Here is a 56,765-nt window from a genome sequence, read left to right as displayed (position 1 = left end):
AACAGACTGTTCCCCGAGACACCCGAGGCTCCGGGGGACGCCGCCGGCTCCTGGCTCGCCGGGCTCGTCGACGAGCAGCGGACCGCGCTGAAGGCGCTGCGCGAGGAGTTCCTCGTCGACGCCGTCACCGTCTGCGAGCTGCCGCACCTCGGCCGTGGCCCGCGGGGCGCCGGGGACCTCGCCGAGCTGGCCGGCCGCGCCCGGTCGACCGTCGTCGGCGGGACCGGGATCGTCGAGGGCGACGGCCTCACCGACGAACTCGACGGCTGGACCGGGCCGGACCCGGACGGTCCGGGCGGTGCCGAGGAGCCCGACGCCTGGTCTGTGGAGGACCGCATCGCCACCGACGGCGTCCTCGTCTGGCGGCTGCCGCTGCCCGGCGCCGACCGGAAGGGACTCGACCTGGTCCGCCGGGGCGATGAGCTGATCGTCGGCGTCGGACCGTTCCGCCGCGTCCTGCCCCTGCCGTCCGCGCTGCGCCGCTGCACCGTCTCCGGCGCCGCGCTGCGCGACGGCGCCCTCTGCGTACGGTTCACCCCCGACCCCGGCCTCTGGCCGCGGAGCAGCTGAACGGCACTACGCCGTTCGGGTAACGTCGAAGGAAAATCCAGCCGCAGGAGTCCGCCATGAGCGAAGCCACCGAGCGCCCCGACATCGACGGGGCGGCCGACCACGACGCCTGGGAGCGGGCCTGCGCCGAGGACCTCGCCGCAGAGAAGGCCCGCCGCCGGGCGGAGTACGGGCAGGGCCCGGCCACCGGCACCGCCGCCGAGGAGCTGCGCAAGCTCGTCGACGCCGTCGCCGACAAGGTCGCGGGGCTCCAGCTGCCGCTCGCCGGGGCGGCCGCGCAGGGCGCCGTGCAGCAACTGATCACCCAGGCCAAGGCGGTGGTGGAACCCGTCATCGAGCGCAACCCCGACGTCTTCGACCACCTGGCCTCCGCGGGCTCCGAGCTGCTCGCCGCCTACCGCGCCGCCGTGCAGGGACAGGAGGGCCGCTGGACCCGGGGCGAGCGTCCGGCGTCCGCGCCCGCCGACCGGCCCGGCGCCGCCTCCGACAGCCCGCCCGGCAAAGGCGACGAAGCGACCGGTGGGACCGAGCGCATCGACCTGGACTGACCTGGCCCTCCGGTACGGTGGGCCGTGGCGGGGTTCGAGCGAATAACTGAGGGATACATGGGACTCACCATCGGCGTCGACATCGGCGGCACGAAGATCGCGGCCGGCGTGGTCGACGAAGAGGGCAAGATCCTCGCGACCTGCAAGGTGCCCACCCCCCCGACGCCCGAAGCGGTCGTCGACGCCATCGCGGACGCGGTGCGCACGGTCGGCGTCGGCCACGACGTCGAGGCGGTCGGCATCGGTGCCGCGGGTTACGTGGACGACAAGCGGGCCACCGTCCTCTTCGCCCCGAACATCAACTGGCGTCACGAGGCCCTCAAGGACAAGGTCGAGCAGCGCGTCGGCCTCCCGGTCGTCGTCGAGAACGACGCCAACGCCGCCGCCTGGGGCGAATACCGCTTCGGCGCCGGCCAGGGCCACGACGACGTCATCTGCATCACCCTGGGCACCGGCCTCGGCGGCGGCATCATCATCGGCAACAAGCTGCGCCGCGGCCGCTTCGGTGTGGCGGCCGAATTCGGCCATATCCGGGTCGTGCCCGACGGCCTGCTGTGCGGTTGCGGCAGCCAGGGCTGCTGGGAGCAGTACGCCTCCGGGCGCGCGCTCGTCCGCTACGCCAGGCAGCGCGCCAACGCCACTCCGGAGAACGCCGCGATCCTGCTGGGTCTCGGTGACGGCACGGTCGAGGGCATCGAGGGCAAGCACATCAGCGCCGCCGCCCGGCAGGGCGACCCGGTCGCCATCGACTCCTTCCGCGAGCTGGCCCGCTGGGCGGGCGCGGGCCTGGCCGACCTGGCCTCGCTCTTCGACCCCTCCGCGTTCATCGTCGGCGGCGGTGTCTCGGACGAGGGCGACCTCGTCCTCGACCCCATCCGCAAGTCCTTCAAGCGCTGGCTGATCGGCGGCCAGTGGCGCCCGCACGCGCAGGTGCTCGCGGCGCAGCTGGGCGGCAAGGCGGGACTCGTCGGCGCAGCCGACCTGGCCCGTCAGGGCTGACGACACTGCCCGGTCAGGGCTGACAACACTGCCCGAGAGGGCTGATCACACCTTGTAGCACCGTTGGAGCAACAGGAGAGTGGCGATGCTCGCGGACCTGCCCCCGTCGCGTACCGAAGGCGACGGCTCGGCCGTCGTCCGCGTGCTCAGCTACAACATCCGCTCCATGCGTGACGACACGGGGGCGCTGGCCCGGGTCATCCGGGCCTGCGCCCCCGATGTCGTCTGCGTCCAGGAAGCACCGCGCTTCTTCCGCTGGCGCAAGGCGGCCGCCCGCCTCGCCCGCACCTCCGAGCTGGTCTACGTCACCGGCGGGGCCACCGCCTCCGGCCCGATGATCCTGTCCTCGCTGCGCGCCACCGTGGAGCGCACGGAGGACGTCCTGCTGCCCCGCACCCCCGGACTGCACCAGCGCGGCTTCGCCACCGCCGTGCTCCGCTTCGGCCGGGCCCGGCTCGGGGTCCTCAGCTGCCATCTGAGCATGAAGGACGGCGAGCGCTACGGCCAGGGCAAGCTGCTCCTCGACCGGCTCGCCTCGCTCGGCGTCCCGCACGCCGTCGCCGCGGGCGACCTCAACGACCGGCCCGACGGGCGTACGTTCGGTCTCCTCGCGGACGCCCTCCAGGACGGCTGGGCCACCAAGCCGTGGGGCCGCGAGCACACCACCCGGCTCGGCGACCCCCTCCAGCGCATCGACGCGGTCTTCGCGACCGAGGGCGTCGAGGTGCTCGGCTGCGGCGTCCCGATGGGGCTGCCGGGGATCGCGGAGCGGGATCTGCGGGCCGCCACGGATCACCTGCCGGTGTTGGCGGCTGTCCGGGTGCCGGCGGTGTAGCCGGGGCTCCGCCCCGGGCCTGGCTTGCCCTGCCGCCTGCGGGCCGTCCTTGCCGCCTGCGGCGGCGGGCGCCCTGCGGGCGCGTCCTCAGACGCCGGACGGGCTCGAAAAACGAGCCCGTCCGGCGTCTGAGAACAGCGAAGTCCTACACGACCGCGCCGCGCCCCGGGTCGTCGTCCTCGTCGTCGCCGTCCTTCATACGCAGCACCAGCGTGGCGAAACCGCCGAGGAAGCCGCCGACGCCGAGCGTGGTCATCCACCACGTCAACTCCTGGCGCAGCAGCACCATGATCAGCAGCAGCAACGGTCCGCCGAGCACGGCGATCCAGGCGAAGCGGGCGGTGACGTCGCCGGTCGGGAGGGGCGGCGGCTCCGGCGGGACGAAGTGCCCCTCGTCCGCGTCGTCACTGCCGTCCTTGCCGCCCTCGGCCCCGGGCTCGGTCCAGTCGCGGGGGCCGACACCGGGGGCGTAGACGATGAAGCTGCCCGGCCGGTCCGGCTGCCCCGGGGCGGCCGTGGCGGTCCTGGTGGTCCCGTCCCGGTCGTCACCGGAGGTGTCCGGCCCGTCGGAGGCCCCGGAATCCTCGGCCCCGTCCGGAGCGCCGGGGTCCTCGGCCCGCTCGCGGTCGTCGAGCTCGTCCGTGACATCACCGGAGGCGGGCCAGCGGCCCTTGGCCGGGTCGGGCTGCTCGCCGTACGCGGCGACGAGCTCCGCCCAGGCCGCGTCCTCGTCCAGCGGGTCGCGGCTCTCGTCGCGGCCGGCGTCGCGCTCAGCCACGGGTGGCCGTCCCCTCCTTGCCGGCGTCCGCGTCGGCACCGGCGCTGAGCCGGTTGATGAACGCGTACGTGTCCTTGAAGATCAGCTCGGCGTCGTGGTCCAGGGTCGCCACATGGCGGCTGCGCTCCAGCAGCCGCTCGGTGATGTCCCGGGAGGAGACACGGGCCAGGATGCGCGCCGAGTCGACGGCGGGGACGACCCGGTCGTCGGGGCTGTGCAGAAGCAGCAACGGCTGGGTGACCTGCGGAAGTTCGGAGTCGACCAGGCGGAAGAAGCGGCGCAGCGAGTGCGCGGCGTGCAGCGGCACCCGGTCGTAGCCGACCTCGGCCGCGCCCGGCTTCGCGATGTCGCTGACGATGCCCTTGGTGGTGCGCATCAAATGACGTGCCACGGGCAGCGCCTTGGCGGCGAGGCCGTGCACCTTGTTGCCCGGGTTCACCACGACGACGCCGCGGACCACGTCACCGTGCAGGGCCGCGAGCCGCAGCGCGAGCGCCCCGCCCATCGACAGGCCGCACACGAAGATCTCCGAGCAGTGCTCACGCAGCGACCGCAGCTCGCGGTCCACCTCCGCGTACCAGTCCTGCCACCCGGTGAGCTGCATGTCCTGCCAGCGGGTGCCGTGGCCCGGCAACAGCGGAAGCGACACCGTCAGGCCGCGTTCCGCGAGATAATCGGCCCAGGGCCGTACGGACTGCGGGGAACCGGTGAAGCCGTGACACACAAGGACGCCGACCTCTCCGCCGACGTGGCGGAACGGCTCGGCGCCGGGGAGGAGCGGCACCGGGATCTCCGATCGATGGAACGGGAAAAAGGGGTCTGGCCCTCAGCGTACGCGGAGCGCCGCACGGCGGGTAGGCAGGTTAAGGTCTCCTCGTCACTACAGGAGGTTCTGGGTTGTTCTACGGCGCTATGAAGCTGTCCATCGGCGGGTCGCTGAAGCTTGCCTTCCGGCCGTGGGTGGAGGGTCTGGAGAACATCCCGGCCGAGGGGCCCGCGATCCTGGCGAGCAACCACCTGTCCTTCTCGGACTCCTTCTTCCTTCCCGCGGTGCTCGACCGGAAGGTCACCTTCATCGCGAAGCAGGAATACTTCACCTCCCCGGGGGTCAAGGGGAAGCTGACGGCCGCCTTCTTCAAGGGCGTCGGCCAGCTCCCCGTCGACCGTTCGGGCGGCCGCGGCGCGGGCGAGGCCGCGATCAAGAGCGGCATCGAGGTGCTGGAGCGCGGTGAGCTGTTCGGTATCTACCCGGAGGGCACCCGCTCCCCGGACGGCCGTCTCTACCGTGGCAAGCCCGGCGGGCTCGCCCGGGTGGCGCTGCTGTCCGGTGCGCCCGTGATCCCCGTCGCGATGATCGACACGGAGAAGGTGCAGCCGCCCGGGAAGGTGCTGCCCAAGATGATCCGCCCGGGCATCCGGATCGGTGAGCCGCTCGACTTCAGCCGCTACCACGGCATGGACGGCGACCGCTTCATCCTGCGCTCGGTGACCGATGAGGTCATGTACAAGATCATGGAGCTGTCCGGCCAGGAGTACGTCGACATCTACGCGACGGCGGCCAAGCGGCAGATCGCGGAAGAGGCCAAGCGGAAGGCCGAGGAGGAGAAGGCCGCTAAGGCGGCCGGACTCGACAAGGCCGACCAGCAGCCCGAGGCCTGAGCGCCCGGCGGGGGGTCGGGCCGATGACTCAGGGGACACACGTGCCACCGGGCATATCGCGCGCACCGGGCGGCAAGCGCCCGCGCGCCGTGCGGATGTCCGTGGAGCTGCCGCTGTGGCGCGCGCTGACCGGCTACCGGATCATCACCCTCGGCTACGCCCTCGCCCTCTTCTTCCTCAACTACCGGGAGTACGCGCACCCGCTCGGCGCCGCCCTCTACATGGGCGCGCTCACCGTATGGATGCTGCTGACCTGGAACCGGGTCACGGCACCCGAGCGCTGCACCAAGCGGTTCCTGGCCGCCGATCTCACCATCGCGCTGGCCGGCATCCTGCTCACCTCCGTCATCGACTCCCCCGAGCGCATCGCGAGCGGCGCGGCCACCCTGCCGTCCATCTGGGCGGGCGGCGCCGTGCTGGGCTGTGCCATCAAGGGCGGCTGGCGCTGGGCGGCCGTCGGCTCGACCCTCGTGGCCGTCGCCAACCTCGTCGAGCGCGGCGGCGCCGCCCGCGACACGATCCACAACGTGCTGCTCGTGTGGGTCTCCAGCATCGCCATCGGCTACATCGTCGAGGTGGCCCGCGCCAGTGAGCGCACGCTCGCCCGCGCCCTGACGATCGAGGCGGCGACCCGCGAGCGCGAGCGGCTGGCCCGCGACATCCACGACGGCGTCCTGCAGGTCCTGGCCATGGTGCAGCGCCGGGGCGCCGCGATCGGCGGCGAGGCCGCCGAGCTGGGCCGGATGGCGGGCGAGCAGGAGATCGCGCTGCGCACCCTTGTCGCCGGCGGCCTGCTGCCCCCGCAGCGCTCGGCCGCCCAGCTCGCAGACGACGCCCAGCTGGTACGGACGGTCATCCCCGCCCCGGCCGCCGCCGCGCCGACGGGCCCCTGCGACCTCGCGGCGCTCCTCGCCCCGTACGCCGGGGCCACCGTCTCCTTCGCCGGGCCCGGTACGCCCGTCCTGCTGGAGGCGGCCGCCGCGGCGGAACTGACGGCGGCCGTCGGCGCCGCGCTGGACAATGTGGCCAAGCACGCCGGTGACGGCGCGCGGGCCTGGATCCTGCTGGAGGACGAGCCCGGCGAGGTGATCGTCACCGTGCGGGACGACGGCCCGGGCATCGCCGAGGGCCGGCTGGCGGACGCCGAGCGGGAGGGGCGGATGGGTGTCGCGCTGTCGATCCGCGGCCGGCTGCGGGACCTGGGCGGCAGCGCGGAGCTGGTGTCGGTGCCGGGACAGGGCACCGAAGTCGAACTGAGAGTTCCGCGCGCGGGCGCGTGAGCGGAACCGCAAGGGAAGGCACCGGGCGCGACGAGCCCGGTGCGGGTGACGAACGATGAGTGAAGTCCGATGAGTGAAGAGCAGGCCGTACGGGTCATGGTGGTCGACGACCACCCCATGTGGCGGGACGCGGTCGCCCGCGACCTGGCCGCCGCCGGGTTCGACGTCGTGGCCACCGCGGGGGACGGCCCGCAGGCGGTCCGGCGCGCCCAGGCCGTGGTCCCCGACGTCCTTGTCCTGGACCTCAATCTGCCCGGTCTGCCCGGCGTGGCCGTCTGCAAGGAACTGGTCGGGGAGAACCCCGCGCTGCGCGTCCTGGTGCTCTCCGCCAGCGGCGAGCACCAGGACGTCCTGGAGGCGGTGAAGTCCGGGGCGACCGGCTATCTGCTGAAGTCGGCCAGCACGGACGAGCTGGTGGACGCCGTGCGCCGGACCGCCGTCGGCGACCCCGTCTTCACCCCCGGCCTCGCCGGACTGGTGCTCGGCGAGTACCGCCGGCTCGCCTCCGACCCGGCCCCCGCCGCCCCCGACGAGCCGAAGGCCCCCCGGCTCACCGACCGGGAGACCGAGGTGCTGCGCCTCGTCGCCAAGGGCCTCTCCTACAAACAGATCGCCGAGCGGCTGGTTATTTCCCACCGCACGGTGCAGAACCATGTTCAGAACACCTTGGGCAAGCTCCAGTTGCACAACCGCGTGGAGCTGGTGCGCTACGCGATAGAGCGAGGTCTCGACGACGCCTGACCCTTCGCGGCCGGGCGTACCCGGCTGAAGGGAAGGTGTCATGCGGGTCGGAGTACTGACCGGTGGCGGTGACTGCCCCGGGCTCAACGCGGTCATCCGCGCCGTCGTCCGCAAGGGCGTCCAGCGTTACGACTACGAATTCCTCGGCTACAAGGACGGCTGGCGCGGGCCGCTCCGGGGCGCGACGACGCGCCTCGACATCCCGGCCGTGCGCGGCATCCTGCCGCGCGGCGGCACCGTGCTCGGATCGTCGCGGACCAATCCCTTCAACGAAGCGGACGGCGTCCGCCGGATCAAGGACAACCTCGCCAAGGACGGGGTGGACGCCCTGATCGCCATCGGCGGTGAGGACACCCTCGGCGTCGCCGCCCGGCTCTGCGCCGAGTACGGCATCCGGTGCGTCGGCGTCCCCAAGACCATCGACAACGACCTCTCCGCCACGGACTACACCTTCGGCTTCGACACCGCCGTCAACATCGCCACCGAGGCCATCGACCGGCTGCACACCACCGCCGAATCGCACATGCGCGTCCTCGTCGTGGAGGTCATGGGCCGCCACGCGGGCTGGATCGCCCTGCACTCCGGCATGGCCGGCGGCGCCAACGTCATCCTCGTCCCCGAATACCGCTTCGACCTCGACGAGGTGTGCGGCTGGGTCACCTCCCGCTTCCGCGCCAGCTACGCCCCGATCGTCGTCGTCGCGGAGGGCGCCATGCCGAAGGACGGCGACCTCGTCCTCAAGAACGCCGCCGCGCAGGACGCCTTCGGCCACGCCCGCCTCTCCGGGGTGGGGGAGTGGCTGGCCGCCGAGATCGAGCGCCGCACCGGCAAGGAGGCGCGCACGATAGTGCTGGGCCACGTCCAGCGCGGCGGCACCCCGAGCGCCTTCGACCGGTGGCTGGCGACCCGGTTCGGGCTGCACGCGATCTCCGCGGTGCGGGACGGCGACTTCGGGACGATGGTGGCGCTGCGGGGCACGGACATCGTGCGGGTGCCTCTCGGCGAGGCGACGGCCCGGTTGAAGACGGTGCCGGCTGACCGGTACGAGGAAGCGAAGCTTCTGTTCGGATGAGATCCCGGCTACCGCCGGGAGCCGAAAGATTGTCCTCGATCGCCGGACGGGCTCCAAGGACCTGCCCGGCGATCGAGGACAACGGGTGGGCGAGTCCTTCAGACCAGCACCGACGCCAGCAGGTCCGCCACGATCGTCGCGCCGTTCAGGGTCAGCACGGACTCCGGGTGGAACTGCACCCCCGCGAAGCCGGTGCCGCGCAGCGCGTGCACCTCGCCGGAGGCGTCCCGGCTGACCTCCACCCGGTGCATCGCCAGCTCTTCCCGGGCCGTGTCCGTGCAGCGCGCCGTGAACGTGTTGTAGAAGCCGACCGTCTCCGGGCGCCCGAAGAAGTCGATCCGCTGCTGCGCGCCCTGGGCCGGGTCCGTCTTGCGGACGATGTCCATGCCCAGCTCCGCCGCGATCAGCTCATGGCCCAGGCACACCCCCAGCACCCCGTGCCGGTGCTCCCGCAGCAGGTCCGCCGCCAGGGTGCGCAGCAGCCGCATCTTGGGGTCGGCCGCGTCCGAGGGGTCGCCGGGGCCCGGCCCCAGCACCACGGGCCCCTCGTGGCGCAGCGCCGCGTCCCGCAGGCCCGGCTCGTCGTAGCGGCGCACGCTGACGGTCAGCCCCGAGGTGCGCAGCAGATGCGCCAGCATCGCCGTGAAGGTGTCCTCGCCGTCGACGACGAGCGCGTGCCCCGACAGTTTCGCCGTCGACGACGTGGTCTGCATGCGCAGCCAGAACGGCGCCAGGTCCGCGCGCCGGGCGTCGAGCGCGGCGCGTACCCGGGGGTCGTCACCGAGCGGGGCCCGGGGCCCCGCGGGCGCGGAGCCCCGCGTGTCGCGGACACCGAGCGCCGCGAGCACGCCGGCGGCCTTGGCGTGCGTCTCGGCGACCTCGCCGGCCGGGTCGGAGTGACGCACGAGCGTGGCGCCGACCGCGACCCGCAGCCGGCCGCGCCGGTCGATGTCGGCGGTCCGGATGAGGATCGGGGAGTCGAGGGTCTGCGCGCCCGCCGCGTCCCGGCCGATGAGGGCGAGCGCCCCCGCGTAGTAGCCGCGCCCCGCCGGTTCGTACCGCCCGATGACCCGGCAGGCGTTCTGCACCGGCGAGCCGGTCACGGTCGCCGCGAACATCGTCTCCCGCAGCACGTCCCGCACGTCCAGCGAGGAGCGCCCGCGCAGCTCGTACTCGGTGTGCGCGAGATGGGACATCTCCTTGAGCCGGGGGCCGACCACCACGCCCCCCATGTCGCCGACCGTGCACATCATCTTCAGCTCCTCGTCCACCACCATGGACAGCTCCTCCACCTCCTTGCGGTCGTGCAGGAAGGCCAGCAGTCCCTCGGGCGTGGGGCCCTCGGCGGGGTAGCGGTAGGTGCCGCTGATCGGGTTCATCACGACCGTTCCGCCCGACATCCGGACGTGCACCTCGGGGCTCGCCCCCACCAGCGTCCGGTCGCCCGTGTGCACGACGTACGTCCAGTACGCGCCGCGCTCGCCGGCCAGCAGCCGCCGGAAGAGGGCCAGCGCGTCGGCCGCCCCGAAGCCGTGGATCTCGCCCTCGAAGGTCCGCCGGATGACGAAATTGGCCCCTTCGCCCGTTCCGATCTCGTCCTCGATGACCCGTTCGACGATCCGCGCGTACTCCTCGTCGCTCACGTCGAAGGCCCCGCCGTCGACCCGCACCTCGTGCGCGGGCAGCGCGGCGAGGACCTCGGCGAGCGGCAGCTCGTACGACTCCTCGGGCCGCAGCACCAGCAGCGGGGTCCCGTCGTCGGTGACCTCGAAGCCGCGCTCGCGGATCTGCCGGAACGGCACGAGCGCGAGCGCGTCGTGCGCGGGGCCGCCCCCGGCGGGGGCACCGGACGGCAGGGGAATGTCGGTGAGGCGCCCGGCCTCGCCCACCGGGCCGAGCAGCAGCTCGACGCGGTCGGCTCCCGCACCCGGGCGGCCGGGGGTGCGGCGGCGCAGCAGGGCGAAGGGCGGGCAGGCGGGGTCGGTCAGCCGTGCGAGGAGAGCGGAGGTGTCGGGCATCTGAGGAGTTCCTTCCGGTGAGCGGAGGGAACGGCCCGTGGAACACGGAAGGCCGCCCCTCGGGGCGGCCTTCGCGGTGAGTGTGCTGCTACGCGCGATCAGTGGGCCGCCTGAGAGCGGTCCACCACCAGTTCTGGGTCATCGGCGCGAACATGCTGTGCACCCTACCGGAAGCCCGACATCCGAGTAGGGACCGTCTCAGATGTCGGTCCCGGCCGATGGACAGATGCATCGACCCCGTAATGTTGGAGTGTGACCGTGAACGCTGAACTCCACGCCGGTGGCAACACCTGGCGCTCCCTGCCCGCGGCGCAGCAGCCCGACTGGCCGGATCAAGAGGCTCTGCGCGATGTGATCGCCGAGCTCGAGTCCTATCCGCCGCTCGTCTTCGCGGGCGAGTGCGACCAGCTGCGTCACCGTCTGGGAGCCGTCGCCCGTGGTGAGGCGTTCCTGCTCCAGGGCGGCGACTGCGCCGAGGCCTTCGACGCCGTCGGCGCCGACCAGATCCGCAACAAGCTGAAGACGCTCCTGCAGATGGGCGCGGTGCTGACCTACGCCGGGTCGGTGCCCGTCGTGAAGGTGGGCCGCATCGCCGGCCAGTACAGCAAGCCCCGTTCGAAGCCGACCGAGACCCGCGACGGCGTGACCCTGCCGACCTACCGCGGCGACTCCGTCAACGGCTTCGCCTTCACCCCGGAAGCCCGTACGCCGGACCCGCAGCGGCTGAAGCGGATGTACAACGCCTCCGCCTCCACCCTGAACCTGGTCCGCGCCTTCACCACCGGCGGCTACGCGGACCTGCGCCAGGTGCACGCCTGGAACCAGGACTTCGTGAAGTCGTCCCCCTCCGGGCAGCGCTACGAGGCGCTCGCCCGCGAGATCGACCGCGCGATGAACTTCATGAACGCCTGCGGGGTGGACCCGGAGGAGTTCAAGACGGTCGAGTTCTTCTCGTCGCACGAGGCGCTCGTCCTCGACTACGAGTCGGCGCTGACCCGTGTCGACTCGCGCACCGGCGATCTGTACGACGTCTCGGGCCACATGGTGTGGATCGGTGAGCGCACCCGGCAGCTCGACGGCGCGCACATCGAGTTCGCGTCGAAGATCCGCAACCCGATCGGTGTGAAGCTCGGCCCGACGACGACGCCCGAGGACGCGCTGACGCTCATCGAGCGGCTCGACCCCGAGCGCGAGCCGGGCCGGCTCACCTTCATCACCCGTATGGGTGCCGACAAGATCCGGGACAAGCTCCCGACGCTGGTCGAGAAGGTCACGGCGTCCGGTGCGCAGGTCGTCTGGATCAGCGACCCGATGCACGGCAACACCTTCGAGGCGGCCTCGGGCCACAAGACCCGCCGCTTCGACGACGTGCTCGACGAGGTCAAGGGCTTCTTCGAGGTCCACAAGGGCCTCGGCACCCACCCGGGCGGCATCCACGTCGAGCTGACCGGCGACGACGTCACGGAGTGCGTGGGCGGCGGCGACGAGATCTTCGTCGACGATCTGCACCAGCGCTACGAGACGGCGTGCGACCCGCGCCTCAACCGCAGCCAGTCCCTGGACCTGGCGTTCCTGGTCGCGGAAATGTACCGGGACCAGTAAGAACCGGTGGGCCGGGAGAAAAACCCGGCGGAACGAACAGTGGGGCGCGGATCGAAGTGATCCGCGCCCCACTGCGTTGTTAATCCCCGACCGGGCCGGGTAAGGTAAGGGTAACCTTATTGATCAACCCGGTGAGGCGGTGAACCGCGTGTACGTCTGCTCATGCTTCGGGATCACCGAGCAGCAGGTGCGCGAGCACGCGGACCGCGGGGCGTGCACCCCCCGCCAGATAGCCTCCGTGAGCAAGGCCGGCACCGACTGCGGCAGCTGCGTCCGCCGCATCCAGGGCATCCTGGGGCGTGGCGCGTGCCCCCGCCGGGAGCTCGCCGATCAGGGCGACCCGGAGGCGCTCGGCGCCGGGCTGACCGCGATACCCGAGGCGCAGGCGGCCTGACTCAGCTGTCCGGCTGCTCGATCAGCTGCGCGAGGTACAGCGGCTCGCCGAGCTTCTCGACCAGGTCCAGCTGGGTGTCGAGATAGTCGATGTGGCTCTCCTCGTCCTCGAGGATCGACTCGAAGATGTTCGCCGAGGTGATGTCGCCCTTGGCCCGCATGACCTCCACACCGCGCTTGAGACGGTCGATGGCCTCGACCTCCACCTGCCGGTCGGCCTGGAACATCTCCGTCACCGTCTGCCCGATCCGGACATGGAAGAGCCGCTGGTAGTTCGGCAGCCCGTCCAGGAACAGGATCCGGTCGGTCAGGATCTCCGCGTGCTTCATCTCGTCGAACGACTCGGCCCGGGTGTGCTTCGCGAGCTTGGGCCAGCCGAAGTTCTCCTGCATCTTCGCGTGCAGGAAGTACTGGTTGATGGCCGTCAGCTCGGCAGTCAGCTGCTCATTGAGAAATTCGATGACCTCGGGGTCGCCCTGCATTGCAGAGGCTCCTTCCAAGAGGATGACTGGCAGGTAGGCCGCATCCTCGCACCGCCCCTCGAAACCGTCCAGTAAGTGCACACTTAGTGGGAGTTGCCCCAATAGCGGAACCCCTGGTCATCACCACACCGGAAGGTCTGACACCATGGACCCATGGGTCAGTCGGAAAGCCGCAAGGGGGAACATCTTCAGCTGCCTCCGGGGCAGCGTCTCCAGCGCGGCTGGCCGGTGACGCACTACGGACCGGTGCCGAAGTTCAAGGCCGACCGCTGGGAGTTCCGCGTCTTCGGCTCGACCGCCGACGGTGACAAGCACTGCTGGAACCATGAGGACTTCTCCGCCCTGCCGTATTCGACGGTCGTCGCGGATCTGCACTGCGTCACGAAGTACAGCATGCTCGGCGCCGAATGGGGTGGTGTTTCGGCCCGGACCATCCTCGAACTCGCACCGCCCGCACCCGAGGTCACGCATGTGATGGTGTGGGCCGAGTACGGTTTCAGCTCAAATCTCCGGCTTGCCGATTTCACTGCCGAGCAGACCATTTTCGCCACCCACAAGGACGGCGAACCGCTCACCGCCGAGCACGGCTTCCCGGTCCGGCTCGTCGTACCGCACCTGTATGCCTGGAAGGGCCCGAAATGGGTGCGAGGCGTCGAATACATGACCGCCGACCGCCGGGGTTTCTGGGAAGAGCGCGGTTATCACAACGTCGGCGACCCCTGGCGCGAGCAGCGCTACTCCTACCAGGAGGAACCCGGCGACGGCCCGGAGCTGTGACGTTTTCCAGCCCGTCCGGTGTTTGAGGACACCGCCGCGCAGCGGTGGTGCGGACGACACGGCCCGCGGTGTCCCGCGAGCATGTTCCACCGGACGCGGCCTAGCAGGCGCAGCCGTCCCGTAGTTCCTTCAGCCGCGCCACATCCGCGGCGTGCCCCTCCTTGCCGCCCGGCGTCTCGATCGTCAGCGGCACCCCCTCGGTCGCCGGATGCGTGAACAGCTCCGCGAAGGGCTCGGCGCCGATATGGCCGGAACCGATGTTCTCGTGCCGGTCCCGGTGCGCGCCGACGGCCTCCTGGGAGTCGTTCGCGTGGATCAGCCGCAGCCGGCCCTCGCCCACGACGGAGACCAGTTCGTCGAGCGTCTGCTTCATCCCGCCGGTCTCGGCGAGGTCGTGACCCGCCGCGAAGACATGGCAGGTGTCCAGGCAGACCCCGAGCTTCGGGTGGTGCTCCAGCGCCTCGAAGTACGGCCCGAGATCCGCCACCAGTGAGCAGAGCGAGGCGCCCTGACCGGCCGTCGGCTCCAGCAGCAGCCACGGGTCGTCGTCATGGGTCAGCTCGTCCAGCAGCGGCAGCAGCCGCTCGTGGACCTGCGCCAGGGCCTCGCGGCGCGGTCGGCCGCCGGTCGCCGAACCGGTGTGCACGACGACGCCGAGCGCCCCGATCGCCCGCCCCCGGCGCAGCGAGTGCCGCATCGACTCCACGGACTTCTCCGCCGTCGCCTCGGTGTGCGACCCGAAGTTGATCAGGTAGGGGGCGTGGACGAAGACGGGGAGGGACTCGGCCGCGCAGGCGGCGCGGAATTCCTCGTCCTGCCGGGCGTTGCCGGACGGGGTCGCCCAGCCGCGCGGATTGGCGACGAAGACCTGCACGGCCTCGGCGCCCATCTCCCGGGCGTACGGCAGACCGACCTTGGCCAGCCCGCCGGCCACCGGGATGTGGCCGCCGACGGGGTTACGGGTGCGCGCGGACAGGAGTTCGTTCATGGCCTCGGTCATGGCTCAGAGACCGCCCTTGAGGCGGATGGTGATGGTGTCGCCCTTGGGGGCCTTGTCGCCGCCCTTGACCGACTGACCCTCGACCGAGTCCCGGGGGAAGAGGAACGGCCGGTCCACCTTCACCGCGAAGCCCGCGGCCGTCAGCGCCCTCTTGGCGTCGGCCTCGCTGCGACCGGTGACGTCGGGGACCTCGACCATCTCCTTGCCCTTGGAGACCGTGATGGTGACGGTGTCGCCCTTGGCCGCCTGCTCGCCCCTGGCGGGGGACTGGCCGGCCACCGCGCCCTTCTCCTTGTCGGAGAAGACGGGGTCGTCCGCGACCTTGACCTTGAAACCGCGGCCCTCCAGCGCGGAGGTGGCGTCGCCGATGGACAGCCCGCTCACATCCGGCACGTCCAGTGCCTCGCCCTTGCTGACGGTCAGGGCGACGGCCGTGCCCGGCCGGCGCTCCACGCCCGGCTGCGGGTCGGTCGCGAGCACCGCGTCCTGCGGGGTCTCACCGCTGAACTGCCGGCCGATCTCGCCGACCGTCAGCCCCGCGGCCTCGATCTTCCGCTTCGCGGCACCGAAGGGCATGCCCACGACATTGGGCACCTCGGCCCGGGCGGGGCCCTTGGACAGGACGATCGTCACCTTGCCCGTGTTGCGGATGCGTCCGCCCGGCCCGGGGTCGGTGGAGATGACATGACCGCGCTCGATCGTGTCGCTGACCTCCTCCTTGACCTTCACCCCGAGGCCTGCTCCGCGCAGCTCCTGCTCGGCCTTCTCCCGCGTCATGTCCAGGACGGCCGGGACCTTCGTGAACTGGCCGGAGTTGATGTACCAGACCCCCGAGCCCGCCAGCACCAGCAGCACGGCGGCGAGCACGGCGATCAGCCCCCACCGGGGCCGTGGCCGGTCCGCGCGTGGCGCGGCGCCCGGCGGGGGCGGCGGCGCGGGCACGTGGTCCAGTCGCGTGGTGTGGTTGAGCTGATCGTCAGGGGCGGGCGCGGGCGGTGCCGCGGCGGTCCGCGGGATCACGCTCGTACGGTCCTCGGAACCGACGTGGTCCGGGCCCGGCTCCGCGTCGCGGCCGTCGACCGCGGCCCGCGGCGGCACCATGTCGAGCTGCTCGTCGGACAGGCTCTCGCGCACCCCGCGGAGCAGCCCCAGCAGCGCGATCGCGTCGGCCGGTCGCAACCGCGGGTCGCGCGCGGTCGCGGCGGCCACGAGGGCGTCCAGCTCGGCCGCCAGCTCCGGGACGGCCGCCGACGGCGGCGGCACGTCCTCGTGGAGGTGGCGGTAGAGGACCTGCGCGGGGGTGCTGCCGGTGTGCGGCTTGGCGCCGGTGAGCATCTCGTAGAGGACGACGCCACAGGCGTAGACGTCCGCGCGGGTGTCGGCGGTGCCGTGCTCCAGCTGCTCGGGCGCGAGATAGGACACGGTGCCGAGCACGGAGCCGCTGTTGGTCGTGGTGTTGGTGTCGACGGCCCGCACGAGCCCGAAGTCGGCGACCTTGACCCGGCCGTCGTCGCCGATCAGCACGTTCTCCGGCTTCATGTCCCGGTGCACCAGCCCGGCCAGATGCGCGGCGCCGAGCGCGGCCAGCACGGGCTCCGCGATGTCGAGCGCGGCACGCGGCTGGAGGGCCTTGCGCTCGCGCAGCACGTCGCGCAGCGTGCATCCGGCCACGTACTCCATCGCCAGATAGACGTAGGCGCCGTCGGTGCCCTGGTCGAAAACGCCCACCACATTGGGGTGGTCGAGCCGTGCCACGGACTTGGCCTCACGGATGAAGCGCTCCACGAAGGCCTCGTCGGCGGCGAGGCCGGGATGCATCACCTTCAGCGCGAGCACACGGTCGAGCCGGGTGTCGACGGCCCGGTAGACCGTGGCCATGCCACCGACGGCGATCCGCGCCTCGACGCGGTAGCGGCTGTCGAGCACGTGCCCGACGAGCGGGTCCCCCAGGGTCGTATCCACGGCATACGAGTCTACGAGCCACGACGAGCAGGTCGAACGCGGTGCGCCTGCGGCGGGGATCCGCAGCCGAACGGTGACATTGGGCAGGCTGCTGCCCCTGCCTATTCGGGGTGCCGTTGTCGTGTACGGCGCGGCCGTGTCGTGCGCACCACCGCTGCGCGGCGGTGTCCTCCAACGCCGGAAAGGGTTTATTTCAACCCATCCCGCGTTTGGGGGAGAGACCACAGGGGGCTCCCCCCCCCCCCCTTCCCCCCCCCCCCCCCCCCCTTCCCCCCCCCCCCCCCCCCCCCCCCCCCCCCCCCCCCCCCGCGCCCGCAGGGCGCTCGCCGCCGCAGGCGGCAAGGACGGCCCGCGGCCGAAGAGCCGCCGGACACGTCCTAGAACGCCGGCCGCTCCGGGTCGAAATCCGCCAAGCCCTCCGCGGGAGAAGACGCCTCGGCGAAGTGGCGGCGGGGGATGCGGCCCGCTCGGTGGGCCAGGCGGCCCGCCTGCACCGCGTGGCGCATGGCCTCCGCCATCAGGACCGGCTCCTGGGCGCGGGTCACGGCCGAGGCGAGCATCACCGCCGCGCACCCCAGCTCCATCGCCAGCGCCGCGTCGGACGCCGTGCCCGCGCCCGCGTCGAGGATCACCGGGACCTGGGCGCGCTCGGTGATCAGCTGGAAGTTGTGCGGGTTGCGGATGCCGAGGCCGGAGCCGATGGGCGAGCCCAGGGGCATGATCGCGGCGCAGCCGATGTCCTCCAGCTTGCGGGCGAGGACCGGGTCGTCGTTGGTGTACGGCAGGACGGTGAAGCCGTCGTCCACCAGGATCTCGGCGGCGTCCAGCAGCTCGATGGGGTCCGGCAGCAGGGTGCGCTCGTCGGCGATCACTTCGAGCTTGACCCAGTCCGTGCCGAGCGCCTCCCGGGCCAGCCGCGCGGTGAGGACCGCCTCGCCGGCGGTGAAGCAGCCCGCCGTGTTCGGCAGGACGCGGATGTCGTGCTTCTCCAGGACGGAGAGCACCGAGCCCCGCACACCGGCGTCCAGCCGGCGCATGGCGACCGTGGTCAGCTCGGTGCCGGAGGCGAGCAGCGCGCGCTCCAGCACGTCGAGGCTGGGCGCCCCGCCCGTACCCATGATCAGCCGGGAGGAGAACGCCGTGCCCGCGATGGTGAGCAGATCGTCTGCCATCGGTGCGGATCAGCCCCCCTGCACGGCGGTGAGGACCTCGACGCGGTCGCCGTCGCCGAGCGTCGTGGCGGGCCACTGGCCGCGGGGGACGACGGTCTCGTTGACGGCGGCGGCGACGCCCGCGCGCGCGGTGGTGAGGGCCGTCACGAGGCCGTCGAGGGTCAGCCCCCGGGGCACCTCGCGGCGCTCGCCGTTGACGTGGATGCCGACGTTGGCCTCGGGGCTGTCGGTGGGATCGGTGGGGTTCATGCGGGCAGCTCCTGGAGCGCGTTCGAGAAGCGTCGGGGGGAGAAGGGCAGGGCCGTCTCGGGCAGCCGTCCGGTGGTCAGCACCTCGGCCATCACCTCGCCGGTGAGCGGGGTGAGCAGGATGCCGTTGCGGTGGTGGCCGGTGGCCGTGAGCAGGCCGGGCAGCTCGGTCGGGCCGAGCAGGGGAGCGTTGTCGGGGGAGCCGGGACGCAGCCCGGCGCGGGTCTCGACCAGGGGCAGCTCGGTGATGCCGGGCACCAGCTCGTGGGCGTCGCGCAGCAGCTCGTACACCCCGCCGGCGGTGACGGTGGTGTCCCAGCCGAGCTCCTCCGTCGTGGCGCCGACGACCAGCTCGCCGTTCTCGCGCGGCACCAGATAGACGGGGCCGCCGCGGACGACCGCCCGTACGGTCCGGGAGAGGAAGGGCGCGTACGGGCCGGGCACCCGCAACCGCAGGATCTGGCCCTTGACCGGGCGGACCGGGGGCAGGACGTGCTCGGGGAGCCCCGCGAGACGGCCGCTGTGGCTGCCCGCGGCGAGCACGGTCGCCCCGGCGGCGACCCGGGTGCCGTCGGCGAGCTCCGCCCCGGTGGCGCGCTCCCCCGTGACGTCGACGCGGACGGCCTCCGCCCGGTGGAAGCGCACCCCGGCCCGCTCACAGGCGATGAGCAGGGCCTTCGCGAGTCGCCGGGGATCGGTCTGGTGGTCGCCGTCCACCCGCAGACCGCCGCTCACCCCCGGCGCGAGCATCGGCTCCAGCCGACGGCACTCGCGCCCCGACAGCCACTGCGAGTCCAGGCCGGACCGCTGCTGGAGGGCGTGCAGCTCGCGCAGATGGGCGCGGTCGTCGGCGTCGAGGGCGACGGCGAGCGTGCCGCAGGCGCGATAGCCGGTGTCCTGGCCGCTCGCCTCCTCCAGCTCGGCCGTGAACGCCGGATAGCGCCGCGCGGAGGCCAGATTCAGGGCGAGCAGCCGCTGCTCGCCGTGGTGCAGCTCTGTCACGGCGGCGAGCATGCCCGCCGCGACCAGCGCCGCGCCGCCGCCGGGCGCGGGGTCCGCGACGACCGTGCGCAGACCGCGCTGCGCCGCGCGCCACGCCGTGACGAGACCGATGACACCGCCGCCGACGACGAGCACGTCGCAGACGGTGTCCGACGGCGTGCCCCGGCCTGGAGACATGGTGGAAGACGCGTGCATGGGCGTCCAGCCCCTCCCTTCGCCGGCATGACCCGGATCAGGTTCGTACGGTCGGAGGCCGTCCAGCCTCCCTCTCAGCCCGGTCGTCCGGGCTCCCGCGAGTGCTTTGCACCGCCACCCTAGTACGCGCCGCGAAACGACCGGAAGGGCGGCCGGACGGGGAGCCTCGTACCGTTCCGCGGCCTCCGGCGGCCAAACATCGTGACGCTGTGTCAGAGGTCTCCGCACCCGGTGCTCCGGTACGGCCCGGCCGCAGCCCTACAGTGATCGGGTGAGCGAGCACGGGAAAGCAGCGAAGACCTCCACCGAGCAGCGGATCGTCATCGTCGGCGCCGGGATGGCCGGGGTGCAGACCGCCGTCGCCCTGCGCGAGCAGGGCTGGCGCGGCGCGATCTCCGTTCTGGGCGCCGAGCCCCACCAGCCGTACGACCGGCCGCCGCTCTCCAAGGCCGTCCTGCTCGGCAAGGCGGAGGGGTCGGCCTTCGAGGTGGACTTCGAGTCGCTCGGCATAGAGCTCGAACTCGGGCGGGAGGTCACCGGCCTGCGCGCCGACGAGCACCTGCTGGAGACCGGGAACGGGCCCGTGCCGTACGACGTGCTGGTCATCGCCACCGGCGCCGAGCCCCTCGCCCTGCCCGGCAGCGAGGACGTGCCCGGGGTGCACCTGCTGCGCACCCTCGACGACGCCGAGCGGCTGCGCCCGGTGCTGGCCCGGCAGCACGACGTCGTGGCCGTCGGCGCGGGCTGGATCGGCGCGGAGTTCGCGACCGCCGCGCGCGAGGCGGGCTGCCGGGTGACGGTCGTGGAGGCCGCCGAGCTGCCGCTGGCGGGCGCCATGCCACCCGAGGTCGCCGTCCACATGTCCCGGTGGTACGCCGACAGCGGAGCCCGGCTGCTGACCGGCGCGCGCGTGGCCGCCGTGGAACCGGGCGCGGTGCTGCTGGCCGACGGCACCCGGCTCGCGGCGGACGCGGTGGTCGTCGGCATCGGGGCGCGGCCCGCGACGGGCTGGCTGGCCGGTTCGGGCATCGCACTCGCGGCGGACCACTCCGTCGTCACCGACGACCGGCTGCGCACGTCCCTGCCCGACGTCTATGCCGTCGGCGACTGCGCGTCCTTCCCCTCCGCCCGCTACGGCGAGCGGCTGCTCGTGCACCACTGGGACAACGCCCTCCAGGGCCCCCGGACCGTTGCCGCGAACATCGTCCACGGCCCGGCCGAGAGCCCGGTCTACGACCCGGTGCCCTACTTCTGGTCCGAGCAGTTCGGCCGCTTCGTGCAGTACGCGGGCCACCACGCGGCCGCCGACGAGCTCCTGTGGCGTGGCGACCCCGACGGCGCCGCCTGGACGGTGTGCTGGCTGCGCGCGGGCGTCCTGGTGGCCCTGCTCGCCGTGGGCCGCCCCCGCGACCTGGCCCAGGGGCGCAAGCTCATCGAGCGGGGCGCGGCCATCGACCGTGCGAAGGCCGCGGACGCGTCCGTGCCGCTGAAGTCCGCCGCTCTTTGACGTGCCGTTCGCCTGCCGGGCGGATCTTCGGCCGCGGGCCGTCTGTGCCGCCCGCGGCGGCGAGCGCCCTGCGGGCGCGTCCTCGATCGCCGGAAGGGCTTGTTTTTGACTGAGCTCAGCCAGAACAAGCCCGTCCGGCGATCGAGGAGGACGGTTCCGGACGCGGCTCGGGTCAACCCGGCTACCCACTGTCAGTCCTAGATGGCAGGCTTGTCCCGTGACCGAGATTGACGCAAAGATTGATGCTCTCGTCCCCGCCTGGCTCAACCTCCCCGACATCGCCGAAATTCTCGATGTCGAGGTGACGCGCGTCCGGCAGCTGGTCAAGGAAGGCCAGCTGATCGCCGTGCGCCGTGGCGAGAACCGAGTGCTCCAGGTGCCCGCCGACTTCGTCGGCGAGGGCAAGGTCGTCAAGGGCCTGGCCGGGACCCTGACGCTGCTGCGGGACGACGGCTTCAGCGACGAGGAAATGCTGGAGTGGCTGTTCACCCCGGACCCGACCCTGCCCGGGACCCCCGCGCAGGCGCTGCGCGAGAATCGTGGCACGGAGGTGAAGCGCCGCGCCCAGGCGCTCGCCGTCTGACGCGCCCGAAGGCGCCGTAGACGCGAAGTGAAAACCGTCCGGCGTACGGGCACGGGAGCCTCCCGTGCCCGTACGCCGCCGACCCGGGGGGACCCACGACATGTCCGTCACCGCACGCGAGCGGCTCGCCGACGCCCGGCTCTATCTGTGCACCGACGCCCGCAAGCGCCAGGGCGACCTGCCGGAGTTCCTGGACGCCGTGCTCGGTGACGGAGGCGTCGACATCATCCAACTGCGCGACAAGGGCATGGAGGCGGGGGAGGAGCTGGAGCACCTCGCCGTCTTCGCCGAGGCGGCCCGTCGGCACGGCAGGCTCCTCGCGGTGAACGACCGCGCCGACGTCGCGCACGCCATCCGCTCCGACGTCCTCCACCTGGGCCAGGGCGATCTTCCGGTGCCGGCCGCGCGGGCCGTCCTCGGCGACGACGTGCTGATCGGCCGCTCCACCCACGCCGAGGCGGAGGTGGCCGCCGCGGCCGTCGAGCCCGGCGTCGACTACTTCTGCACCGGCCCCTGCTGGCCGACCCCGACCAAGCCCGGCCGGCACGCCCCCGGCCTCGATCTGGTGCGCTACGCCGCGGCCCTGGAGACCGAGGGGCCCGGGCGGCCCTGGTTCGCCATCGGCGGCATCGACGCCGGCAATCTGGACGAGGTGCTCGAGGCCGGCGCCCGGCGGGTCGTCGTGGTGCGCGCCATCACCGAGGCGGACGATCCGGGCGAGGCCGCGGCCCGGCTCGCGAAGCGCGTGCGCGATTACGCCGGGTAACCCCACGGGGTGTGACCAGCAGCGCGACCGGCGAAGGGTCATGGAGCGCCCACGATATTTCCATGGAATGTCCAAGGTGTGGACAGTGGTCGGGCGAAAAGGGCATATCGAAAAAGATGGTTGGGGCCTCCGTCGGACCGCTGGTTAACTTGCCGGTATGGCCCTTGGCACTGCTTCCACCAGGACAGACCATGCGCACACGGTGCGTGAGCTACTCGCCCGCGGCGAGCGCTCGTATTCGTTCGAGTTCGCGGCCCCGAAGACCGAGAAGGGCGAGCGGACGCTGTGGAACGCCATTCGCCGCATCGAGGCCGTCGCACCCACATTCGTCTCCGTGACCTACGGCGCGGGCGGCTCCTCCCGTGAGGGCACCGTGCGGGCGACCGAGCGCATCGCGACCGACACCACCCTCACCCCCGTCGCGCATCTGACGGCGGTCAACCACTCCACGGCCGAACTCCGCAACGTCATCGGCCAGTACGCCGACGTCGGCATCCGTAACATGCTCGCCCTGCGCGGCGACCCGCCCGGCGACCCCATGGGCGACTGGGTGCGGCACCCGAAGGGCATCGACCACGCCGCCGACCTGGTGCGGCTCATCAAGGAGTCCGGCGACTTCTGCGTCGGCGTCGCGGCGTTCCCCGAGATGCACCCGCGCTCCACCGACTGGGAAACCGATATCCGGCACTTCGTGGACAAGTGTCGCGCGGGTGCGGATTTCGCCATCACCCAGATGTTCTTCTACCCCGAGGACTATCTGCGGCTGCGTGACCGCGTCGCGGCGGCGGGATGCGACACCCCGATCATCCCGGAAATCATGCCCGTCACGAATGTGCGCCAGATCGAACGATTCGCACAGCTCAGCAACGCGGCGTTCCCGCCGGATCTGGCGGAACGGATCCTCGCGGTCAAGGACGACCCGGCGGCTGTACGCTCGATCGGGATCGAGTACGCCACGCAGCTGTGCACTCGGTTGATGGCCGAGGAGATTCCCGGGCTGCATTTCATTACCCTGAACCACTCCACGGCGACTTTGGAAATCTACGAGAATCTGGGACTGCACCAGCGGTCCTGACGGCCGGCCCGCGAACGGCGGCCGCACGAGAGGGGCGTTAATGGGCTGGACGGTCCTCTACATCGCGTTCGGCGTCGTCGCGCTCTGGCTGCTGGGCGAGGTGTTGCTGCAGTACAAGGCGCGGTTGCGCTGGCGGCTTCTCGCCTTCGTCGGCTTCCTCGGCGTGGTCGTGGGCGTGCTCATCCCCTCCGTCGTGGTCATCGGGGTGGGCGCGATCGCCTTCGCCATCGGACAGACGTATGTGACGCTCTCCTTCCGCCGCGGCTTCTCCACCGGCTGGGCGATCCGCCGCGGCAAGGACGACGCCGTGGACGGCAAGGAGCCCGCCGGGTCCGCGGGAGCGGAGAAGACCCGGGCGGGCCGCCGACGCCGGGGCGGGGGCGCCGCTCCCCTCGCCGAGCCGACCCTCGAGGTCTCGGGTCTCGAAGTGCACCCGGTCCCCGAGGCCGACCCGGGCCCGGCCCTGCTGCCCAACGCGGCCCACCAGCCCGCCCCCGCGGCGTCGGACGAGGCCACCCCCGGCGCGTACGGCGGCTACGGCGACACCACCGGCTACGACCAGGGCCAGGACACGAGCGTCTTCGGCACCTACGACCCGTACGGCGGTCAGGCCTCCGACGCCCCCGGCACCCCCACTCAGGGCGAACAGGGCGGCCAGGGTGCCTATGCGGGCCAGTTCGACTACGGGCAGGGTCAGTACGCGCCCTACTCCGACCCCTACATCGGCAACCGCCAGCAGTCCTACGAGACCTACGAGGGCTACGGACAGCAGGACGCCTACGCCCAGCAGCAGTACGGCACGGCCGCGCCCGCCGGCTACCCCCTCGACGCGTACGGCATGCCGCAGCAGTACGACATCGACACCCCGCCCGGCGGTGTCTGGGTGCCGCAGCAACGCGACAACGACACCCCGCCGCCGCCGGCCGGGCAGCAGCCGCCCTACCCCGAGCAGTTGCCGGGCCACGGCTACGACGGTCAGCACTACCGCTACTGACGCACGGCCGGCGCCCACGTCGCCTCTCGCACCCGCCCGGCGGGTGCGAGAGGCGACGGCTCATTGCGAGCCGCGCCAGTCCGCGCCGGAGACGATGAGACCGGCGACCAGTGCCCCGGACATCCCGGCGTGGGCGAGCCCGCCGCCGGGGTGGGCGAAACCGCCCGCGAGGTGGAGACCGGGCACCGGGGTCGCGTTGCCGGGGCGCAGGAAGCGGCCGTCCGCACCCGCCAGCACCGGCGCGGGCACCCCGCCGCCCTCGGCCCCGAGGGCCGCTTCCGTATCGGCCGGAGTACGGACCTCCCGCCACAGCAGCCGCTCCCGCAGCCCCGGCACGGCCGCCGCGGCGGCGTCGACCATCCGGTCCGCGAAGCCCTCGGCAGTCGGCACGTCGGTCCAGTCGACGCGTCCGTGCGGTGCGACCGTGGCGCTGAGGGTGACGGCCTCATGCCCGTCGTCCGGGCGGGCGGCCGGATCGTCCGGACGCAGCACGGTCACCGTCGGCCGGTAGTCCGCCCGGCCCGAACCGGAACCCGCACCGCGCCCTGCGGCCGGCCGGTCGTCGTCACCGAAGACGGCCGCCAACTCCGCCGCCCGGTCGCCGGTGTGGACCACCGTACGGTGGACGACGCCTTCGGGCCGGGCCCCGCGCAGCGCGAGGAAGACCGTGAACCTGCCGGGCGGCACCGGGGCCTGGAACGTCGTGGCCGCGCCCGGCGCGATCCTCGCCAGCTGCCCGGGCGAGACCCCGGCGACCACCAGGTCCGCCTCGGCCACGCTCCCGTCGGCCAGCTCCACACCGGCGGCGCGCCCGTCCTTCTCCAGCAGCCGGGCCACCTCCGCCTCGAAGTGGAACTCCACCTTGCGGTCCCTGCACCGCTCGTACAGCGCGTCGGCGAGCGCCCGCACGCCCCCGCTCACATACCAACTGCCGAAGGTCTGCTCCATGTACGGCAGCACGGTCGCGCTGCCGGGGGCGCGGCGCGGGTCCAGCCCGTACGCCAGGGCGTGGCTCTCCAGGAGGGCGGCCAGCCGTGCGTCCCCGAGCTCCCGCTCCGCGACGGACGCGAGGGTGACCGGGACGCGCCGCCTGAACAGAACGCGCTTGCGCACCGCGGGATAGGGATCCCGGCCCAGGGCCGTCCGGTCCTCGCGCAGCGGCTCCTCCAGCAGCGGCCGCCGGGTCGCGTCCCAGACCTCGCGCGCCCGGTTGACCAGGTCGCTCCAGCGCTCGCCCGCGCCGGGGCCGATGGCGTCGTCCAGCGCCTGGACGACGCCGGCCCGGGAGGCGTTGGGCAGCGAGACGTCCGTGCCGTCCGCGAAGACGTGCCGGCTCGCCGGGTCGACCTGGGCCAGACCGACGCACCGCTCCAGCGGCTCCTTGCCCGTCTTGACGAACAGGTCGCGGTAGACGGCGGGCAGATGCAACAGCCCCGGCCCCGTGTCGAAGACGAAGCCGTCCTTCTCGAGGCGCCCCACGCCGCCCCCGTGCGTCGCCGCGCGCTCGTACACCGCCACCCGGTGGCCCGCGACGGCCAGCCGGGCGGCGGCTGCCATCGCGCCCATCCCGGCGCCGATCACCACAATCCGTGCCATGCCAGTGACTGTATCCGGCGGCACCGACAACACCGACAACACGGCCCGGCACCTGCCCCGGGCCGTCCGGCCGCTCCCGCCGACCGCCGCCGCCGGGGGTGAACGCTCAGGCGTGAGTACACGTACTCAGTACCGGAGATGAGTAGCTGCGCGGATGGGACGGGGCCCGCTCGGAAGGAAGAGTGGTGCCCACGGAAGAGCCGGAGCGCCGGACCGCCGACACGGGGCGGCGGAACGGGACGACGGCTCGGCCGTGACGGGGGAGAACCGGGTCTCCACGGGGGAAACGCGGAGGCCCGGGGAGCACGGGGGAAGTACGGGGGAACACTGTTCCGGTGCGGGCCGAGGGGGATCGGACCGCACCGGAACAGCGCCGTTTCCGCCCGGTGCCCGCCCGTTCGAGGCCGCTCCCGTCAGCGGCCGGCGCCGCCGACCCGTCCCTGCAGCAGCCGTGACAGCGCCGAGTGCACCTCCTCGACCGACCGCTCCGGCTGGTACGACTGCCAGTCCAGGGCCGCCACCAGCACCATCCCGAACAGCGCCGACGCCGTCAGCGGCACGTCGATCTCCGGGCTCAGCTCACCGGCGGCGACCGCCTCCCGCAGCACGGACTCGATGACCGCGATCGCCTTCTGCCGCACCTGCATCAGCGTCGACTGCCAGGCCCGGTTGGTGCGCCACAGTTCGGCCACGTACAGCTGGGTGAGCGCCGGATAGCGGGAGATGAAGTCCAGCCCGGCCCCGATCATCGCGTCCAGCGCGTCGACCCTGCGGCCGCCGCGCTCGGCGCTCTCGTCGGCCGCCCGCTGCAGGGAGTCGGCCAGCAGCTCGATGCCGTGCCGCAGCAGCTCCTCGAACAGCACGGACTTGCTGGCGAAGTTGTAGTAGACCGTGCCCTTGGCGACCCCGGCCCGTTCGGCGATCTCGTCCACCGTGGTGGAGGAGAAGCCCTGCTCGGCGATGAGGGTGACCGCCGCCTCGAAGAGCTTCCGCCGGGTGTTCTGACGGCGCGTACCGCTGCTGTCCATGGGGATGATTCTCCCTGCCGACGAGGTGGCGTTGCTCACAGGGCTCATCCGGCTCACAGGCTCAGCTCCGGGTGCAGCCGGTCCACCGTCCAGACCTGCTTGCGCCGGGCCGTCCACGCGGTGAGCGTCAGCGCGCCCAGCGTGAACGCGGCCAGCACGCCGCAGGCCCGCCACACCGGGCCGGGGCCGCCGCCGGTGATGAGGTGGCGCAGTCCGTCCACCACGTAACTCATCGGCAGGAAGGGGTGGACGGCGTTGAAGAACCCCGGGCTGGTCTGCACCGGATACGTGCCGCCCGCCGACGTCAGCTGGAGCATCAGCAGCGCCAGGACGAGAATGCGCCCGGCCGGACCGAAGCGGGCGCCCAGCCACTGCACGATCGCGGCGAAGCACGCGGTGACCAGGACCAGGAAGCCCATCGTGGCCGCGGCGCGCGGCAGTTCCAGCCCGAGCAGCCAGTGCAGCACGGCCAGCAGCGCGCCGGCCTGGAGCACTCCGATCGCGGCGACCGGCAGCCAGCCCGCGAGGGCGATCCGCCAGCCGCCCGCACCGATGGCGAGCGCCCGCCGGTTGAGCGGCTGGATCAGCATGTAGGCGACCATCGCCCCCACCCAGAGGGAGAGCGGGATGAAGTAGGGCGCGAAACCGGTGCCGTAATTGGCCGCCTTGTGCGTGGCCTCGGAGGCCAGCGCGACCGGGTCGGCCATCACCCGGGTGCGGGCGTCACGCTCCTTCCTGCCGTAGTCGGGGATCCGGTCGACGCCGTCCCGCAGCCCGTCGGCGAGTTCGGCGGAGCCGTCGGAGAGCTTGAACATGCCGCCCTGGAGGGTGCCCGCGCCCTCGCGCAACTTCCCGATCCCGCCGTCCAGATCGCCGACGCCCGCCTTGGCGGTGCCGAGTCCGGTGTGCAGCCTCCCGGCCCCGGAGTGCAGCGCCCCGGCGCCCTCGGCGACCTTCCGCGCGCCCGCGTCGAGGGCGTTGACCTTGCGCACGGCACCGTCGATGTCCCGGGCGAGGTGCGGGGCCTCCTCGGCGAGCCGCACGGCGTAGGTGTGGAGGGTGTCCAGCGTGCCCGGCAGCCGGTCCAGTGCGCCGTTCTCGTTGTGGACCAGCGCGCTCAGGGCCGCGGCGCCGTCCGCCGACTTCCCGGCGGCGAACACCGCTTTGCGCAGCTCCGGGCAGACGGCATCGGGAGCGGCCGGCTTCTCGCTCCCGCACGACTTGTCGTATACGGCCGCCAGGGCGTCCGCGGCGCGGCGGCTGCTCTCGGCGAGACGGGCGGCGGTGGCGGGGGAGGGCAGGTCGTCCAGGTGGTCCCGCAGCGTCTTCGTCTCCCTGGCGACGACGCGGGCGGTGCGGCCGATCGCCTCGGCGTTCTCCTTGACGAAGGCGCCCTCCTTCGCCGCGGCGCCGTTGACCTTGTCGGCCAGTTGCCGGGTGCCGTCCGCGACCTTCCGCGCGCCCGTGGCCAGCTCCTGGGACTTGGTGTCCAAGGTGCCCGCCCCGGTGTGCAGTTCGTCCACGCCCTCCTGGAGGTCGCCGCTGCCCTTCTTCGCGTCCGCCAGCCCCTTTTCGAGGTCGCCGGCGCCCTTCTTCGCCCTGCCGATGCCGTCGTCGAGCTTCCCCGCCCCCTCCGCGGCCTTCGCCGTCCGGTCGTGGAGGTCGGAGAAGGAGACGAAGATCTTGTCGTAGAAGGACCGCGAGGTCTTACGGGAGGCGGCCGCCCGTACCTCGGAGAAGACCGTGCGGGAGATCTGGCCGACGATGTAGTTGTTGGAGTCGTTGGTCCGCACCTGGAGCGCGCCCGTCCGCGGGGTCCGGCCCGAGCTGGAGGCGACCTGCGCGCTGAAGTCGGCGGGAACGGTCAGCGACAGGTAGTACGTGCCGTTCTCGACGCCCTTGCGCGCCGCCTCGGCGCTCGTCTCGTGCCACTGGAACGACTTGCTGTCGCGCAGCCCCTTGGCGATCGTGTCGCCCGCGGTGAGTCTCTGCCCGTCCACGGTGGCGCCCCGGTCGGCGTTGACCAGGGCCACGGGCACCTTGTCGAGGCGCCCGTAGGGATCCCAGAAGGACCACAGATACAGCGCGCCGTAGAGCAGCGGCAGCAGCAGGAGCGCGACGAGTGCCGCGCGGGGGAGCCGTCCCCTGCCGAACCGCCTCAGCTCAAGCGCGGCCAGTTTCGGTGAGCGCATCCGCCGCGTCCTCCTTGTCACTGGTGTCCGTGCCCGCTTCGTGGCAGGCGGTCGGGACGACGACCGTGGCCTCGGGCGGTGCCGTGCCGCACACCGCGAGCACGGTCGTCCCGGCGTCGGCGACCGACCGCAGCAGCGCCCACGCGCGCGTGCGCTCCGCGTCCGAGAGCTTGAGGTCGGTGTCGTCCACGGCGAGCAGCCGTGGACCGCCGATCAGCGCGAGGGCCACCGACAGCCGCAGCGACTCCAGCCGCTGAAGGTCCCGTACGGCCGTGCGGTCGTCTTTGGGCAGGGCCGCCGGGTCCAGCCCGGCGGCCGCCAGTGCCCCCTCGACGCGGGCCGCGGCCTCCGCCGTCCGCTCGGCGCGCGACCGCAGCAGACCGCGCAGCGGGCCGCCGAACCGGCGGCGCAGCAGCGCTCGTTCGCGCAGGTGCTCGGCGACGGTCAGCGAGGTGTCGAGCTCGGCGACGCCGGGTACGTGCGCGAGAGCGCTGATCCGCCGGACCGCCGCCATGTTCCTCCGGTGCGCGCCGCGGCCCGTCCCGGACAGCGGCAGTCCGGCGACCTCGGCCCGGCCGGCGCCGGCCCGCATCCGGCCGGTGAGCGCGAGCAGCAGACAGGTGCGGCCCGAGCCGGAGGGGCCCTCGACGGCGACGAGCGCGCCGGGCGCGGCCGTGACGTCCACGTCACGGAAGGCCCAGCCGCGCGGACCCCGGACGCCGAACCCCTCGGCCCTGACGGCGGCCCCGGGCGGGGCGTCGGTCGGCGGAGCGCTGTTCACACGAACCTCCCGTACCAGAAGCTGCACTGACCGGTCAGTGCAAAAGCATGCGGGGGAAGCCCCCGCGCCCGTCAACCACGGACGGAGGTTTTCGGCCGGACTCCTGGCCTCCACTGCCCGCGACCGACCGCGCCAACTGCCCCCAGGCACGGTGTTCGTGCAGGCCAGGGCGATTGTCAGTGGTGTGCCCCACGATGGGGGCATACGGCGGCTCCGCCCGCGTGCGGACCGCCCCCGACGAAGGAGGTTCGTCATGGCCGGTAGCGCGAGCGACGTCCGTCCCGTCCCGCCCCTCCAGCCCGTCCCGCGCCGCGCGGCGACCCCGCCCGCGGCCCTCGACCTGCTCGACCAGGCCCAGCACGGGCTGGCGGAAGCCGCCACGCTGCAAGCCCCGCACGAGCGGTACGCCACCGCGCACCTCGCCGCCCTGCGCGCGGCGGCCGCCGTCCTCGCCGTGCGGGGCCGCCCCGAGACCTCCGAGCGGCGTCGCCGGAGGATCCGCAGCGCCTGGGAGGTCCTGCCGGAGGTCGCCCCCGAACTCGCCGAGTGGAGCGCCCTGTTCGCCTCCGGCGCCCCCCGCCGGGCCCGCGCGGAGGCGGGCATCCGCTCCGCGGCGAGCCGCCGGGACGCGGACGATCTGCTGCGGGACGCCGCGGATTTCCTGCGGATCGCCGAGGGGGTGTGCTGCCGCTAGCGCCTGTCCGGCGGATCTTCGGCTGCGGCCCGTCTGTGCCGCCTGCGGCGGCGAGCGCCCTGCGGCGGCGAGCGCCCTGCGGCGGCGAGCGCCCTGCGGGCGCGTCCTCAAACTCCCCCAGCTACCGCTGGGAGGTGCCGCCGGACGGGCTTGTTTGCGGGGCCCGAAGCGTCCGCTCCCGTGATCCGCGGGACACATTAGGCTGGGCACCGCCGAACAGTCCTTCGTCGCCGCCGCCGGGGCGGCGACACCGCGCCGAGGAGCCACCCGCCGTGTCAGACCCGCTGCGCCCCCGGGCGTCCCTCCGTACCGCCGTGGTCTGGGAGGTCCTGCGGGACGCCCTCGGCCGCCGGGCCAAGGCCGCCGGCGGGGACGCCGCGGGCGAGCTCGAGGTCCTCGACACCGGTGGCGGCTCCGGCTACTTCGCGGTGCCCCTCGCCCGTCTCGGACACCGAGTCACCGTCGTCGACCCCAGCCCCAACGCCCTGTTCGCGCTGGAGCGCCGGGCCGCCGAGGCCGGGGTCGCCGACCGGGTGCGCGGGGTCCAGGGCGACGCCCACGGCCTGTTCGACGTGGTCGAGCGCGGCGGCTACGACGCCGTTCTGTGCCACGGCGTGCTGGAGTACGTCGACGACCCCGCCGAGGGCATTCGCAACGCCATCGACGCGCTCCGCCCGGCCGGCACCCTCAGCCTGCTGGCGGCGGGCCAGGGCGGTGCCGTCCTCGCCCGGGCCCTCGCCGGTCACTTCACCGAGGCCCGGCAGATCCTTTCCGACCCGGCCGGCCGCTGGGGCGACGGCGACCCGGTCCCGCGCCGCTTCACCGCCGACCAGCTCACCGAGCTGGTCACCGACGCCGGGCTGGCCGTCAGCTCCGTGCACGGTGTACGGGTCTTCGCCGATCTGGTGCCCGGCGTGCTCGTCGACACCGAGCCCGGCGCCATCGACGCGCTGCTCCAGCTGGAGGCCGCGGCGGCCGAGCTGCCCGCCTTCCACTCCGTGGCCACTCAGCTGCACGTCCTGGCCGAGCGTGGCTGACCGCAAGCGGTAGGTCACAGGCCACCCGATCAGCCCGTTCGCCCCGTATGATCGGTGCACACCGTCCGGCATGGCGGATCGGCGGGCAGGGAATGTACGTCCCGACGTCATCGATCGCCACACCACATCGGTGGGCGGATTGGCGCAGAGGGGCGGGTTTCACGGGGGCGATTCCCTGCCTATCCTGAAAGGGTCGCACCCCGGTCGCCCCCCGCGACCGACGAGTAGGAGGACTCCGTGCCGCTCTCGGAGCACGAGCAGCGCATGCTCGAGCAGATGGAGCGAGCGCTGTACGCCGAAGATCCCAAATTCGCCACAGCGCTCGAGGGCAGCGGCCTGCGCACGTACACCCGGCGACGGGTCTACCAGGCGGTCGCGGGTTTTCTGGTGGGCATCGCGCTCCTCATGGCCGGAATGGTCGCCCAGCAGATCTGGATCAGCGTGGTGGGGTTCCTCGTCATGCTGGGATGTGCCGTGCTCGCGGTGACGGGGTGGCGCAAGGCGCCCAGGCCCGGAGCACAGGCGGGACCCGCCGCGATGGGCGGGGCACCCCGGCGGCAGGCCCGACAGCGCCGTACCGTGATGGACCGGATCGAGCAGCGCTGGCAGCGCCGCCGTGACGAACAGGGCCACTGAGCCCCGCATTTCTCGCAGGACCGCGCGGCTGAGGCGCGCGGAGCGCTTCGCAGACGGCAGGGGCCGGGACATCGTGTCCCGGCCCCTGCCGCTTGTCGTCCCCCCGCCTGACCGCCGCTTGGCCGCCGCCTGCGGCGGGAGCGCCCTTCGGGCGCCTCCTCACACGCCGGAGGGGCTTGATGAAGCCGCTCAGCTCAGCCCCGCTGTCCGTTCAGCCCCGCTGTCGCGAGGGGCGCAGCAGCACACCCGCCCGGCGCCACACCGTCACGATCCGCCCGGTCCGCAGCCGTTCGAGCGCTGCCGACCAGCGCCGCGAACACTCCCACGCCACACGGGCGGCCGAGCGCGGAGCCAGCACGGCCCGCAGCCGCGCCCCGCGCCCCGCAGCCGCGCGCAGCCCGGCCCGTACGGACTCGACCTCGGCCGCCAACGCCCCGACCGGGCGGGGCGTTGGCGCGTACAGCGCCTGCTCCACCGCGGTGGCCACCCGGACGGCGGACTCGGCCGGCGGGCCGTCCAGCGCGCCGATCCGCACGATCCGCGCCGCCGCCTTGCGCGGGGTCTGCGCGTCGTCCGGCAGGATGCCGTAGTCCCAGGCGGAGTCGGTCAGCTCGCGCCAGGCCGCCAGCGTCCGCTCCACCGTCTCCCGCGGATCGTCGTCCGGCACCGGCACCGGCACCGGCAGCGCCGACGCCACGGGCACCGGGCTCACCGGAGCTGCGCGCCCGGCCGCGCCCGCCGTGCGCAGCCGCCGGGCCCGTACCCGCCGGCGCCACAGCATCGGCAGCACGGGCAGCAGGAGGACCAGCAGCGCGGCCACCACGACGGCCGTCACCGTGCCCGCCCGCGGCGCGTCGTCGGACGCGCCGCCGCCGGGCTGCTGGGCGAGGGCCGGGCAGCCGTCGACCTTCTTCAGCTGCGGGGTGCAGTCGTCACCCGGCCTGGCCGGTGCCGACGGCGCGGCGGACCGGTCGGGGCGCGGGGAGGGCGCGCCCGGGTCCGACCCGGCGGGCGTCTCGGCGACTGTGTACTCCGGCGGGGTGCCGCGGCTCGGCGTTGGCTCGAAGCGGGACCAGCCGACACCCTCGAAGTACAACTCGGGCCAGGCGTGCGCGTCCTTGGAACCGACCGACATCGAGCCGTCCGCCTGCGGGGTGCCCGGGGTGAAACCGACCGCCACCCGCGCGGGGATGCCCAGCGTCCGTGCCATGGCCGCCATGGAGAAGGAGAAGTGGACGCAGAACCCCTCCTTGGCCTGGAGGAACTTGGCGATGGCGTCGGATCCGCTGCCCGAGCCCACCTCCGTGTCGTAGCGGAAGCCGCCGTCGACCGCGAACCACTCCTGGAGCTTCACGGCCTGCTGGTACGGGTTCGCCGCCCCGGCCGTCACCTTCCGCGCCGTCTGCGCCACCACCGCCGGCAGCGAGCCCGGCACCTTGGTGTACTCGCGCAGCAGCCGCTGCGGGGGTGCGGGCGCGGCGGCCAGCTGCGCCGCCGTCGGCTCCACCAGCAGGCTCGTCACCCGGTAGCTCGCGCCCCGGGTGGTCTGCCCGTGGCCGCCGACCACCATCCGCCCCTCCGGCTCGTACCGCCACCGGCCGCCGATCCGCACCTGCTCGGCCGGATAGGGGAGGGGCAGATAGGTCTGCGCGTACGAACCGGACGCCGCGACGGAGGTGTTGACCGGGTCCGTGCGCACCCCGGGGGCCAGTCCGGCGGGGGTGGGCAGCGGGTTGGGCACCTCGGTGACAGGACGGCCGGGGGAGGTGCGCCAGGTCGAGCCGTCGAACTGGTCGAGGGTGACGATGCGCAGATACAGGTCCCCGGTGTTCTGCGTGGTGGTGCGATAGCGCAGCACCTCGCGGTTCTCCGGCTGCCGGAGGCTGTCCTGGAGGGCGACCAGCGGACTGACCGCGCCACTCCCGCCGCCCGTGCCGCCCTCGCCGGGGCTCTGGCCGCGCGCCTGGAGCAGCCCGCCGTCCATCGTCGGCAGCGCGGCCGGCACCAGCAGCGCGATGCCGAGCGCGAGCGCCCCGATCCGCCGGCCCGTACGGACCGGCGCGATGGCGGCCCCCTGGCCGGGACCCAGCGGATGCGCCGCCGGGCCCGGCCCGGCACCGCCCCCGCCGAAGACCCGGCCCCACTGGGCGAGCCGGTCACGGCCCTCGGCCAGGAGCAGCAGCAGATAGCCGGCCGCCGCGGCCAGGAACCACAGCCAGTCGGTGCCTTCCGCCAGTCCGGCCGCCACGGAGTACAGCGCGAGCAGCGGCAGCCCGGCCGGCGCTGCGCTGCGGTACGTGACCGCCAGCGCGTCCACCACCAGGCCGATCACCAGCACCTCGCCGACCAGCATCAGCCGGATGGCCGTGGTCGTCGGCGCGGGGATGGCATACCGCCCGATGTCGGACGCGCCCTCCCGCAGCAGCTGCCCGAACTCCTGGAAGACGTCCGGCCCCGGCAGCAGCCCGCCGATCGCGTGCGCCCGCGCGAAGACCACGGTGAGCAGCAGCAGCGCCACCAGGGCCTGCACCGCCACCGTCAGCACCCTGGCCAGCGGCACCCGCCGGGCGAGCACGCCCACCGACGTCTGGATCACCAGCAGGAACGCCGCCTGCACGATCCACCCGGACCGGTCCACCAGCGGCAGCATCGCACCCGCCGCCGCCAGCGTGGCCGCCGCCGCGCACACCGCCAGCCGGACTCCCCCGCTCATGACCTGCCTCCCGCCACGCCGCTCCAGCCGCCCGCCGTCCCGCCCGCCGCGTCGTCCCGGCCCGGGGCGGGGCCGGCGGAACCCGCCAGCCGCCACAGATCCGCCAGGGGCGCGCCCGGAGTGACGGCCAGCGCCGTCCACCCGGCCTCACGCAGCACGCGCAGCCGCCGCTCGGCATCGAACCCCGCCCGGGGGCCCTGGCCCCCTCGGCCGGGCGGGTCGTACATCCACGCGGCGGGGTCCAGGACGAAGGCGACCGCCGTCACGCCGCGCTGCCGCATCCGTGCGGCCAGCACCGTCTGCTCCTCGTCCAGCTCGCCGAAGAACGCCACCAGCAGGCCGCCGGCCCCACCGCGCAGGGTGTCGTGGGCGGCGGCCAGCCCGGTCTCCTCGGAGTGGTCCACCACCGCGAGGGTGTCCAGCATCAACCCGGCCGCGTCCGCGGAGTCGTGCGCGGAGCCGCCGTACCCGCCCGTGCCGTCGGGGCCGGGCACCGAGCTTCCGGTGTCGGTCAGCAGCCGCACCGAGAAACCCCGCTCCAGCAGATGGACCGCCGTGGAGGCTGCCCCCGACACCGCCCATTCGAACGGGGAGTGGGGCCCGGCGCCCTCGTAGGCGATGCCGCGGGTGTCCAGCAGCACCGTGCAGTGCGCCCGGTGCGGCTGCTCCTCGCGACGCACCATCAGCTCGCCGTAGCGGGCGGTCGAACGCCAGTGCACCCGGCGCAGGTCGTCGCCGTGGCGGTAGCCGCGCGGTATGACGTCGTCCTCGCCGGCCAGCGCGAGGGAGTGGTGCCGGCCGTCGCCGTAGCCCGCCGCCTCGCCACCGAGCCGCACGGGCGGCAGCGGCTCCACGCGCGGCACGACCGTCAGGGTGTCGAAGGCGCTGAAACCCCGGGTCAGCTCGCACATCCCGAACGGGTCCGTCAGCCGCAGCTGCAACGGCCCCAGCGGATAGCGGCCGCGCAGATCCGAGCGGACCCGGTAGGACACCTCGCGGCGGCCGCCCGGCTCGATCCGGTCCAGGACGAAGCGCGGGCGCGGCCCCAGCACGTACGGCACCCGGTCCTGGAGCATCAGCAGCCCGGTGGGGAGCCGCGAGACGCTGTCGATCCGCAGGTGCACCCGCGCCTCGGCGGTCGCGGGCACCCGCGACGGCGAGAGCCGTCTGCTGCCGGTGACCCGGTGCCGGGTGCGGTGCAGCACGATCACGCACACCACGGGCAACACGGCCAGCAGCAGCCCCACCCGCAGCAGGTCCGACTGGCCGAGCACGTACGAACCCCCGGCGGCGGCGACGCCCGCCGCCAGGAAGGAGCGGCCACGGGTGGTCAGCCCGCCGAACGCCGCCCACAGACCGCTTCGCGCGGCCCCCCTCGCCCCGGCCTCCGCCGGGCCTCGCGAAGGGGCTCCCCCGGACGACATCACAGCCTCCGCGCCCCCGGGGGCTGGTGGGCGGGCGGCGGCGGCTGACGCCACGCCTGCGCCGACGGATCGGGCACCGGGGTCCGCTGGAGGATGTCGACGACGATCTGCTCGGCCGAGCGCCGGCCCAGCTGCGCCTGCGCGGTCGGCAGCAGCCGGTGCGCGAGCACTGCCACGGCCAACGACTGGACGTCGTCGGGCAGGGTGAAGTCCCGGCCGGCCAGCGCCGCCGCGGCCTTGGCGGCGCGCAGCAGGTGCAGCGTCGCCCGCGGCGACGCCCCGAGTCTCAGATCGGGGTGCTGCCGGGTCGCGCCCACCAGGTCCACCGCGTACCGCCGCACGGACTCCGCGACGTGCACCGCCCGGACCGCCTCGACGAGCTTGACGATCTCGTGCGCGTGCGCGACGGGCTGGAGGTCGTCCAGCGGCGAGACGCCGCCGTGCACGTCCAGCATCCGCAGCTCGGCCTCCGGGTGCGGATAGCCGATCGAGACCCGCGCCATGAAGCGGTCGCGCTGCGCCTCGGGCAGCGGATAGGTGCCCTCCATCTCGACCGGGTTCTGCGTGGCCACCACCATGAACGGGCTGGGCAGCTCGTAGCTGTGCCCGTCGACGGTGACCTGGCGTTCCTCCATCGACTCCAGCAGCGCCGACTGGGTCTTGGGCGAGGCGCGGTTGATCTCGTCGCCGATCACGATCTGGGCGAAGATCGCACCGGGCTTGAACTCGAAGTCCCGCCGCTGCTGGTCGAAGACGCTCACGCCGGTGATATCGGACGGCAGCAGATCCGGTGTGAACTGGATGCGCCGCACCGAGCAGTCGATGGACCGCGCCAGCGCCTTGGCGAGCATGGTCTTGCCCACCCCGGGCACATCCTCGATCAGGAGGTGCCCCTCGGCGAGCAGCACGGTCAGCGAGAGCCGTACGACCTCCGGCTTGCCCTCGATCACACCCTCCACCGATCGGCGGACCCGCTCCGCTGTGGTGGTCAGATCGCTGAGGCTCGCTCGTTCGTCATAGGTCGTCACCCGGCCCTCCTCGGCCCTTCCCCACGCTCGAAGGGAGCAGGGGATACCCCGTACCGAACCGGGCCCGTGGGTACGGACCGGCCCTCCCCGAAACGTGCCGCCGCGCCCCCGCCGATCGCGGGGGCGGGCGTCACCTACGCATTCTGGCCGCTCACGCGGTGTTCCGTCACCGCCTGTGGACAATCAGCGTTGGGGGTCGATCTCGCGCAGCAGACCCGTCGTCACGTCGAAGACGAAACCGCGCACGTCGTCGGTGTGCAGCAGGAACGGCGAGGTGCGGACCCGCTGCATGGACTGGCGGACATCCTGGTCGAGGTCCTTGAAGGCCTCCACAGCCCACGCCGGGCGCTGTCCGACCTCCGCCTCGATCTCGTGCCGGAAGTCCTCGGTCAGGTTCAGCAGACCGCAACCGGTGTGGTGGATCAGGACCACCGAACGGGTGCCCAGCGCCCGCTGGCTGATCGTCAGGGAACGGATGATGTCGTCGGTGACCACACCACCGGCGTTGCGGATGGTGTGGCAGTCGCCGAGCTCCAGGCCCAGCGCGGCGTGCAGGTCGATGCGGGCGTCCATGCAGGCCACGACGGCGACCTTCAGTACGGGACGGGCGTCCATGCCCGGGTCGGTGAACGCGGAGGCGTATTTCGCGTTGGCCTCGACCAGACGGTCGGTGACCGTCTTCTCGGGCTGGTCGCGGTCGGAGGTCGGCTGCGAAGGCTGAGGCGCGGATATCGACATATGCACGAAGGTAGTCGGCGCGCGGCCCATCGGCTCGCTTTGAGGGCGGGCAAACGCCGCCAACACGGCCTGCTGTGAGGTAAACCACAGGTCAAAGCCGTGTGCCGCCGTACGGGTGAGGGCGCCCCACGGGCGTGCCCGCCGCCGCGCGCCCCGGCCCGCCCTCCTGATCCGATCGAGGCGTCCCCCCGCTTCCCGGCGCGATCCCCCGGCACCGTCCAAGGCCGGGGCGGGACGCGCTGGCCGGTTGATTGACCGAAGGGACGAGTGGACTAAAGTGGCGCGAAGTGGGAGGCCTGACGCTCCCCTTGGAACCGAAAAACCCGCACGTGCGCGCCGCGTACGTACCCCTCGGCCTCCTCCCGCTCTCCGGTCGCCCGACATCACTTCCCCGGTGCCGGACCGGCCGTTTCCCCTTCGAGCGGGTGGGGACCCGGGGATGCGTACGCCCGCGGACCTCCCCGGACTCTCAGAAGGGCGCATGAGCAGCAACGCGCGACACGTCCCCGTCATGCTCCAGCGCTGCCTGGACATGCTCGCCCCCGCTCTCGCCGAGCCCGGCGCGGTCGTCGTCGACTGCACCCTCGGCGCCGGCGGGCACAGCGAGGCGCTGCTCACCCGCTTCCCCGAGGTCCGGCTCGTCGCCCTCGACCGCGACCCCACCGCCCTGGCGCTCGCCGGGGAGCGGCTCGCCCCCTTCGGCGACCGCGCCACGCTGGTGCGCGCCGTCTACCACGAGCTCCCCGAGGTGCTGGACAAGCTCGGCATTCCGCGCGTCCAGGGCGTCCTCTTCGACCTCGGCGTGTCCTCCATGCAGCTGGACGAGGCCGACCGCGGCTTCGCGTACGCCCAGGACGCCCCGTTGGACATGCGGATGGACCAGACGACGGGGCTCAGCGCCGCGGAGGTCCTCAACACCTACGCGCCCGGCGAGCTCGTGCGGATCCTGCGCGCCTACGGCGAGGAGAAGCAGGCCAAGCGGATCGTCAGCGCCATCGTCAAGGAGCGGGCGAAGGAGCCCTTCACCAACAGCGCCCGGCTCGTGGAGCTGATCCGCGACGCGCTGCCGCAGGCCGCCAAGCGCACCGGCGGCAACCCCGCCAAGCGCACCTTCCAGGCCCTGCGCATCGAGGTCAACGCGGAGCTGGCCAGCGTCGAGCAGGCCATCCCCAACGCCGTCGCCGCCCTCGCGGTCGGCGGCCGGATCGCCGTGCTGTCCTACCAGTCGCTGGAGGACCGCATCGTCAAGCAGGTCTTCGCGGCGGGCGCCGCCAACACCGCGCCGCCCGGACTGCCGGTCGTCCCCGAGCGCTACCAGCCGCGCCTGAAGCTCCTCACCCGCGGCGCCGAGCTGCCCACCGAGGAAGAGATCGCCGAGAACCGCCGCGCCGCGCCCGCGCGGCTGCGCGGCGCCGAGCGCATCCGCGAGGACGCCCCGTGACACCGGCCGCCCGTGGCCCGGGCGCGCGCCTGATCAGGCTGCTGCCCGCCGGGGCCGTCGGAGCGAAACGGACCCCGTTCGTCCTGCTGGTCGTGGTGCTGCTCGGCTCCGGGCTGCTCTCGCTGCTGGTGCTCAACTCCTCTCTCAACCAGGGCTCCTTCGAGCTCAGCCGGCTCCAGCGCAAGACCACCGAGCTGACCGACGAGCAGCAGGCGCTGCAGCAGGAGGTCGACCAGCTCGCCGCCCCAAACGCCCTGGAGCGCCGCGCCCGCGAGCTCGGCATGGTCCCCGGCGGCAGCCCCGTCTTCCTCGACCCGGACGGCACCGTCCACGGCGCCCCGCCCCCGGCCGCCGCCGACCCCGCCTCCTTCGCCGCCCCGCTCGACGCGGCCACCCCGCCCCCGGCGGCTCCGGTGGCCCCGGCCCCGCCGCCGGTCCCCGTTCCCGTCCCCGAGGCCCCCGCTCCCCAGGTCCCCGCCCCCGACGCCCGTACGGCAGTGAAGACCGTTCCGACCACCGGCAGGTGACGCAGTGCCGCAATCCCCCGGGGTACGGCCCCCGCGCTTCTCGCAGGCCCGCCCGGCCGCCGCGCCGCCCGGGCCCACGGCCGCGCACCGGCGGCGGCCCCGGCGGGTGAGCGCGGTGAGCGCGACATGACGGCCCCCCGCCGCCCCCGAGAGCCCCGCGACCCCCGCAAGCGCGTCCCCGGGCCCGCCCGCCCCGCCGCCCGGCCCGCGGGCTACCGCGGCGGCGCCCGGCCGCTGCGGCTCGGCAGCCCCCGGCCACGGCTGCGCATGGTCGGCGCCGGGCTCACGCTCGTCCTGCTGGTCTTCACCGTGCGGCTGCTCCAGGTGCAGGCCGTGGACGCCGGCGCCTACGCCGCCAAGGCGAACGTCAACCGCTACATCCCGGTCACGCTGGCCGCCGAGCGCGGCTCCATCACCGACCGGGCCGGCATCGACCTCGCCACCACCGTCGACGCGTACGACATCACCGCCGCCCCCGACCTGCTGACCCCCGAACGGATCAAGATCTCCGGCGCGGCCCGCCAGGCCGCCGAACTGCTCGCCCCGCTGCTCGCCGAGCGGCCGGCGGAGCTGGAGCGGAAACTCACCGCCAACCCCAAGTCGAAGTACGTCGTGCTCGCCCGCCTGCAGTCCCCCAAGGTCTGGAACCGGATCAAGGACCTCAAGAAGACCGTCGCCGACCGGGCGAAGGCCAAGCAGGGCGCCGACGTCCTCGCGGGCGTCAACCGCGAGTCCCACAGCAAGCGCGTCTACCCCAACGGTGACCTCGCCGCCGGGATACTGGGCTTCGTCAACGCCGAGGGCCGCGGCGGCGGCGGCATCGAGGCCCAGCTGGACAAGGAGCTCGCCGGCAAGAACGGCAAGCTCGTCTACGCCCAGTCCCTCGGCCGCCAGGTCCCCACCGGCGACCTCAAGGAACAGCCCGCCGTGCCCGGCTCCGATGTCGAGCTGACCATCGACCGCGACATCCAGTGGGCCGCCCAGAACGCCATCGCCGAGCAGGTGAGGGAGTCCGCCGCGGACCGCGGCTACGTCGTCGTCCAGGACACCCGCAGCGGCGAGATCCTGGCCATGGCCAACGCCCCCGGCTACAACCCCAACGACCTCGCCCACGCCGACGGCAACGCCATGGGCAACGCCGCGCTCCAGGACGCGTACGAGCCGGGCAGCGTCAGCAAGGTGATGACCATGGCCGCCGTCCTGGAGGAGGGCAAGGCCACCCCGGCCACCCATGTCGAGGTGCCGAACCGGCTGCCCCGCGCCGACCGGGCCTTCGCCGACGACATCGACCACGCCACCTGGCACCTCACCCTCAACGGGGTGCTCGCCAAGTCCAGCAACATCGGCACGATCCTCGCCGCCGAACAGCTTGGCAAGGACCAGCCGCAGGCCAACCGCGTCCTCTACTCCTACCTGCGGAAATTCGGCATGGGAGCCCCCACCGGCCTCGGCTTCCCGGGCGAGACGCCCGGCATTCTCGCCAAGCCGCAGAAGTGGAGCGCCTCCCAGCAGCACACGATCCCCTTCGGCCAGGGACTCTCCCTGAACGCCGTCCAGGCCGCGTCCGTCTACTCCACCATCGCCGGCGGCGGCGAGCGGGTGCAGCCCACGCTCGTTCGCGGCATCAAGGGCCCCGACGGCCGCTTCACCCCCGCACCGGCCCCGCCGCGCACCCGCGTGGTCAGCGAGCGGACCGCCAAGACCCTGGCCACCATGCTCGAATCCGTCGTCGACGACCGGGAGGGCACCGGCACCAAGGCGAAGATCCCCGGCTACCGCGTCGCGGGCAAGACCGGCACGTCCAACCGGGTGGATCCGCAGACCGGGCGCTACCACGGCTACACCGCCTCCTTCGCCGGATTCGCCCCCGCCGATCAGCCCCGGATCACCGTCTACTGCGCCATCCAGAACCCCACCGAGGGCAGTTACTTCGGCGGCCAGATCTGCGGCCCCGTCTACAAGAAGGTCATGGAGTTCGCGCTCAAGACCCTCCAGGTGCCGCCGTCCGGCACCCAGCCCCCCCGGCTGCCGGTGAACTACGGCGACCGCTGAACCGGGAACGGCCGTGACGACGATCACTGTGGATCCGGGGAACCACGACCCGGCGCGCCCCTCGCTTCGCGGCCGGGCGGGTGCGCCCGGTACGCTCACCGCCGTGCCCCACGCTGATCAGTCCCACACCAGCCCCACGGACGCCCCCGCCACGTACCCGGGAGCGCCCCGCCCCACCCAGGTCCGCCCCGCGCCCCTCGCGGAGCTCGCCGGTCAGCTGGGCATCGCCGCCACCCGTGACGCCACGGCCGCCGACGAGGCTCCCGCGACCGCCACGGTCACCGGCATCACCCACGACTCGCGGGCCGTGCGCCCGGGCGACATCTACGCCGCCCTGCCCGGCGCCCGCTTCCACGGCGCGGACTTCGCCGCCCAGGCCGCCGGGCTCGGCGCGGTGGCCGTGCTGACCGACCCGGCCGGCACCGACCGCGCCCGGGCCGCCGGCCTGCCCGTCCTCACCGTCGACGACCCGCGCGGCCGCATGGGCGCGCTCGCCGCGACGATCTACGGCGAGCCGGGCCGCGACCTGCTCCAGATCGGCATCACCGGCACCTCCGGCAAGACCACCACCGCCTACCTCATCGAGGGCGGGCTGAAGGCCGCAGCCGGCGCGTCCGGGGGCCTGACGGGCCTCATCGGCACGGTGGAGTCCCGGATCGGCGACGAGCGCCTGAAGTCCGAGCGCACCACGCCCGAGGCGACCGACCTCCAGGCGCTCTTCGCGGTCATGCGCGAGCGCGGCGTCCGCTCGGTGGCCATGGAGGTCTCCAGCCACGCCCTGGTGCTCGGCCGCGTCGACGGCTGCGTCTTCGACGTCGCGGTCTTCAACAACCTCAGCCCGGAGCACATGGAGTTCCACTCCGGCATGGAGGACTACTTCCAGGCCAAGGCCCGGCTGTTCACCAAGGCCCGCAGCCGCCTCGGCGTCGTCAATCTCGACGACGAGTACGGCCGGCGCCTCGCCGAGGGCGCCTCCGAGGTCCCGGTCATCACCTTCTCCGCGGAGGGGCACCCCGACGCCGACTGGCGCGCCACGGACGTCCGCGTCGGCCCGTTCGACTCGGACTTCACCGTCCTCGGGCCGCAGGGGCAGTCGGTCACCGCCCGGGCGCCGCTCGCCGGCCCGTTCAACGTCGCCAACGCCCTCGCCGCCATCACCGCGCTCGTCGCCGCGGGCATCGACCCGCAGACCGCCGCCGACGGCGTCGCGGCCGTGCCCGGCGTGCCCGGCCGGCTGGAGCGCGTCGACGCGGGCCAGCCCTACCTCGCCGTCGTCGACTACGCCCACAAGACGGACGCCGTCGAATCGGTTCTCCGCGCCCTGCGCAAGGTCGGCAAGGGCCGGATCCACGCCGTGCTCGGCTGCGGCGGCGACCGTGACCAGACCAAGCGCGCCCCGATGGGGGCTGCCCTGGCCCGGCTCGCCGACACCGCCGTACTGACCTCCGACAACCCCCGCTCCGAGGACCCCCTCGCGATCCTCGCCACCATGCTGGCGGGCGCCGCCGAGGTGCCCGTCCACGAGCGCGGCACGGTCCTCCTCGCGGAGGAGCGGGCCGACGCCATCGCCGCCGCCGTCGCCCGCGCCGAGCCGGGTGACACCGTCCTCGTCCTGGGCAAGGGCCACGAGCAGGGCCAGGACATCGCCGGAGTGGTCCGCCCCTTCGACGACCGCCAGGTGCTGCGCGAGGCCATCGAGGCCGAGCGACTGCGCCTGTCGACCAAGCACCGGAACGACCAGGGATGACAGACCGCCATGTGCGCACAACCCTCCCCACGGAAGCCCTCCCGAACGGCCGGAGGTAAATCTCAGTGATCGCTCTGTCTCTCGCCGAGATCGCCGCCATCGTCGGCGGGCAGCAGCACGACATACCGGACCCGGGCGTCATCGCCCACGGCCCGGTCGTGATCGACTCCCGTGACGTGCGGCCCGGCAGCCTCTTCGCGGCGCTGCCCGGGGAGAACGTCGACGGCCACGACTACGCCGAGCGCGCGGTCGCCGCAGGCGCGGTGGCCGTACTGGCCGCCCGGCCCGTCGGCGTGCCCGCCATCGTCGTTCCGGACGTCGTCGCCGCCCTCGGCGCCCTCGCCCGTGCCGTCGTGGAGCGGCTCGGCGCCACCGTCGTCGCGCTCACCGGCTCGGCCGGCAAGACCAGCACCAAGGACCTGATCGCCCAGCTCCTGGAGCGCATCGGCCCGACCGTGGGGCCGCCCGGCAACTTCAACAACGAGATCGGCCTGCCGCTGACCGCGCTGCGCGCGCAGGAGGACACCCGTCACCTCGTGCTGGAGATGGGCGCCCGCGGCGTCGGCCACATCCGCTACCTGGCCGAACTCACCCCGCCGCGCATCGGCCTCGTCCTGAACGTCGGCACCGCGCACATCGGCGAGTTCGGCGGCCGCGAGCAGATCGCCCTGGCCAAGGGCGAGCTGGTCGAGGGGCTGCCCACCGCGGCGGAGGGCGGCATCGCCGTGCTCAACGCCGACGACCCCCTCGTCCGGGCCATGAGCACCCGCACCAAGGCCCGTCTCGTCCTGTTCGGCGAGGCCGACGACGCGGACATCCGGGCCGAGAACGTCCGCCTCACCGCGACCGGGCAGCCCGCCTTCACGCTTCACACACCCACCGGGTGCGGGGACGTGACCATGCGGCTGTACGGTGAGCACCACGTGTCGAACGCGCTCGCCGCCGCCGCCGTCGCCCATGAGCTGGGCATGCCCGCGCCCGAGATCGCCACCGCGCTCTCCGAGGCGGGCCAGCTCTCCCGCTGGCGGATGGAGGTCACCGAGCGTGCGGACGGCGTGACGATCGTCAACGACGCCTACAACGCGAACCCCGAATCCATGAGAGCCGCGCTGCGCGCGCTGGCCGCCATGGGCCAAGCCGCCACGGCGAAGGGGGGCCGCACGTGGGCCGTGCTCGGTCAGATGGCCGAGCTCGGCGAGGACTCACTCGCCGAGCACGACGCGGTCGGGCGGCTCGCCGTCCGGCTCAACGTCAGCAAGCTCGTGGCAGTCGGGGGCAGGGAAGCGGCCTGGCTGCAAATGGGTGCCTATAACGAGGGTTCGTGGGGTGAGGAGTCGGTGCACGTGTCCGACGCGCAGGCGGCGGTCGACCTGTTGCGCAGCGAGCTGCGTCCGGGAGACGTCGTGCTGATGAAGGCGTCCAGGTCGGTCGGCCTGGAGCGGGTCGCGGCCGCGCTGCTCGCGGCCGATGGTGAGGTCTCCGGCTGATGAACCAGATCCTGTTCGCGGGTGTCATCGGCCTGCTGCTGACCCTGGTCGGCACCCCGCTGCTGATCAAGTTCCTGGCCCGCAAGGGCTACGGCCAGTTCATCCGTGACGACGGCCCGCGCGAGCACCACAGCAAGCGCGGTACGCCCACCATGGGTGGCATCGCCTTCATCCTGGCCACGCTCATCGCGTACGCCCTGACCAAGGTCATCACCAGCCACGAGCCGACGTTCTCCGGCGTGCTGGTGCTGTTCCTGATGGCGGGCATGGGCCTGGTCGGCTTCCTCGACGACTACATCAAGATCGTCAAGCAGCGGAGCCTGGGCCTGCGCGCCAAGGCCAAGATGGCCGGCCAGCTCATCGTCGGCATCGCCTTCGCGGTCCTCGCGCTGCAGTTCGCGGACACCCGGGGCCAGACCCCGGCCTCCACCAAGCTGTCCTTCACCCAGGACTTCGGCTGGTCCGTCGGCCCCGTGATCTTCGTGGTCTGGGCGCTGTTCATGATCCTCGCGATGTCGAACGGCGTGAACCTCACCGACGGTCTCGACGGCCTCGCCACCGGCGCGTCCGTGATGGTCTTCGGCGCCTACGTCTTCATCGGCACCTGGCAGCACGGACAGTCCTGCGGCAACCCGCTGACCGCCGGCGCCGCCTGCTACGAGGTCCGCGACCCGCTCGACCTCGCCGTCGTCGCCTCCGCCCTGATGGGCTCCTGCTTCGGCTTCCTGTGGTGGAACACCTCGCCCGCCAAGATCTTCATGGGTGACACCGGCTCGCTCGCCCTCGGCGGCGCCCTCGCGGGTCTGGCCATCTGCTCCCGCACCGAGCTGCTGCTCGCCCTCCTCGGCGGTCTGTTCGTCCTCATCACGATGTCCGTCGTGATCCAGGTCGGCTCGTTCCGCCTCACCGGGAAGCGCGTCTTCCGAATGGCCCCGCTCCAGCACCACTTCGAACTCAAGGGGTGGAGCGAAGTCCTTGTGGTGGTCCGCTTCTGGATCATCCAGGGCCTCTGCGTGGCCGTCGGCCTCGGACTCTTCTACGCCGGATGGCTGGCCATCAAGTGACCCCCACTCTCTCTTCCGCCGCCCTGGAGTGGGCCGGCAAGCACATCACCGTCGCCGGCCTCGGCGTGAGCGGCGTCAGCGCCGCCCGCGCCCTGGCCGGCCTCGGCGCGCGGGTGACCGTCGTCGACGGCGGTGACAGCGCCACCCATCACGAGCGCGCCGCCGAGCTGGAGCGCGAGGGCATCGCCGTCCGCCTCGCCGACGCCGACACGCTGCCCCAGGGCACCGAACTGGTCGTCACCTCACCTGGCTGGAAGCCGGGGAGCCCGCTCTTCGCCGCCGCCGCCGAGGCCGGCGTGGACGTCGTCGGCGACGTCGAGATCGCCTGGCGGCTGCGCGGCGCACGCGGCGAGCAGGCAGCCCCCTGGCTCGCCGTCACCGGCACCAACGGCAAGACCACCACGGTCCAGATGCTCGCCTCCATCCTGGAGGCCGCCGGACTGCGCACCGTCGCCGTCGGCAACATCGGCACCCCCATCATCGACGTGGTGCTCGCCCAGGGACGCGACGGAGCCGAGCCCTACGACGTGCTCGCTGTCGAACTCTCCAGCTACCAGCTGCACTGGGCGCCGTCCGTGCGCGCCCACTCCGCGGCCGTGCTCAATCTCGCGCCCGACCACCTCGACTGGCACGGCTCCATGGAGGCGTACGCCGCCGACAAGGGCCGGATCTACGAGGGCAACGAGATCGCCTGCGTCTACAACGTCGCCGATCCCGCCACCGAGCGCCTGGTCATGCAGGCCGACGTCGAGGAGGGCTGCCGTGCCATCGGCTTCACCCTCGGCACCCCCGGCCCCTCCGAGCTCGGGGTGGTCGACGGCATCCTCGTCGACCGCGCCTTCGTCGAGAACCGCCGGGAGCAGGCGCAGGAGCTCGCCGAGATCTCGGACGTGACCCCGGCCGCCCCGCACAACATCGCCAACGCCCTCGCGGCGGCGGCCCTGGCCCGTGCCTTCGGCGTCCCGGCCACGGCCGTCCGGGACGGGCTGCGCGCCTTCCGGCCCGACGCGCACCGCATCGCCCACGTCGCCGACGTCGACGGCGTCGCCTACGTGGACGACTCCAAGGCCACCAACACCCACGCCGCCCAGGCGTCCTTGGCGGCCTACGAGTCGATCGTGTGGATCGCGGGCGGCCTCGCCAAGGGCGCCACCTTCGACGGCCTGGTCACCGCCTCCGCGCGGCGGCTGCGCGGCGTCGTGCTGATCGGGGCCGACCGGGAGCTGATCCGCCAAGCGCTGGCGCGACACGCCCCCGATGTGCCGGTGGTGGACCTCGACCGGACCGACACTGGGGCGATGGCGGCGGCGGTCCGGGAAGCGGCGCGGCTCGCCCGGCCCGGGGACACCGTCCTCATGGCCCCGGCGTGCGCCTCGATGGACATGTTCGCCAACTACAACAAGCGCGGCGAGGCCTTCGCCGACGCCGTCCGGGAACTGGCCGCCGGCCGACACCCGGAGGAGTAGCCGCCGGAAACCCCCGCGGCGCGGGCCGGCGGCGCAGGAGACCAGCGGAGGGGACACCCGGATGCACGCCGACGACACCGCGCGCCCCGGGGGCGCACCGGGCGGCCTGTGGGCCCTGCGCGGGGCCCCCGCCCGGCCCCGGCCCCCGCGCGCCCCCCGCCCCGCACGGATCCGCGCGGGGGGCCCTCGGCCGCCCGGGCGGCGACCGTCCGGCAGCGGGCTGCGCGCCCTGCACGCGCGTGTGAAACGCGCCTGGGACCGCCCGCTGACCGCGTACTACCTGGTCCTCGGCGGCTCCCTGCTGATCACCGTGCTCGGCCTGGTGATGGTCTACTCCGCGTCCCAGATCAAGGCCCTGCAGAACGGCCTGGCGCCCAGCTTCTTCTTCCGCAAGCAGCTGCTCGCCGCCGCCATCGGCACCGTGCTCCTGCTGGCCGCCGCCCGACTGCCCGTCAAGCTGCTGCGGGCGCTGGCCTATCCGCTGCTCGCCGGGTCGCTCTTCGCGCTCTGCCTGGTCCAGGTGCCCGGCATCGGGGAGACCATCAACGGCAACACCAACTGGATCTCCCTCGGCGGGCCGTTCCAGCTCCAGCCCAGCGAATTCGCCAAGCTCGCCCTCGTGCTGTGGGGCGCCGACCTGCTGGCGCGCAAGCAGTCCAAGAAGCTGCTGACCCAGTGGAAGCACCTCCTGGTGCCCCTGGTCCCCGTCACCTTCCTGCTGCTCGGCCTGATCATGCTGGGCGGCGACATGGGCACCACCGTCGTCCTCACCGTGGTCCTGCTCGGCCTGCTGTGGGTGGCGGGCGCCCCGACCCGGCTCTTCGCGGGGATCTTCGGCGTCACCGCCGTGCTCGCCGCGCTGTTCATCAAGACCAGTGCCAACCGCATGTCCCGCCTCGCCTGCATCGGCGCGACCGAACCGGGCACCGACGACCGGTGCTGGCAGGCCGTGCACGGAATCTACGCCCTCGCCAACGGCGGCTGGTTCGGCGCGGGACTGGGAGCGAGTGTGGAGAAATGGGGTGAACTCCCCGAACCCCACACCGACTTCATCTTCGCCATCACCGGTGAGGAACTCGGTCTCGCGGGGACACTGTCGGTGCTCGCCCTCTTCGCGGCTCTAGGCTATGCGGGTATCCGCGTGGCCGGACGCACGGAGGACCCCTTCGTGAGGTACGCAGCGGGAGGTGTGACCACCTGGATCACGGCGCAGGCCGTGGTCAACATCGGTGCGGTGCTCGGCTTGCTGCCGATCGCCGGTGTCCCCCTGCCGCTGTTCTCCTACGGAGGTTCCGCCCTGCTGCCGACCATGTTCGCCATCGGACTGCTGATCGCCTTCGCGCGGGACGAGCCCGGTGCGCGGGCAGCGCTCGCCATGCGGCAGCCTGGGGTGAGATGGAAGACGATGAGACGGCGCGTCAAGAAGCGACCGTCCGGAGAGCGGTGAATTTCGGTGCATGTCGTACTCGCCGGCGGGGGGACCGCCGGCCACATCGAGCCCGCGCTCGCCCTCGCGGACGCCCTGCGCAGGCAGGACCCGACCGTGGGGATCACGGCGCTCGGCACGGAGCGGGGTCTGGAGACCCGGCTCGTGCCCGAGCGGGGCTATGAACTGGGGCTGATCCCCGCCGTACCCCTGCCCCGCAAGCCCACGCCCGAGCTGATCACCGTCCCGGGACGGCTGCGCGGCACCATCAAGGCCGCCGAGCAGATCCTGGAGCGGACCAAGGCCGACTGCGTGGTGGGCTTCGGCGGCTATGTGGCGCTGCCCGGCTATCTGGCCGCCAAGCGGCTCGGGGTGCCCATCATCGTCCACGAGGCCAACGCCCGGCCCGGCCTCGCCAACAAGATCGGCTCGCGCTACGCGGCGTCGGTCGCGGTGAGCACCCCGGACAGCAAGCTGCGCAACGCCCGCTACGTCGGCATCCCGCTGCGCCGCACCATCGCGACCCTCGACCGGGCCGCGGTCCGGCCCGAGGCGCGCGCGGCGTTCGGGCTCGACCCCAACCTGCCGACGCTGCTGGTCTCCGGCGGCTCGCAGGGCGCCCGTCGGCTGAACGAGGTCGTCCAGGCGGTCGCGCCGATGCTCCAGCGCTCCGGCATCCAGATCCTGCACGCGGTCGGTCCGAAGAACGACCTGCCGCACGTGGACAACATGCCCGGAATGCCGCCCTATGTCCCGGTACCGTATGTGGACCGGATGGACCTCGCGTACGCCGCGGCGGACATGATGCTCTGCCGTGCGGGCGCGATGACCGTCGCCGAGCTGTCCGCCGTCGGGCTCCCGGCCGCCTATGTCCCGCTGCCCATCGGCAACGGCGAACAGCGGCTCAACGCCCAGCCGGTGGTCAAGGCGGGCGGCGGTCTGCTGGTCGACGACGCCGAGCTGACCCCCGAGTGGGTCCAGAGCCATGTGCTCCCGGTGCTCGCCGACCCGCACCGGCTGTACGAGATGTCCCGCGCCGCCTCCGAGTTCGGGCGCCGGGACGCCGACGAGCTGCTCGTCGGCATGGTGTACGAGGCGATTGCCGCACGCAGGGCCCGCTGACGGCCCCAAGGAGCAGGAGGCGGGGAGCGTGGCCGGACCGACGACCGCCCGGCGCAGTGGCGGCAAGAACGGCAAGCCGCCGCGTTCGCGGCAATCGCCTCGCCCGCCCCGCTCCGGCGGGCCGCCGGGCAAGGCGAAGCCGCGCCGCCCCCGCCTCCGGCTCCACCCGCGCCGGCGCAGGCTGCTCGGCTGGGCGGCCGTCACCGTGGCCCTCGGTGCGGCCGTCGGGTGGGTGCTGTACGGCTCCAGCTGGCTGCGGGTCACCCATGTGGAGGTCAGTGGCACCGCCGTACTGACGTCCAATGAGGTCCGCCGGGAGGCCGACGTCCCGTTCGGCGACCCCCTCGCCTCCGTCGACACCGACGCCATCGCGGACCGGCTGCGCGACCGGCTGCCGAGGATCGAGTCGGTGGAGGTCGAACGGTCCTGGCCGCGCGGAATCAGTCTGAAAGTGACCGAGCGGCAGCCGAAAGCCGTCCTCGAAAAGGGCGGGAAGTTCATCGAAATCGACGGTACGGGCGTGCGGTTCGCCACAGTCGATCAAGCCCCGAAGGGCGTGCCCCGGCTGACGATGGCGGCCGAGGATTCGGCCGGTACGCGCCGGTTCGGCCCCGAGCGGCTCGAACGGGAGGCGGTCCGGGTCGCCGTGGACCTGCCCCCCGCCGTCCGCCGGGACACCCTGGCGATCCGCGTACGCTCGTACGACTCCATCACCCTGGAACTGACGGGCGGTCGGACGGTCGTCTGGGGGAGTGGTGAACGGGGGGACGTGAAGGCCCGTACGCTCACGGCATTGCTCAAAGCCGCCCGGGGCGCGGACCACTTCGACGTCAGCGCTCCCGGGGCTCCCGCGGCGTCGGGGAGTTGACGCGAATCCGGGCCCGCCAGCACCCTGGTTGGCTACGACTATGGGTGATCACATAGGGTGAAAAGAAAAACGGGAGGTTCGGCGTGTTCATTGAACGCGCACCGCTTGTCGACTTAGTGTCCTGTTCAGAGAACCCAGACAACAGTGACACCGGTAACCCTAAACTTCAACGTTAGGGTTCGGGTCGGCATTGAGAACCGCCCCCAGGCATACGTAACTCGAGGCGAGAGGCCTTCGACGTGGCAGCACCGCAGAACTACCTCGCAGTCATCAAGGTCGTCGGTATCGGCGGCGGTGGCGTGAACGCCATCAACCGGATGATCGAGGTCGGTCTCAAGGGCGTCGAGTTCATCGCGATCAACACCGATGCGCAGGCTCTCCTGATGAGCGACGCCGACGTCAAGCTCGACGTCGGCCGGGAGCTCACCCGCGGCCTCGGCGCCGGCGCCAACCCCGATGTCGGCCGCAAGGCCGCCGAAGACCACCGCGAGGAGATCGAGGAGGTCCTCAAGGGGGCCGACATGGTCTTCGTGACCGCGGGCGAGGGCGGCGGCACCGGCACCGGTGGCGCCCCCGTCGTCGCCAACATCGCCCGCTCGCTGGGCGCTCTGACGATCGGTGTGGTCACCCGCCCGTTCACCTTCGAGGGCCGCCGCCGCGCGAACCAGGCGGAGGACGGCATCGCCGGCCTGCGGGAGAACGTCGACACCCTCATCGTCATCCCCAACGACCGGTTGCTGTCCATCTCGGACCGCCAGGTCAGCGTGCTCGACGCGTTCAAGTCGGCGGACCAGGTGCTCCTGTCGGGTGTCCAGGGCATCACCGACCTCATCACCACCCCCGGCCTGATCAACCTCGACTTCGCCGACGTCAAGTCCGTGATGTCCGAGGCCGGCTCGGCGCTCATGGGTATCGGCTCGGCGCGCGGCGACGACCGCGCGGTGGCCGCCGCGGAGATGGCGATCTCCTCGCCGCTCCTGGAGGCGTCCATCGACGGCGCCCGCGGTGTGCTGCTCTCCATCTCCGGCGGCTCCGACCTCGGCCTGTTCGAGATCAACGAGGCCGCGCAGCTGGTCAGCGAGGCCGCGCACCCCGAGGCCAACATCATCTTCGGCGCCGTCATCGACGACGCCCTCGGCGACGAGGTCCGGGTCACCGTCATCGCCGCCGGCTTCGACGGCGGCCAGCCGCCGGCCAAGGGCAGCCGCGACAAGGTGCTCGGTTCGCCGTACAGCGGTCGCGAGGAGAGTGCTCCGGCCGCCACCGCGGCTCCGAGCCGTCCGGCCGAGCCGTCCCGCCCGTCCTTCGGTGGTCTCGGCAGCGTGACCCCGCGCACCGAGGAGCCCGCACCGGCCGAGAAGGCCCCGGTGAACGAGATCCCGGCGCCGCCGGTCTCCTCGCCGCAGGTCCCGCCGGCCCGTCCGTACCAGGACTCGACCGCCGAGGAACTGGATGTTCCCGACTTCCTGAAGTAGTCCGGCGGCAACGAGTGAGCGGCCCCCAGTGATAGGGCAACAGCACGCAGTGACATCCGAAGAGCACGCGAGCGGCGCGCACTTCGCCTTCACCGACAGGTGGGGCGGGGTGAGCGCCGCTCCGTATGACGAGCTGAATCTCGGCGGCGCGGTCGGTGACGACCCCGCGGCCGTACGGACCAACCGCGAGCGGACGGCGAAGGCGCTCGGCCTCGACCCGGCCGCGGTGGTCTGGATGAACCAGGTGCACGGCCGGGACGTGGCCGTGGTCGACGGACCGTGGCACGGCTCCGGTTCCACCGCCCCGATCCCGGCCGTCGACGCGTTGGTGACGGCCCGCCGGGGTCTCGCCCTCGCGGTGCTGACGGCGGACTGCACCCCCGTACTGCTCGCGGACCCCGTCGCCGGGGTCGCGGGAGCGGCCCACGCCGGACGCCCGGGCCTGGTCGCCGGAGTCGTCCCGGCGGTCGTCGAGTCGATGACCGCGCTCGGCGCGGAACCCGCCCGGATCGTCGCCCGGCTCGGCCCCTCGGTCTGCGGACTCTGTTACGAGGTGCCCGAGGAGATGCGCGCCGAGGTCGCGAAGTCCGTGCCCGAGGCCTGGGCCACCACCCGCCAGGGCACTCCGGCGGTGGACGTCGCGGCCGGGGTGCGGGCCCAACTCGCCCGGCTCGGCGTGCAGATCAGCGGACAATCTCACATTTGTACGCTGGAGTCGAAGGATCATTTCTCGTACCGACGTGAGCGCACCACGGGGCGACTCGCGAGTTATGTCTGGTTGGACGACGAGCTGTGACGGATCGTAGAACGCAACTGGCCCAGAACCTGGCGCAGGTGGAGGAACGTATCTCCTCCGCCTGCGCGGCCGCCGGCCGTGAGCGCGAGGAGGTGACCCTGATCGTGGTCACCAAGACCTACCCCGCGAGCGACGTCCGGCTCCTCGCCGAGCTGGGCGTCCGTCATGTCGCGGAGAACCGCGACCAGGACGCGGCCCCCAAGGCCGCCGAATGCTCGGATTTGTCCCTTAGCTGGCACTTCGTCGGTCAGCTGCAGACCAACAAGGTCCGGTCCGTGGCGAATTACGCTGATGTGGTGCAGTCGGTTGACCGGCTCAAGCTGGTCAACTCCCTCTCCACGGCGGCTGTCCGGACCGGGCGGAAGCTCGACTGCCTGATCCAGGTGGCTCTTGACGCCGAGTCGGGACAGACCGGGCGGAAGACGGCGGATCGCGGCGGTGCCGCGCCGGACGAAGTGGCGGCGCTCGCCGACGCTCTCGCCGAAGCCGAAGGGCTGCGGCCGGCCGGGCTGATGACGGTCGCTCCGCTCGTCGGACCATATGCGGGACGGCAACGGGCCGCCTTCGACCGGCTGATGGAAATCGCAACGGACCTGCGCTCGGCCCATCCTGCTGCGAACATGGTGTCAGCAGGGATGAGCGCGGACCTCGAGGACGCCGTTGCTGCCGGGGCGACACATGTACGTGTCGGCACAGCGGTACTCGGAGTCCGACCCAGGCTCCGGTAACGTCGCCAAGAAGTCGGACCACAGCAGAAAATATGGTCATTACCGTCAAAAGACGGACAGACCAAGTGGATCCAAGGCGCCCGTTGGCGGAGCCGATCCACCACAGAGCGGAGGACGCAGAGAATGGCCGGCGCGATGCGCAAGATGGCGGTCTACCTCGGCCTCGTGGAGGACGATGGGTACGACGGCCCGGGGTTCGACCCCGACGACGAGTTCGAGCCCGAGCCGGAACCCGATCGGCGCCGGCAGCAACACCAGCCACAACAGACGCAATCGGACGAACCGGTTCGAGTCGCCCAACCCCCTGCCCAGCGCGAACCCGCTCCGCTCGTAGCGGAAACGGGACGACCCGCGCGAATCGCCCCCGTGGCGTCCATCACACCAGAACGCCACTCTTTGGAGAAGAACGCACCGGTGATCATGCCCAAGGTTGTGTCCGAGCGGGAGCCCTACCGCATCACGACATTGCACCCCCGGACCTACAACGAGGCCCGTACCATCGGGGAACACTTCCGTGAGGGCACCCCGGTGATCATGAATTTGACGGAGATGGACGACACCGACGCGAAGCGACTCGTCGACTTCGCCGCCGGTCTGGTCTTCGGTCTGCACGGGAGCATCGAGCGGGTGACGCAGAAGGTGTTTCTGCTGTCTCCTGCTAACGTCGATGTCACGGCGGAGGACAAAGCCCGTATCGCAGAGGGTGGGTTCTTCAACCAGAGCTGAGACGCAACACCGGGCAAACCGGGTGAAACGGCCAATAGGCCGAGTACGGGCAAGGGGAGAGGGAAGCGCGGGAGATGGACATCGCACTGCAGGTGATCTACATCGCGCTGTATTGCTTCCTGGTTGTGCTGATCTTCCGGTTGGTGATGGATTACGTCTTCCAGTTCGCCCGCTCATGGCAACCCGGTAAGGCGATGGTGGTCGTTCTGGAGGCCACCTACACTGTCACCGATCCGCCACTCAAGCTTCTGCGGCGGTTCATTCCGCCGCTGCGTCTCGGGGGCGTGGCGCTCGACCTGTCCTTCTTCGTATTGATGATCATCGTCTACATCCTGATCGCCGTCGTCAGGCGGGTGTTGGTGTGAACGATACGGTCTTGCCGGTTGCCGACGACTACGTTGAGGTGAAGAAGAGATGCCGTTGACCCCCGAGGACGTGCGGAACAAGCAGTTCACGACCGTCCGTCTCCGAGAAGGCTATGACGAGGACGAGGTCGATGCCTTCCTGGACGAGGTCGAGGCCGAACTGACCCGTCTGCTGCGGGAGAACGAGGACCTGCGCGCCAAGCTGGCCGCGGCCACGCGGGCCGCCGCGCAGAACCAGCAGCAAGGAATGCGCAAGCCCGAGCCGCAGGACCAGCGACCGGGCGCTCCGGTGCCCGCCGCCATATCCGGACCGCAGCCGGTGCCGCAGCAGCAGCAGATGGGCGGCCCGCCGCAGCTTTCGGGCGGTGCCCCGCAGCTGCCGGCCGGCCCCAGCGGTCACGGCCACGGCCCGCAGGGTCCCCACGGTCCGGGTCCCATGGGACAGAACGGTCCGATGGGCGGCCCCATGGGCGGTCCGATGGGACAGAACGGTCCCATGGGGCAGAACGGCCCGATGGGTCAGAACGGCATGGGGCAGAACGGTCCCGGCCCCATGGGCCAGGGCATGGGCCAGAACGGTCCGATGGGCGGCCCCGGCCAGCAGATGCAGCAGCAGGGCCAGGGCCCGGGCGGCGACAGTGCCGCTCGTGTGCTCTCGCTCGCGCAGCAGACCGCCGACCAGGCGATCGCGGAGGCCCGTTCCGAGGCCAACAAGATCGTCGGCGAGGCACGCAGCCGCGCCGAGGGCCTGGAGCGGGACGCCCGCGCCAAGGCCGACGCGCTGGAGCGGGACGCGCAGGAGAAGCACCGCGTCGCGATGGGCTCCCTGGAGTCCGCTCGCGCCACGCTGGAGCGCAAGGTCGAGGACCTGCGCGGCTTCGAGCGCGAGTACCGCACCCGGCTGAAGTCCTACCTGGAGAGCCAGCTGCGCCAGCTGGAGAACCAGGCGGACGACTCGCTCGCCCCGCCCCGTACCCCGGCGACCGCGTCGCTGCCGGCGGCCCCCTCGATGAGTGGGTCCATGGCCTCGGCCGGTGCGGGCATGGGTGGCCACAGCATGGGCGGTAACCCGTCCATGGGCGGTCACGGCGGTGCGACGGGTGCCCCGTCGTACGGCGGTCAGCAGCAGATGTCCCCGGCGATGACGCAGCCGATGGCACCGGTCCGGCCGCAGGGCCAGCAGCCGATGCAGCAGGCTCCGTCCCCGATGCGCGGCTTCCTGATCGACGAGGACGACAACTAAACGCTCGGCGCCAAGCGTCGGCAAACAACGGGCCGGGGGGGGGGGGGGGGGGGGGGGGGGGGGGGGGGGGGGTGGGGGGGGGGGGGGGGGGTGGGGGGCGGGGGGGG

52 protein-coding genes and 1 riboswitch (1 of these 53 cut by a window edge) are annotated in these 56,765 nt (G+C 72.8%); of the genes, 35 read left to right on the top strand and 17 right to left on the bottom strand.

The genetic code is table 11. From position 1 onward, the window contains the following. From ACZ53N_RS13630 to ACZ53N_RS13615, 4 genes are all read left to right on the top strand, one after another. Positions 1-570 carry the final stretch of an ArsA family ATPase gene (locus tag ACZ53N_RS13630; protein WP_469141100.1) on the top strand. It extends 762 nt beyond the left edge of the window, so 570 of the gene's 1,332 nt are visible here — the last part of the coding sequence; its start codon lies beyond the left edge, outside the window; it ends in the stop codon at positions 568-570. A 56-nt stretch (positions 571-626) separates the two neighbouring features. Next, positions 627-1,118 carry a DUF5304 domain-containing protein gene (locus ACZ53N_RS13625; protein WP_469141033.1) on the top strand — a complete coding sequence of 164 codons (492 nt, stop codon included), beginning with the start codon at positions 627-629 and terminating at the stop codon, positions 1,116-1,118. A gap of 57 nt (positions 1,119-1,175) precedes the next feature. Next, entirely contained in the window at positions 1,176-2,117 is a 942-nt protein-coding gene (locus ACZ53N_RS13620) for an ROK family glucokinase (RefSeq protein ID WP_469141032.1), read from the top strand. Positions 2,118-2,202: 85 nt separating this feature from the next. Then, entirely contained in the window at positions 2,203-2,952 is a 750-nt protein-coding gene (locus tag ACZ53N_RS13615; RefSeq protein ID WP_469141031.1) for an endonuclease/exonuclease/phosphatase family protein, read from the top strand. A 145-nt stretch (positions 2,953-3,097) separates the two neighbouring features. Here the strand turns inward: ACZ53N_RS13615 and ACZ53N_RS13610 are convergent, their stop codons facing one another. Together ACZ53N_RS13610 and ACZ53N_RS13605 are read right to left on the bottom strand one after the other, a co-directional pair. After that, the gene (locus ACZ53N_RS13610; RefSeq protein ID WP_469141030.1) at positions 3,098-3,730 is read right to left on the bottom strand and encodes a hypothetical protein; all 633 of its coding nucleotides are present in this window, start codon (positions 3,728-3,730) and stop codon (positions 3,098-3,100) included. Continuing rightward, positions 3,723-4,514, bottom strand: coding sequence for an alpha/beta hydrolase (locus tag ACZ53N_RS13605; protein ID WP_469141029.1), 792 nt, complete (start codon positions 4,512-4,514; stop codon positions 3,723-3,725). Before ACZ53N_RS13605 ends, ACZ53N_RS13610 begins: the two co-directional genes overlap by 8 nt. A gap of 128 nt (positions 4,515-4,642) precedes the next feature. Here ACZ53N_RS13605 and ACZ53N_RS13600 point away from each other — a divergent pair, with 128 nt between their 5' ends. The 4 genes from ACZ53N_RS13600 to ACZ53N_RS13585 all read left to right on the top strand — a co-directional run bounded on the left by ACZ53N_RS13600 (position 4,643) and on the right by ACZ53N_RS13585 (position 8,482). Then, a complete protein-coding gene (locus ACZ53N_RS13600) occupies positions 4,643-5,389 on the top strand; it encodes a lysophospholipid acyltransferase family protein (protein WP_469141099.1) in 747 nt (248 codons plus the stop codon). Between the two features lie 95 nt (positions 5,390-5,484). Continuing rightward, positions 5,485-6,669, top strand: a complete 1,185-nt coding sequence (macS, locus tag ACZ53N_RS13595; RefSeq protein WP_469141098.1) for a MacS family sensor histidine kinase — start codon at positions 5,485-5,487, stop codon at positions 6,667-6,669. Between the two features lie 69 nt (positions 6,670-6,738). Further along, positions 6,739-7,410, top strand: a complete 672-nt coding sequence (locus tag ACZ53N_RS13590) for a response regulator (RefSeq protein WP_469141028.1) — start codon at positions 6,739-6,741, stop codon at positions 7,408-7,410. Between the two features lie 40 nt (positions 7,411-7,450). Then, positions 7,451-8,482, top strand: coding sequence for a 6-phosphofructokinase (locus ACZ53N_RS13585; protein WP_469141027.1), 1,032 nt, complete (start codon positions 7,451-7,453; stop codon positions 8,480-8,482). Between the two features lie 98 nt (positions 8,483-8,580). Here the strand turns inward: ACZ53N_RS13585 and ACZ53N_RS13580 are convergent, their stop codons facing one another. Next, on the bottom strand, positions 8,581-10,500 hold the full coding sequence (locus ACZ53N_RS13580; protein WP_469141026.1) for an anthranilate synthase family protein: 1,920 nt from the start codon (positions 10,498-10,500) through the stop codon (positions 8,581-8,583). Positions 10,501-10,752: 252 nt separating this feature from the next. Here ACZ53N_RS13580 and ACZ53N_RS13575 point away from each other — a divergent pair, with 252 nt between their 5' ends. Further along, positions 10,753-12,102: a class II 3-deoxy-7-phosphoheptulonate synthase gene (locus tag ACZ53N_RS13575; protein WP_184730512.1), complete on the top strand. Its 1,350-nt coding sequence runs from the start codon at positions 10,753-10,755 to the stop codon at positions 12,100-12,102. Positions 12,103-12,241: 139 nt separating this feature from the next. Further along, the gene (locus ACZ53N_RS13570; RefSeq protein WP_469141025.1) at positions 12,242-12,496 is read left to right on the top strand and encodes a (2Fe-2S)-binding protein; all 255 of its coding nucleotides are present in this window, start codon (positions 12,242-12,244) and stop codon (positions 12,494-12,496) included. Between the two features lies 1 nt (position 12,497). On the opposite strand, the gene bfr is transcribed toward ACZ53N_RS13570, so the two are convergent. Further along, positions 12,498-12,977: a bacterioferritin gene (bfr, locus tag ACZ53N_RS13565; protein WP_130877354.1), complete on the bottom strand. Its 480-nt coding sequence runs from the start codon at positions 12,975-12,977 to the stop codon at positions 12,498-12,500. Positions 12,978-13,130: 153 nt separating this feature from the next. Between bfr and ACZ53N_RS13560 the strand changes: the two genes are divergently transcribed. After that, positions 13,131-13,754, top strand: a complete 624-nt coding sequence (locus ACZ53N_RS13560) for a sulfite oxidase-like oxidoreductase (protein WP_356450984.1) — start codon at positions 13,131-13,133, stop codon at positions 13,752-13,754. 100 nt (positions 13,755-13,854) lie between these two features. On the opposite strand, the gene ACZ53N_RS13555 is transcribed toward ACZ53N_RS13560, so the two are convergent. The 5 genes from ACZ53N_RS13555 to thiO form a co-directional block, all read right to left on the bottom strand. Then, positions 13,855-14,754, bottom strand: a complete 900-nt coding sequence (locus tag ACZ53N_RS13555; RefSeq protein WP_469141024.1) for a deoxyribonuclease IV — start codon at positions 14,752-14,754, stop codon at positions 13,855-13,857. A gap of 3 nt (positions 14,755-14,757) precedes the next feature. Continuing rightward, a complete protein-coding gene (gene pknB / locus ACZ53N_RS13550; RefSeq protein ID WP_469141023.1) occupies positions 14,758-16,716 on the bottom strand; it encodes a Stk1 family PASTA domain-containing Ser/Thr kinase in 1,959 nt (652 codons plus the stop codon). Positions 16,717-17,093: 377 nt separating this feature from the next. Continuing rightward, positions 17,094-17,888 carry a thiazole synthase gene (locus ACZ53N_RS13545; protein ID WP_469141022.1) on the bottom strand — a complete coding sequence of 265 codons (795 nt, stop codon included), beginning with the start codon at positions 17,886-17,888 and terminating at the stop codon, positions 17,094-17,096. Positions 17,889-17,897: 9 nt separating this feature from the next. After that, on the bottom strand, positions 17,898-18,137 hold the full coding sequence (gene thiS, locus ACZ53N_RS13540) for a sulfur carrier protein ThiS (protein ID WP_469141021.1): 240 nt from the start codon (positions 18,135-18,137) through the stop codon (positions 17,898-17,900). After that, positions 18,134-19,333, bottom strand: a complete 1,200-nt coding sequence (gene thiO, locus ACZ53N_RS13535; RefSeq protein ID WP_469141020.1) for a glycine oxidase ThiO — start codon at positions 19,331-19,333, stop codon at positions 18,134-18,136. Before thiO ends, thiS begins: the two co-directional genes overlap by 4 nt. Further along, positions 19,331-19,442, bottom strand: a riboswitch (TPP riboswitch). It overlaps the preceding gene by 3 nt. A 228-nt stretch (positions 19,443-19,670) precedes the next feature. On the opposite strand from thiO, the gene ACZ53N_RS13530 reads away from it, so the two are divergent. The 5 genes from ACZ53N_RS13530 to ACZ53N_RS13510 all read left to right on the top strand — a co-directional run bounded on the left by ACZ53N_RS13530 (position 19,671) and on the right by ACZ53N_RS13510 (position 24,258). After that, positions 19,671-20,840, top strand: coding sequence for an NAD(P)/FAD-dependent oxidoreductase (locus tag ACZ53N_RS13530; RefSeq protein ID WP_469141097.1), 1,170 nt, complete (start codon positions 19,671-19,673; stop codon positions 20,838-20,840). A gap of 217 nt (positions 20,841-21,057) precedes the next feature. Next, complete coding sequence (locus tag ACZ53N_RS13525; protein ID WP_130877347.1) at positions 21,058-21,423, top strand: Rv2175c family DNA-binding protein; 366 nt, start codon at positions 21,058-21,060, stop codon at positions 21,421-21,423. Between the two features lie 100 nt (positions 21,424-21,523). After that, positions 21,524-22,189, top strand: coding sequence for a thiamine phosphate synthase (gene thiE, locus ACZ53N_RS13520; RefSeq protein ID WP_469141019.1), 666 nt, complete (start codon positions 21,524-21,526; stop codon positions 22,187-22,189). Positions 22,190-22,346: 157 nt separating this feature from the next. Continuing rightward, positions 22,347-23,264: a methylenetetrahydrofolate reductase [NAD(P)H] gene (gene metF / locus ACZ53N_RS13515; RefSeq protein ID WP_469141018.1), complete on the top strand. Its 918-nt coding sequence runs from the start codon at positions 22,347-22,349 to the stop codon at positions 23,262-23,264. Between the two features lie 40 nt (positions 23,265-23,304). Next, entirely contained in the window at positions 23,305-24,258 is a 954-nt protein-coding gene (locus ACZ53N_RS13510; RefSeq protein ID WP_469141017.1) for a hypothetical protein, read from the top strand. Between the two features lie 60 nt (positions 24,259-24,318). On the opposite strand, the gene ACZ53N_RS13505 is transcribed toward ACZ53N_RS13510, so the two are convergent. The 4 genes from ACZ53N_RS13505 to ACZ53N_RS13490 form a co-directional block, all read right to left on the bottom strand. Next, positions 24,319-25,854, bottom strand: coding sequence for a phytoene desaturase family protein (locus tag ACZ53N_RS13505; RefSeq protein WP_469141016.1), 1,536 nt, complete (start codon positions 25,852-25,854; stop codon positions 24,319-24,321). Between the two features lie 413 nt (positions 25,855-26,267). Beyond that, positions 26,268-26,882: a TetR/AcrR family transcriptional regulator gene (locus tag ACZ53N_RS13500; RefSeq protein ID WP_130877342.1), complete on the bottom strand. Its 615-nt coding sequence runs from the start codon at positions 26,880-26,882 to the stop codon at positions 26,268-26,270. 53 nt (positions 26,883-26,935) lie between these two features. Beyond that, a complete protein-coding gene (locus ACZ53N_RS13495) occupies positions 26,936-29,074 on the bottom strand; it encodes a YhgE/Pip family protein (RefSeq protein ID WP_469141015.1) in 2,139 nt (712 codons plus the stop codon). Beyond that, complete coding sequence (locus ACZ53N_RS13490) at positions 29,046-29,855, bottom strand: ATP-binding cassette domain-containing protein (RefSeq protein ID WP_469141014.1); 810 nt, start codon at positions 29,853-29,855, stop codon at positions 29,046-29,048. Before ACZ53N_RS13490 ends, ACZ53N_RS13495 begins: the two co-directional genes overlap by 29 nt. 253 nt (positions 29,856-30,108) lie before the next feature. Here ACZ53N_RS13490 and ACZ53N_RS13485 point away from each other — a divergent pair, with 253 nt between their 5' ends. From ACZ53N_RS13485 to ACZ53N_RS13475, 3 genes are all read left to right on the top strand, one after another. After that, positions 30,109-30,549 carry an SAV_6107 family HEPN domain-containing protein gene (locus ACZ53N_RS13485; protein ID WP_469141013.1) on the top strand — a complete coding sequence of 147 codons (441 nt, stop codon included), beginning with the start codon at positions 30,109-30,111 and terminating at the stop codon, positions 30,547-30,549. A 272-nt stretch (positions 30,550-30,821) separates the two neighbouring features. Beyond that, positions 30,822-31,586 carry a methyltransferase gene (locus ACZ53N_RS13480; protein ID WP_469141012.1) on the top strand — a complete coding sequence of 255 codons (765 nt, stop codon included), beginning with the start codon at positions 30,822-30,824 and terminating at the stop codon, positions 31,584-31,586. Positions 31,587-31,823: 237 nt separating this feature from the next. After that, entirely contained in the window at positions 31,824-32,222 is a 399-nt protein-coding gene (locus tag ACZ53N_RS13475; RefSeq protein WP_130877337.1) for a DUF3040 domain-containing protein, read from the top strand. Positions 32,223-32,433: 211 nt separating this feature from the next. On the opposite strand, the gene ACZ53N_RS13470 is transcribed toward ACZ53N_RS13475, so the two are convergent. From ACZ53N_RS13470 to ACZ53N_RS13455, 4 genes are all read right to left on the bottom strand, one after another. Continuing rightward, positions 32,434-34,935 carry a transglutaminase TgpA family protein gene (locus ACZ53N_RS13470; protein ID WP_469141011.1) on the bottom strand — a complete coding sequence of 834 codons (2,502 nt, stop codon included), beginning with the start codon at positions 34,933-34,935 and terminating at the stop codon, positions 32,434-32,436. Next, entirely contained in the window at positions 34,932-36,359 is a 1,428-nt protein-coding gene (locus ACZ53N_RS13465; RefSeq protein ID WP_469141010.1) for a DUF58 domain-containing protein, read from the bottom strand. Before ACZ53N_RS13465 ends, ACZ53N_RS13470 begins: the two co-directional genes overlap by 4 nt. Beyond that, a complete protein-coding gene (locus ACZ53N_RS13460; protein WP_469141009.1) occupies positions 36,359-37,387 on the bottom strand; it encodes an AAA family ATPase in 1,029 nt (342 codons plus the stop codon). Before ACZ53N_RS13460 ends, ACZ53N_RS13465 begins: the two co-directional genes overlap by 1 nt. Positions 37,388-37,570: 183 nt before the next feature. Continuing rightward, a complete protein-coding gene (locus ACZ53N_RS13455; protein WP_469141008.1) occupies positions 37,571-38,125 on the bottom strand; it encodes a beta-class carbonic anhydrase in 555 nt (184 codons plus the stop codon). A gap of 481 nt (positions 38,126-38,606) precedes the next feature. Here ACZ53N_RS13455 and rsmH point away from each other — a divergent pair, with 481 nt between their 5' ends. The 16 genes from rsmH to ACZ53N_RS13375 all read left to right on the top strand — a co-directional run bounded on the left by rsmH (position 38,607) and on the right by ACZ53N_RS13375 (position 56,658). Then, complete coding sequence (rsmH, locus tag ACZ53N_RS13450; RefSeq protein ID WP_356450951.1) at positions 38,607-39,566, top strand: 16S rRNA (cytosine(1402)-N(4))-methyltransferase RsmH; 960 nt, start codon at positions 38,607-38,609, stop codon at positions 39,564-39,566. After that, positions 39,563-40,093, top strand: a complete 531-nt coding sequence (gene ftsL / locus ACZ53N_RS13445; RefSeq protein WP_469141007.1) for a cell division protein FtsL — start codon at positions 39,563-39,565, stop codon at positions 40,091-40,093. Before rsmH ends, ftsL begins: the two co-directional genes overlap by 4 nt. Positions 40,094-40,219: 126 nt before the next feature. Continuing rightward, positions 40,220-42,145, top strand: a complete 1,926-nt coding sequence (locus ACZ53N_RS13440) for a peptidoglycan D,D-transpeptidase FtsI family protein (RefSeq protein WP_469141006.1) — start codon at positions 40,220-40,222, stop codon at positions 42,143-42,145. 13 nt (positions 42,146-42,158) lie between these two features. Continuing rightward, complete coding sequence (locus tag ACZ53N_RS13435; RefSeq protein WP_469141005.1) at positions 42,159-43,892, top strand: UDP-N-acetylmuramoyl-L-alanyl-D-glutamate--2,6-diaminopimelate ligase; 1,734 nt, start codon at positions 42,159-42,161, stop codon at positions 43,890-43,892. Positions 43,893-43,957: 65 nt separating this feature from the next. Further along, positions 43,958-45,379 (top strand): UDP-N-acetylmuramoyl-tripeptide--D-alanyl-D-alanine ligase, encoded by a 1,422-nt coding sequence (locus ACZ53N_RS13430; protein ID WP_469141004.1) that lies wholly within the window; start codon positions 43,958-43,960, stop codon positions 45,377-45,379. Further along, a complete protein-coding gene (mraY, locus tag ACZ53N_RS13425; protein WP_356450942.1) occupies positions 45,379-46,443 on the top strand; it encodes a phospho-N-acetylmuramoyl-pentapeptide-transferase in 1,065 nt (354 codons plus the stop codon). Before ACZ53N_RS13430 ends, mraY begins: the two co-directional genes overlap by 1 nt. Further along, positions 46,425-47,909, top strand: coding sequence for a UDP-N-acetylmuramoyl-L-alanine--D-glutamate ligase (murD, locus tag ACZ53N_RS13420; RefSeq protein ID WP_469141003.1), 1,485 nt, complete (start codon positions 46,425-46,427; stop codon positions 47,907-47,909). Before mraY ends, murD begins: the two co-directional genes overlap by 19 nt. Before the next feature lie 61 nt (positions 47,910-47,970). Then, positions 47,971-49,356 carry a putative lipid II flippase FtsW gene (gene ftsW, locus ACZ53N_RS13415; RefSeq protein WP_469141002.1) on the top strand — a complete coding sequence of 462 codons (1,386 nt, stop codon included), beginning with the start codon at positions 47,971-47,973 and terminating at the stop codon, positions 49,354-49,356. Between the two features lie 6 nt (positions 49,357-49,362). Then, positions 49,363-50,457 (top strand): undecaprenyldiphospho-muramoylpentapeptide beta-N-acetylglucosaminyltransferase, encoded by a 1,095-nt coding sequence (gene murG, locus ACZ53N_RS13410; RefSeq protein WP_469141001.1) that lies wholly within the window; start codon positions 49,363-49,365, stop codon positions 50,455-50,457. Positions 50,458-50,485: 28 nt separating this feature from the next. Next, the gene (locus tag ACZ53N_RS13405) at positions 50,486-51,325 is read left to right on the top strand and encodes a cell division protein FtsQ/DivIB (protein WP_469141000.1); all 840 of its coding nucleotides are present in this window, start codon (positions 50,486-50,488) and stop codon (positions 51,323-51,325) included. Between the two features lie 239 nt (positions 51,326-51,564). Continuing rightward, positions 51,565-52,800 carry a cell division protein FtsZ gene (gene ftsZ / locus ACZ53N_RS13400; RefSeq protein WP_469140999.1) on the top strand — a complete coding sequence of 412 codons (1,236 nt, stop codon included), beginning with the start codon at positions 51,565-51,567 and terminating at the stop codon, positions 52,798-52,800. A gap of 28 nt (positions 52,801-52,828) precedes the next feature. Beyond that, entirely contained in the window at positions 52,829-53,596 is a 768-nt protein-coding gene (pgeF, locus tag ACZ53N_RS13395; RefSeq protein ID WP_469140998.1) for a peptidoglycan editing factor PgeF, read from the top strand. Continuing rightward, complete coding sequence (locus tag ACZ53N_RS13390) at positions 53,593-54,324, top strand: YggS family pyridoxal phosphate-dependent enzyme (RefSeq protein ID WP_469140997.1); 732 nt, start codon at positions 53,593-53,595, stop codon at positions 54,322-54,324. The genes pgeF and ACZ53N_RS13390 overlap by 4 nt, the downstream gene beginning before the upstream one ends. Before the next feature lie 123 nt (positions 54,325-54,447). Further along, entirely contained in the window at positions 54,448-55,050 is a 603-nt protein-coding gene (locus tag ACZ53N_RS13385) for a cell division protein SepF (protein WP_130877828.1), read from the top strand. 74 nt (positions 55,051-55,124) lie between these two features. Continuing rightward, positions 55,125-55,415 (top strand): YggT family protein, encoded by a 291-nt coding sequence (locus ACZ53N_RS13380; protein WP_130877321.1) that lies wholly within the window; start codon positions 55,125-55,127, stop codon positions 55,413-55,415. A 49-nt stretch (positions 55,416-55,464) separates the two neighbouring features. After that, positions 55,465-56,658 (top strand): DivIVA domain-containing protein, encoded by a 1,194-nt coding sequence (locus ACZ53N_RS13375; protein ID WP_469140996.1) that lies wholly within the window; start codon positions 55,465-55,467, stop codon positions 56,656-56,658. The last annotated feature ends 107 nt before the right edge of the window (positions 56,659-56,765 follow it).

It is taken from the genome of Streptomyces sp. NPDC033229, assembly GCF_055576875.1.
This window is presented reverse-complemented; position numbering and strand designations above follow the sequence as displayed.

What these genes read in the sequence shown, in the direction of transcription:
- bfr (WP_130877354.1), bottom strand. Translation starts at nt 12,977, where the DNA reads ATGCAGGGCGACCCCGAGGTCATCGAATTTCTCAATGAGCAGCTGACT.
- macS (WP_469141098.1), top strand. Translation starts at nt 5,485, where the DNA reads ATGTCCGTGGAGCTGCCGCTGTGGCGCGCGCTGACCGGCTACCGGATC.
- ACZ53N_RS13375 (WP_469140996.1), top strand. Translation starts at nt 55,465, where the DNA reads ATGCCGTTGACCCCCGAGGACGTGCGGAACAAGCAGTTCACGACCGTC.
- ACZ53N_RS13385 (WP_130877828.1), top strand. Translation starts at nt 54,448, where the DNA reads ATGGCCGGCGCGATGCGCAAGATGGCGGTCTACCTCGGCCTCGTGGAG.
- ACZ53N_RS13380 (WP_130877321.1), top strand. Translation starts at nt 55,125, where the DNA reads ATGGACATCGCACTGCAGGTGATCTACATCGCGCTGTATTGCTTCCTG.
- ACZ53N_RS13470 (WP_469141011.1), bottom strand. Translation starts at nt 34,935, where the DNA reads ATGAGCGGGGGAGTCCGGCTGGCGGTGTGCGCGGCGGCGGCCACGCTG.
- ACZ53N_RS13530 (WP_469141097.1), top strand. Translation starts at nt 19,671, where the DNA reads ATGGCCGGGGTGCAGACCGCCGTCGCCCTGCGCGAGCAGGGCTGGCGC.
- ACZ53N_RS13585 (WP_469141027.1), top strand. Translation starts at nt 7,451, where the DNA reads ATGCGGGTCGGAGTACTGACCGGTGGCGGTGACTGCCCCGGGCTCAAC.
- ftsW (WP_469141002.1), top strand. Translation starts at nt 47,971, where the DNA reads ATGCACGCCGACGACACCGCGCGCCCCGGGGGCGCACCGGGCGGCCTG.
- rsmH (WP_356450951.1), top strand. Translation starts at nt 38,607, where the DNA reads ATGAGCAGCAACGCGCGACACGTCCCCGTCATGCTCCAGCGCTGCCTG.
- ACZ53N_RS13465 (WP_469141010.1), bottom strand. Translation starts at nt 36,359, where the DNA reads ATGTCGTCCGGGGGAGCCCCTTCGCGAGGCCCGGCGGAGGCCGGGGCG.
- ACZ53N_RS13620 (WP_469141032.1), top strand. Translation starts at nt 1,176, where the DNA reads ATGGGACTCACCATCGGCGTCGACATCGGCGGCACGAAGATCGCGGCC.
- ACZ53N_RS13615 (WP_469141031.1), top strand. Translation starts at nt 2,203, where the DNA reads ATGCTCGCGGACCTGCCCCCGTCGCGTACCGAAGGCGACGGCTCGGCC.
- thiS (WP_469141021.1), bottom strand. Translation starts at nt 18,137, where the DNA reads ATGAACCCCACCGATCCCACCGACAGCCCCGAGGCCAACGTCGGCATC.
- thiO (WP_469141020.1), bottom strand. Translation starts at nt 19,333, where the DNA reads ATGCACGCGTCTTCCACCATGTCTCCAGGCCGGGGCACGCCGTCGGAC.
- ACZ53N_RS13590 (WP_469141028.1), top strand. Translation starts at nt 6,739, where the DNA reads ATGAGTGAAGAGCAGGCCGTACGGGTCATGGTGGTCGACGACCACCCC.
- ACZ53N_RS13485 (WP_469141013.1), top strand. Translation starts at nt 30,109, where the DNA reads ATGGCCGGTAGCGCGAGCGACGTCCGTCCCGTCCCGCCCCTCCAGCCC.
- ACZ53N_RS13505 (WP_469141016.1), bottom strand. Translation starts at nt 25,854, where the DNA reads ATGGCACGGATTGTGGTGATCGGCGCCGGGATGGGCGCGATGGCAGCC.
- ACZ53N_RS13440 (WP_469141006.1), top strand. Translation starts at nt 40,220, where the DNA reads ATGACGGCCCCCCGCCGCCCCCGAGAGCCCCGCGACCCCCGCAAGCGC.
- thiE (WP_469141019.1), top strand. Translation starts at nt 21,524, where the DNA reads ATGTCCGTCACCGCACGCGAGCGGCTCGCCGACGCCCGGCTCTATCTG.
- ACZ53N_RS13455 (WP_469141008.1), bottom strand. Translation starts at nt 38,125, where the DNA reads ATGTCGATATCCGCGCCTCAGCCTTCGCAGCCGACCTCCGACCGCGAC.
- ACZ53N_RS13555 (WP_469141024.1), bottom strand. Translation starts at nt 14,754, where the DNA reads ATGACCGAGGCCATGAACGAACTCCTGTCCGCGCGCACCCGTAACCCC.
- ACZ53N_RS13625 (WP_469141033.1), top strand. Translation starts at nt 627, where the DNA reads ATGAGCGAAGCCACCGAGCGCCCCGACATCGACGGGGCGGCCGACCAC.
- ACZ53N_RS13545 (WP_469141022.1), bottom strand. Translation starts at nt 17,888, where the DNA reads ATGGCAGACGATCTGCTCACCATCGCGGGCACGGCGTTCTCCTCCCGG.
- ACZ53N_RS13510 (WP_469141017.1), top strand. Translation starts at nt 23,305, where the DNA reads ATGGGCTGGACGGTCCTCTACATCGCGTTCGGCGTCGTCGCGCTCTGG.
- ACZ53N_RS13600 (WP_469141099.1), top strand. Translation starts at nt 4,643, where the DNA reads ATGAAGCTGTCCATCGGCGGGTCGCTGAAGCTTGCCTTCCGGCCGTGG.
- ACZ53N_RS13500 (WP_130877342.1), bottom strand. Translation starts at nt 26,882, where the DNA reads ATGGACAGCAGCGGTACGCGCCGTCAGAACACCCGGCGGAAGCTCTTC.
- ACZ53N_RS13495 (WP_469141015.1), bottom strand. Translation starts at nt 29,074, where the DNA reads ATGCGCTCACCGAAACTGGCCGCGCTTGAGCTGAGGCGGTTCGGCAGG.
- ACZ53N_RS13580 (WP_469141026.1), bottom strand. Translation starts at nt 10,500, where the DNA reads ATGCCCGACACCTCCGCTCTCCTCGCACGGCTGACCGACCCCGCCTGC.
- mraY (WP_356450942.1), top strand. Translation starts at nt 45,379, where the DNA reads ATGAACCAGATCCTGTTCGCGGGTGTCATCGGCCTGCTGCTGACCCTG.
- metF (WP_469141018.1), top strand. Translation starts at nt 22,347, where the DNA reads ATGGCCCTTGGCACTGCTTCCACCAGGACAGACCATGCGCACACGGTG.
- ACZ53N_RS13560 (WP_356450984.1), top strand. Translation starts at nt 13,131, where the DNA reads ATGGGTCAGTCGGAAAGCCGCAAGGGGGAACATCTTCAGCTGCCTCCG.
- murD (WP_469141003.1), top strand. Translation starts at nt 46,425, where the DNA reads ATGGCTGGCCATCAAGTGACCCCCACTCTCTCTTCCGCCGCCCTGGAG.